The 55533-nt window shown below is 73.7% G+C and carries 59 protein-coding genes (1 of these 59 only partly in view); 34 read left to right on the top strand and 25 right to left on the bottom strand.

Annotation, left to right across the window (positions count from 1 at the left end; genetic code table 11):
* The 8 genes from D4B81_RS00295 to D4B81_RS18375 all read left to right on the top strand — a co-directional run.
* Positions 1-1107: the 3' portion of a hypothetical protein gene (locus D4B81_RS00295; protein WP_122260552.1), read on the top strand. Its footprint begins 24 nt before the window's first position; 1107 of the gene's 1131 nt are visible here — the last part of the coding sequence; its start codon lies beyond the left edge, outside the window; its stop codon occupies positions 1105-1107.
* A complete protein-coding gene (locus D4B81_RS00290; RefSeq protein ID WP_122260551.1) occupies positions 1104-3392 on the top strand; it encodes a serine/threonine-protein kinase in 2289 nt (762 codons plus the stop codon). Before D4B81_RS00295 ends, D4B81_RS00290 begins: the two co-directional genes overlap by 4 nt.
* Positions 3389-4693 (top strand): PP2C family protein-serine/threonine phosphatase, encoded by a 1305-nt coding sequence (locus D4B81_RS00285; RefSeq protein ID WP_122260550.1) that lies wholly within the window; start codon positions 3389-3391, stop codon positions 4691-4693. The genes D4B81_RS00290 and D4B81_RS00285 overlap by 4 nt, the downstream gene beginning before the upstream one ends.
* Positions 4686-5972, top strand: a complete 1287-nt coding sequence (locus D4B81_RS00280) for a VWA domain-containing protein (protein ID WP_122260816.1) — start codon at positions 4686-4688, stop codon at positions 5970-5972. Before D4B81_RS00285 ends, D4B81_RS00280 begins: the two co-directional genes overlap by 8 nt.
* Positions 5969-7141: an FHA domain-containing protein gene (locus tag D4B81_RS18630; protein ID WP_237565716.1), complete on the top strand. Its 1173-nt coding sequence runs from the start codon at positions 5969-5971 to the stop codon at positions 7139-7141. Before D4B81_RS00280 ends, D4B81_RS18630 begins: the two co-directional genes overlap by 4 nt.
* Before the next feature lie 126 nt (positions 7142-7267).
* Complete coding sequence (locus D4B81_RS00265; protein ID WP_161964932.1) at positions 7268-8791, top strand: HNH endonuclease; 1524 nt, start codon at positions 7268-7270, stop codon at positions 8789-8791.
* A gap of 97 nt (positions 8792-8888) precedes the next feature.
* A complete protein-coding gene (locus D4B81_RS00260) occupies positions 8889-9830 on the top strand; it encodes a hypothetical protein (protein WP_122260548.1) in 942 nt (313 codons plus the stop codon).
* Positions 9831-9883: 53 nt separating this feature from the next.
* On the top strand, positions 9884-10666 hold the full coding sequence (locus D4B81_RS18375) for a hypothetical protein (protein ID WP_202613509.1): 783 nt from the start codon (positions 9884-9886) through the stop codon (positions 10664-10666).
* Between the two features lie 27 nt (positions 10667-10693).
* On the opposite strand, the gene D4B81_RS00250 is transcribed toward D4B81_RS18375, so the two are convergent.
* Together D4B81_RS00250 and D4B81_RS00245 are read right to left on the bottom strand one after the other, a co-directional pair.
* The gene (locus D4B81_RS00250) at positions 10694-11758 is read right to left on the bottom strand and encodes a YihY/virulence factor BrkB family protein (RefSeq protein WP_161964931.1); all 1065 of its coding nucleotides are present in this window, start codon (positions 11756-11758) and stop codon (positions 10694-10696) included.
* A 98-nt stretch (positions 11759-11856) separates the two neighbouring features.
* Positions 11857-12411 (bottom strand): helix-turn-helix domain-containing protein, encoded by a 555-nt coding sequence (locus D4B81_RS00245; RefSeq protein WP_122260546.1) that lies wholly within the window; start codon positions 12409-12411, stop codon positions 11857-11859.
* An 83-nt stretch (positions 12412-12494) separates the two neighbouring features.
* On the opposite strand from D4B81_RS00245, the gene D4B81_RS00240 reads away from it, so the two are divergent.
* Complete coding sequence (locus D4B81_RS00240; protein WP_122260545.1) at positions 12495-14444, top strand: vWA domain-containing protein; 1950 nt, start codon at positions 12495-12497, stop codon at positions 14442-14444.
* Positions 14445-14504: 60 nt separating this feature from the next.
* Here D4B81_RS00240 and D4B81_RS00235 read toward each other — a convergent pair whose 3' ends face one another.
* Positions 14505-15644 (bottom strand): serine/threonine-protein kinase, encoded by a 1140-nt coding sequence (locus D4B81_RS00235; RefSeq protein WP_202613508.1) that lies wholly within the window; start codon positions 15642-15644, stop codon positions 14505-14507.
* Positions 15645-15676: 32 nt separating this feature from the next.
* Complete coding sequence (locus tag D4B81_RS00230) at positions 15677-16582, bottom strand: SDR family oxidoreductase (RefSeq protein WP_122260544.1); 906 nt, start codon at positions 16580-16582, stop codon at positions 15677-15679.
* A 187-nt stretch (positions 16583-16769) separates the two neighbouring features.
* Here D4B81_RS00230 and D4B81_RS00225 point away from each other — a divergent pair, with 187 nt between their 5' ends.
* From D4B81_RS00225 to D4B81_RS00215, 3 genes are read left to right on the top strand one after another with little or no spacing between them, the layout of a single operon-like run.
* Positions 16770-17399 (top strand): hypothetical protein, encoded by a 630-nt coding sequence (locus D4B81_RS00225; protein WP_122260543.1) that lies wholly within the window; start codon positions 16770-16772, stop codon positions 17397-17399.
* The gene (locus tag D4B81_RS00220) at positions 17396-18508 is read left to right on the top strand and encodes a hypothetical protein (protein ID WP_161964930.1); all 1113 of its coding nucleotides are present in this window, start codon (positions 17396-17398) and stop codon (positions 18506-18508) included. Before D4B81_RS00225 ends, D4B81_RS00220 begins: the two co-directional genes overlap by 4 nt.
* Complete coding sequence (locus D4B81_RS00215; protein ID WP_237565715.1) at positions 18505-19335, top strand: FHA domain-containing protein; 831 nt, start codon at positions 18505-18507, stop codon at positions 19333-19335. Before D4B81_RS00220 ends, D4B81_RS00215 begins: the two co-directional genes overlap by 4 nt.
* 75 nt (positions 19336-19410) lie before the next feature.
* On the opposite strand, the gene D4B81_RS00210 is transcribed toward D4B81_RS00215, so the two are convergent.
* Positions 19411-20241 (bottom strand): DUF2382 domain-containing protein, encoded by an 831-nt coding sequence (locus D4B81_RS00210; protein WP_122260541.1) that lies wholly within the window; start codon positions 20239-20241, stop codon positions 19411-19413.
* Between the two features lie 139 nt (positions 20242-20380).
* On the opposite strand from D4B81_RS00210, the gene D4B81_RS00205 reads away from it, so the two are divergent.
* Positions 20381-21373, top strand: a complete 993-nt coding sequence (locus tag D4B81_RS00205; protein ID WP_097186626.1) for an LLM class F420-dependent oxidoreductase — start codon at positions 20381-20383, stop codon at positions 21371-21373.
* Between the two features lie 6 nt (positions 21374-21379).
* Here D4B81_RS00205 and D4B81_RS00200 read toward each other — a convergent pair whose 3' ends face one another.
* On the bottom strand, positions 21380-22306 hold the full coding sequence (locus D4B81_RS00200; protein WP_122260540.1) for an SDR family NAD(P)-dependent oxidoreductase: 927 nt from the start codon (positions 22304-22306) through the stop codon (positions 21380-21382).
* Positions 22307-22409: 103 nt separating this feature from the next.
* Here D4B81_RS00200 and D4B81_RS00195 point away from each other — a divergent pair, with 103 nt between their 5' ends.
* From D4B81_RS00195 to D4B81_RS00170, 6 genes are all read left to right on the top strand, one after another.
* Positions 22410-22868, top strand: a complete 459-nt coding sequence (locus D4B81_RS00195) for a GyrI-like domain-containing protein (protein ID WP_122260539.1) — start codon at positions 22410-22412, stop codon at positions 22866-22868.
* A gap of 114 nt (positions 22869-22982) precedes the next feature.
* Positions 22983-23642 carry a YceI family protein gene (locus tag D4B81_RS00190; protein WP_122260538.1) on the top strand — a complete coding sequence of 220 codons (660 nt, stop codon included), beginning with the start codon at positions 22983-22985 and terminating at the stop codon, positions 23640-23642.
* A 148-nt stretch (positions 23643-23790) separates the two neighbouring features.
* Positions 23791-23976, top strand: coding sequence for a DUF1059 domain-containing protein (locus tag D4B81_RS00185; RefSeq protein ID WP_097186629.1), 186 nt, complete (start codon positions 23791-23793; stop codon positions 23974-23976).
* A gap of 11 nt (positions 23977-23987) precedes the next feature.
* Positions 23988-24440, top strand: a complete 453-nt coding sequence (locus tag D4B81_RS00180) for a hypothetical protein (RefSeq protein WP_161964929.1) — start codon at positions 23988-23990, stop codon at positions 24438-24440.
* Between the two features lie 9 nt (positions 24441-24449).
* On the top strand, positions 24450-25079 hold the full coding sequence (locus D4B81_RS00175; RefSeq protein ID WP_122260536.1) for a DUF2461 domain-containing protein: 630 nt from the start codon (positions 24450-24452) through the stop codon (positions 25077-25079).
* 219 nt (positions 25080-25298) lie between these two features.
* Complete coding sequence (locus D4B81_RS00170; protein ID WP_122260535.1) at positions 25299-26105, top strand: class I SAM-dependent methyltransferase; 807 nt, start codon at positions 25299-25301, stop codon at positions 26103-26105.
* On the opposite strand, the gene D4B81_RS00165 is transcribed toward D4B81_RS00170, so the two are convergent.
* Entirely contained in the window at positions 26094-26459 is a 366-nt protein-coding gene (locus tag D4B81_RS00165; protein ID WP_122260534.1) for a GntR family transcriptional regulator, read from the bottom strand. The genes D4B81_RS00170 and D4B81_RS00165 overlap by 12 nt on opposite strands.
* A gap of 84 nt (positions 26460-26543) precedes the next feature.
* Between D4B81_RS00165 and D4B81_RS00160 the strand changes: the two genes are divergently transcribed.
* Positions 26544-27584 carry an MsnO8 family LLM class oxidoreductase gene (locus D4B81_RS00160; RefSeq protein ID WP_122260533.1) on the top strand — a complete coding sequence of 347 codons (1041 nt, stop codon included), beginning with the start codon at positions 26544-26546 and terminating at the stop codon, positions 27582-27584.
* 101 nt (positions 27585-27685) lie between these two features.
* Positions 27686-29470 (top strand): hypothetical protein, encoded by a 1785-nt coding sequence (locus D4B81_RS00155; RefSeq protein ID WP_237565714.1) that lies wholly within the window; start codon positions 27686-27688, stop codon positions 29468-29470.
* Between the two features lie 12 nt (positions 29471-29482).
* Here the strand turns inward: D4B81_RS00155 and D4B81_RS00150 are convergent, their stop codons facing one another.
* Entirely contained in the window at positions 29483-29872 is a 390-nt protein-coding gene (locus D4B81_RS00150) for a hypothetical protein (RefSeq protein ID WP_097186636.1), read from the bottom strand.
* A gap of 124 nt (positions 29873-29996) precedes the next feature.
* Between D4B81_RS00150 and D4B81_RS00145 the strand changes: the two genes are divergently transcribed.
* Together D4B81_RS00145 and D4B81_RS00140 are read left to right on the top strand one after the other, a co-directional pair.
* Positions 29997-30722: an AIM24 family protein gene (locus tag D4B81_RS00145; RefSeq protein WP_097186637.1), complete on the top strand. Its 726-nt coding sequence runs from the start codon at positions 29997-29999 to the stop codon at positions 30720-30722.
* A 49-nt stretch (positions 30723-30771) separates the two neighbouring features.
* Positions 30772-31338: an NADPH-dependent FMN reductase gene (locus D4B81_RS00140; protein ID WP_122260531.1), complete on the top strand. Its 567-nt coding sequence runs from the start codon at positions 30772-30774 to the stop codon at positions 31336-31338.
* Here D4B81_RS00140 and D4B81_RS00135 read toward each other — a convergent pair.
* On the bottom strand, positions 31316-31756 hold the full coding sequence (locus D4B81_RS00135; RefSeq protein WP_337189849.1) for a very short patch repair endonuclease: 441 nt from the start codon (positions 31754-31756) through the stop codon (positions 31316-31318). The two genes, D4B81_RS00140 and D4B81_RS00135, sit on opposite strands and share 23 nt — an antisense overlap.
* 41 nt (positions 31757-31797) lie before the next feature.
* Positions 31798-32274, bottom strand: coding sequence for a cupin domain-containing protein (locus tag D4B81_RS00130; RefSeq protein WP_122260529.1), 477 nt, complete (start codon positions 32272-32274; stop codon positions 31798-31800).
* A 138-nt stretch (positions 32275-32412) separates the two neighbouring features.
* Between D4B81_RS00130 and D4B81_RS00125 the strand changes: the two genes are divergently transcribed.
* The 5 genes from D4B81_RS00125 (at position 32413) to D4B81_RS00105 (ending at position 37326) form a co-directional block, all read left to right on the top strand.
* On the top strand, positions 32413-32985 hold the full coding sequence (locus D4B81_RS00125; protein ID WP_122260528.1) for a hypothetical protein: 573 nt from the start codon (positions 32413-32415) through the stop codon (positions 32983-32985).
* Positions 32982-33926 carry a hypothetical protein gene (locus tag D4B81_RS00120; RefSeq protein ID WP_122260527.1) on the top strand — a complete coding sequence of 315 codons (945 nt, stop codon included), beginning with the start codon at positions 32982-32984 and terminating at the stop codon, positions 33924-33926. The genes D4B81_RS00125 and D4B81_RS00120 overlap by 4 nt, the downstream gene beginning before the upstream one ends.
* 41 nt (positions 33927-33967) lie before the next feature.
* Positions 33968-34648: a helix-turn-helix transcriptional regulator gene (locus D4B81_RS00115; protein WP_122260526.1), complete on the top strand. Its 681-nt coding sequence runs from the start codon at positions 33968-33970 to the stop codon at positions 34646-34648.
* Between the two features lie 54 nt (positions 34649-34702).
* Positions 34703-35755, top strand: a complete 1053-nt coding sequence (locus tag D4B81_RS00110) for an NAD(P)H-binding protein (RefSeq protein ID WP_122260525.1) — start codon at positions 34703-34705, stop codon at positions 35753-35755.
* A gap of 521 nt (positions 35756-36276) precedes the next feature.
* On the top strand, positions 36277-37326 hold the full coding sequence (locus D4B81_RS00105; RefSeq protein WP_122260524.1) for an alcohol dehydrogenase catalytic domain-containing protein: 1050 nt from the start codon (positions 36277-36279) through the stop codon (positions 37324-37326).
* Here D4B81_RS00105 and D4B81_RS00100 read toward each other — a convergent pair.
* From D4B81_RS00100 to D4B81_RS00080, 5 genes are all read right to left on the bottom strand, one after another.
* Positions 37313-38149, bottom strand: a complete 837-nt coding sequence (locus D4B81_RS00100) for an SDR family NAD(P)-dependent oxidoreductase (RefSeq protein WP_122260523.1) — start codon at positions 38147-38149, stop codon at positions 37313-37315. The genes D4B81_RS00105 and D4B81_RS00100 overlap by 14 nt on opposite strands.
* Before the next feature lie 126 nt (positions 38150-38275).
* Entirely contained in the window at positions 38276-38650 is a 375-nt protein-coding gene (locus D4B81_RS00095; RefSeq protein WP_122260522.1) for a hypothetical protein, read from the bottom strand.
* Entirely contained in the window at positions 38580-39227 is a 648-nt protein-coding gene (locus D4B81_RS00090; protein WP_202613507.1) for a response regulator transcription factor, read from the bottom strand. Before D4B81_RS00090 ends, D4B81_RS00095 begins: the two co-directional genes overlap by 71 nt.
* Positions 39224-41281, bottom strand: coding sequence for a GAF domain-containing sensor histidine kinase (locus D4B81_RS00085; protein WP_161964928.1), 2058 nt, complete (start codon positions 41279-41281; stop codon positions 39224-39226). The genes D4B81_RS00090 and D4B81_RS00085 overlap by 4 nt, the downstream gene beginning before the upstream one ends.
* 21 nt (positions 41282-41302) lie before the next feature.
* Entirely contained in the window at positions 41303-42016 is a 714-nt protein-coding gene (locus tag D4B81_RS00080) for a hypothetical protein (protein ID WP_161964927.1), read from the bottom strand.
* Between the two features lie 187 nt (positions 42017-42203).
* On the opposite strand from D4B81_RS00080, the gene D4B81_RS00075 reads away from it, so the two are divergent.
* Positions 42204-43673, top strand: a complete 1470-nt coding sequence (locus tag D4B81_RS00075) for a DUF5129 domain-containing protein (RefSeq protein WP_122260519.1) — start codon at positions 42204-42206, stop codon at positions 43671-43673.
* Positions 43674-43772: 99 nt separating this feature from the next.
* Here D4B81_RS00075 and D4B81_RS00070 read toward each other — a convergent pair whose 3' ends face one another.
* Positions 43773-44990 carry an MFS transporter gene (locus D4B81_RS00070; RefSeq protein ID WP_122260518.1) on the bottom strand — a complete coding sequence of 406 codons (1218 nt, stop codon included), beginning with the start codon at positions 44988-44990 and terminating at the stop codon, positions 43773-43775.
* Positions 44991-45251: 261 nt separating this feature from the next.
* Between D4B81_RS00070 and D4B81_RS18370 the strand changes: the two genes are divergently transcribed.
* Positions 45252-45428, top strand: a complete 177-nt coding sequence (locus tag D4B81_RS18370; protein WP_202613506.1) for a hypothetical protein — start codon at positions 45252-45254, stop codon at positions 45426-45428.
* Between the two features lie 93 nt (positions 45429-45521).
* Here D4B81_RS18370 and D4B81_RS00065 read toward each other — a convergent pair whose 3' ends face one another.
* The 3 genes from D4B81_RS00065 to D4B81_RS00055 all read right to left on the bottom strand — a co-directional run bounded on the left by D4B81_RS00065 (position 45522) and on the right by D4B81_RS00055 (position 47991).
* Positions 45522-46025: an SRPBCC domain-containing protein gene (locus D4B81_RS00065; RefSeq protein ID WP_122260517.1), complete on the bottom strand. Its 504-nt coding sequence runs from the start codon at positions 46023-46025 to the stop codon at positions 45522-45524.
* The gene (locus D4B81_RS00060) at positions 46022-46384 is read right to left on the bottom strand and encodes an ArsR/SmtB family transcription factor (RefSeq protein ID WP_122260516.1); all 363 of its coding nucleotides are present in this window, start codon (positions 46382-46384) and stop codon (positions 46022-46024) included. Before D4B81_RS00060 ends, D4B81_RS00065 begins: the two co-directional genes overlap by 4 nt.
* 230 nt (positions 46385-46614) lie before the next feature.
* Entirely contained in the window at positions 46615-47991 is a 1377-nt protein-coding gene (locus D4B81_RS00055; protein WP_161964926.1) for a vanadium-dependent haloperoxidase, read from the bottom strand.
* Between the two features lie 327 nt (positions 47992-48318).
* On the opposite strand from D4B81_RS00055, the gene D4B81_RS00050 reads away from it, so the two are divergent.
* On the top strand, positions 48319-48999 hold the full coding sequence (locus D4B81_RS00050) for a cation diffusion facilitator family transporter (RefSeq protein WP_237565713.1): 681 nt from the start codon (positions 48319-48321) through the stop codon (positions 48997-48999).
* On the opposite strand, the gene D4B81_RS00045 is transcribed toward D4B81_RS00050, so the two are convergent.
* The 3 genes from D4B81_RS00045 to D4B81_RS00035 form a co-directional block, all read right to left on the bottom strand.
* Positions 48996-49577: an SOUL family heme-binding protein gene (locus D4B81_RS00045; protein WP_122260514.1), complete on the bottom strand. Its 582-nt coding sequence runs from the start codon at positions 49575-49577 to the stop codon at positions 48996-48998. The genes D4B81_RS00050 and D4B81_RS00045 overlap by 4 nt on opposite strands.
* Before the next feature lie 90 nt (positions 49578-49667).
* Positions 49668-50570, bottom strand: a complete 903-nt coding sequence (locus D4B81_RS00040) for a polysaccharide deacetylase family protein (RefSeq protein WP_122260513.1) — start codon at positions 50568-50570, stop codon at positions 49668-49670.
* Between the two features lie 125 nt (positions 50571-50695).
* Positions 50696-51106 carry an ester cyclase gene (locus D4B81_RS00035; RefSeq protein ID WP_122260512.1) on the bottom strand — a complete coding sequence of 137 codons (411 nt, stop codon included), beginning with the start codon at positions 51104-51106 and terminating at the stop codon, positions 50696-50698.
* Between the two features lie 146 nt (positions 51107-51252).
* Here D4B81_RS00035 and D4B81_RS00030 point away from each other — a divergent pair, with 146 nt between their 5' ends.
* Both D4B81_RS00030 and D4B81_RS00025 read left to right on the top strand, forming a co-directional pair.
* The gene (locus D4B81_RS00030) at positions 51253-51435 is read left to right on the top strand and encodes a hypothetical protein (RefSeq protein WP_097186661.1); all 183 of its coding nucleotides are present in this window, start codon (positions 51253-51255) and stop codon (positions 51433-51435) included.
* A 96-nt stretch (positions 51436-51531) separates the two neighbouring features.
* Positions 51532-52572, top strand: coding sequence for a hypothetical protein (locus D4B81_RS00025; RefSeq protein ID WP_122260511.1), 1041 nt, complete (start codon positions 51532-51534; stop codon positions 52570-52572).
* Positions 52573-52594: 22 nt separating this feature from the next.
* Here D4B81_RS00025 and D4B81_RS00020 read toward each other — a convergent pair whose 3' ends face one another.
* Together D4B81_RS00020 and D4B81_RS00015 are read right to left on the bottom strand one after the other, a co-directional pair.
* A complete protein-coding gene (locus tag D4B81_RS00020; protein WP_122260510.1) occupies positions 52595-53008 on the bottom strand; it encodes a hypothetical protein in 414 nt (137 codons plus the stop codon).
* Between the two features lie 40 nt (positions 53009-53048).
* Positions 53049-53738 carry an NUDIX hydrolase gene (locus tag D4B81_RS00015; RefSeq protein WP_122260810.1) on the bottom strand — a complete coding sequence of 230 codons (690 nt, stop codon included), beginning with the start codon at positions 53736-53738 and terminating at the stop codon, positions 53049-53051.
* Positions 53739-53825: 87 nt separating this feature from the next.
* On the opposite strand from D4B81_RS00015, the gene D4B81_RS00010 reads away from it, so the two are divergent.
* A complete protein-coding gene (locus D4B81_RS00010; protein ID WP_122260509.1) occupies positions 53826-55277 on the top strand; it encodes an ADP-ribosylglycohydrolase family protein in 1452 nt (483 codons plus the stop codon).
* An 11-nt stretch (positions 55278-55288) separates the two neighbouring features.
* On the opposite strand, the gene D4B81_RS00005 is transcribed toward D4B81_RS00010, so the two are convergent.
* A partial coding sequence (locus D4B81_RS00005; protein ID WP_474100183.1) for a hypothetical protein occupies positions 55289-55533 on the bottom strand: 245 nt, incomplete at its 5' end.

Below are 55533 nucleotides of genomic sequence, written 5' to 3'. Positions count from 1 at the left end.
CCCCCCGCCCCGGGCACGCTCGGCTCCGACGTCCCCCAGCGGGAGCTGCTCCGCTACCTCGACGCGATGATCCGCTGGAAGGACCAGCGGCGCGCCGAGCTGGCCGTCCTGGACCAGGCGGCGATGGATCTGCCCACCCCCCAGGAGCGCGCCGCGGTCACGCCCGACGTGACCCTGTCGATGACGCTGTGGCAGGCCGTCGCCGACCGGCTCGAGCTGCTGCTCGCCACCTGGGACAGCGGCCGGGTGGGCGAGACGGAGCGGCGCCGGATCACCACCCTGGTCTGGGGCAGCCTGGAGCAGCCGGGCTCGCGCGGCGTCGGCCAGGCGCTCGCGGTCTCCCTCCCCGAGGCGTGCCGCCTCTCCGACTCGCTCGCCTCCTCGCTGCGCTCCCGGCTGCGGCTCGACGGCGCCGACCCCGACCTCGCGGGGCGGCTGCGGGGGCTGCGCCAGACGGTGGAGCGCATCGCCGACCAGGTCGCGCTCATCCCGGAGAGCCGCCGCGCCTCCGCCGCCGAGATGCACCGGCAGCTGGACGCGCGGCTCGACGACGTCACAGAACGGGCGCGGCGGGGCGCCGACGTCGGCGGTCTCCTCGGCCCCCTCGAGGCGCAGGCGGCCACCGCCGAGCGCGACCTCATCGTCGCCGCCTCCGCCCGGGCCCACGCCAAGGCCGACCACGCCCAGGCGACCCGCGAGGTGGCCGAGCTCGCCGCCCGCGGGCAGGCCGTCCGGGCCCTCGCCGAGCGCGCCCGGGCGAGTGTGACGCCCGCCCCGGCCCTCGGCATACCCGACGTCGGTGCCCTCGGCCCGGTGCCGTCCGAGCCGGGCGAGCTGACGGCATACCTGGGTCGGCTCGAGCGCGTGGACCGCGCCCTCACCCTCGCGCAGACGACGTATGCCGCCGCGCTGGCCCGGCGCGAGGACCTCAGCACCCGCGCCGCGCACCTGGGCGACGTCCTCGACGGCGACGCGGCGGCCTCGATGGCGCCCCTCGTGGAGCAGACCCGGGCGCTGCTCGAGGCGCGACCGAGCGACCTGACGAGGGTGGAGGCGCTGGTGCAGGCGCAGGAGACGTTCGCCCGGACGATGGGGGTGCCGCTGTGAACCGCTGCGTCGAGCCGGGCTGCCCCGGTTCCTACGAGGACGGATGGTGCAACGTCTGCGGGTCGCCGGAGCCCTCCCAGGCGCCGGTCGCGGCCACCCCGTTCACGCCCCCGCCCGCCGCCGCCCGCGACGCCGCGGCGTCGGCCCCCGACCTCGCGGGAGCAGCGGGTGAGGACCTGTCCTCCTCCGACCCCGCCGCCGCGGCTCCCCACGTCGCCACCCCCGCTCCCGGTCAGTCGACCCGGGCCGTGCGCGCGGCCTCAGAGCGACACCGCCGCGCGCAGGCGGCCCAGCGCCGATCGCGGCTCGGGATGGGGCTGACCCAGGTGCCACCCGTGCCCGTGGGCGACCCGACCGCCGCGGTCCCGGACGACCCCCAGGTCCCCGAGGACAGGCGCGTCTGCCCCAACTGCGGCGCCCCGGTGGGGCGCGCGGCCGGCGACGCCTCGGGTCGGCAGCAGGGCTACTGCCCGCAGTGCCGTGCCCCCTACTCCTTCACCCCCAAGCTGGCCCCGGGCGACCTCGTGGCGGGCCAGTACGAGGTGGTCGGCGCCCTCGCGCACGGCGGGATGGGCTGGATCTACCTGGCCCGCGACAAGAACGTCTCGGACCGGTGGGTGGTGCTCAAGGGTCTGCTCAACACCGGGGACGCGGACGCCCTGGACGCCGCGGTCGCCGAGCAGCAGTTCCTCGCCCAGGTCAAGCACCCGCTCATCGTGGAGATCTACAACGTCGTCACGCACGAGGGCGACGCCTACACGGTGATGGAGTACGTCGGCGGGACCAGCCTCAAGCAGATGCTCAAGCAGCGGATGGCCACGACCGGGCGCTACAACGCCTTCCCCGTCGACCAGGCGCTGGCGTTCGTGCTGGAGACGCTGCCCGCGTTCAGCCACCTGCACGACCTCGGCCTGCTCTACTGCGACTTCAAGCCGGACAACCTCATCCAGGAGGGCGACGCGGTCAAGCTCATCGACCTCGGCGGGGTGCGGCGCCAGGACGACCTCGAGTCCCCGATCTACGGGACCGTGGGCTACCAGGCTCCGGAGGTCCCCGAGGTCGGGCCGTCGGTCGCCTCCGACATCTGGACGATCGGCCGGACGCTGTGCGTGCTCACCTTCGAGTTCCGCGGCTACCAGTCGGAGTATGTCGCGTCCCTCCCCCCGGTCAGCCAGGTGCCGCCCTTCCTCGAGCACGACGCGTTCTACCGGTTGATCGCGCGCTGCTGCGCCCCGGACCCCAACGACCGCTTCCTCACGGTCGAGGAGCTGCGGCTGCAGATGATCGGCGTGCTCCGCCAGGTGGTGGCCGCGGGCAGCGCCCAGGCCGCGACGATGTCGGCCCACTCGACCACCTTCGAGGCGCCGGTCTCGACGGGGGAGACGCTGGCGTGGTGGGAGCTGCCGGAGCTGACCCGCGACGAGACCGACCCGATGGTCGACTGGGTCGCCTCCCTGCAGTCCGCCGACCCCACCGCGCTGCACGACGCGCTGCTGGGGGCCGACGAGACCACCTCGGAGGTGCTCGTCGCCCGGGCCCGCACCGGCATCCGGACGGGCCAGCAGCCGTGGTTCGACGAGGCGGTGCGCGGTCTGGTCCGGCTCGACCCGTGGGACTGGCGGGCCGCCTGGCTGCGGGGGCTGTGGGCGCTGTCCCAGGCCGGTGAGGACGCGGCCCGTGCCGGCGCGGCGGGTCAGTCCGCCGCCGGCCACTTCGCCGCGGTGCGCGACGCGCTGCCCGGCGAGGTCGCTCCGCGCCTCGCCCTGGCGCTCTCGAGCGAGATCGGCGGTTACAGCAAGGCGGCCGAGCTCGACTACGAGCGGGTCTGGAGGACCGACGCGGCGTATGTCGCGCCCGCCGCCTTCGGGCTCTACCGGGTCCGCCGCTCGCGTCACGACGACGACGGGGCGATCGCGGCGCTCGACTCGGTGCCGCCGAGCAGCCGCGCGCACCCTCGTGCCCGCTGGCTGCGGGCCGAGCTGCTGCGGGGCCGCGGCACCCTGGCGGACCTGCGGGAGTCCGTGCACGCGGTGGCGCGGCTGACCCTCGACCCGCGGCAGCGGGCGCACTTCAACGCCTCCATCTACGAGCAGGCACTGACCCAGGTCGCCCAGCACGGCGAGCAGCCCGGCTGGCGGCTGGGCGAGGTGCCCGTCACCCGCGAGGCGCTCCGGCGCGCCGTGGAGAAGGAGTACCGCTACCTCGCCGACTACACCCCCGACCCGCTGGAGCGGGCGGCCCTCATCGACCGCGCGAACGCCATCCGCCCCTGGAGCTGGACATGACCGACACACCGACGCCCGACGCCCCCACGCCCGACGGCCCGACGCCCGACCCGTCCGCGACCTCCGCCGACCGGGAGCGCGACGTCCGCGCTGCCGACCCGGACGGGCCCGAGGAGGTGCAGCCTCTGGAGCCGCCCGACCCCGTCGATGAGCAGCCCGTCGCGCCGGACGAGGTGCAGCCCACCGAAACGGACGGGCCCGAGGAGGTGCAGCCGCTGGAGCCGCCGGACCCCGTCGAGGAGGAGCCCGAGCCGTTCGCCGACGGCCCGCCCCCGCTGCCGACGCCGATGCTCGTGCTCGACGGTGAGCTGTCGGAGGCGGCGCAGCCCGAGCCCGCCCCCGATGTCGACCACGGCACCTGCCGGTGCGGAGGGGCGTACGACGCCGACGGCTGGTGCACGCGATGCGGTGAGAAGCGCCCCGACCCCCGCGACCACTTCTCCGCCCGGCCGACCGCCCGGGTGGCGGCGGTCTGCGACCGGGGGATACGGCATACCGCCAACGAGGACGCGATGGCGGTCTGGGCCGAGGAGGACGGCGACGGCGGGGTGCGCGCCGCGCTCGTCGTGTGCGACGGCGTGAGCAGCGCCGCCCGGTCGGCCGAGGCCAGCCTGGCCGCGGCCTACGCCGCCCTGGAGGTCCTCACCTCCTCCGACGCCGGCCCCGACGAGCGGCTGGTCCTGGCCACCGACGCCGCCGCCCGGGCCGTCGCGGAGGTGGGCGAGGAGTTCCCCGACGCCGCACCCTCCTGCACCTACGTGGCGGCCGTCGTCGAGGGTGGCACGGCGAGCGTGGGCAGCGTCGGCGACTCCCGTGCCTACTGGCTGCCCGAGACCGGTGAGCCGCGCCGGCTGACCCGCGACGACTCCGTCGCGGAGGAGCAGGTCGAGGCGGGGCTGGACCGCCCGACGGCGGAGTCCGGCCCGCTCGCGCACACGATCACCCGCTGGCTCGGGCCCGACTCCCCCGACCACGCGCCCGAGACCGTCACGGTGGACGTCACCGCGCCGGGCTGGCTGCTGCTGTGCTCGGACGGGCTGTGGAACTACGCCTCCGAGGCCCAGGACCTGGACGCGGTGCTCCGCGCGGAGCAGGAGCGCGTCGGCCAGGACCCGCTGGCGCTCGGCCAGGCGCTCGTCGGGTGGGCCAACGGCCGGGGCGGGGTGGACAACATCACCGTCGCGCTCGTGCGGACCGGAGCCGGCCCGACGCCGGAGGTGAGCGGCACGGCATACCCCGCGACGGGGCGGGCCGACGAGAGCGTCCCCGCCGAGCCGGGGCAGGATGGGCCGCATGGCTGAGTTCACGACGACCGTCCACCAGAACGAGTTCCTGCCCGACGGCGGCACGGACGTCCACGCGATCGTGTCGGTGACCTGCACCGGGGCCGGCACGGTGGCGCCGATGAGCTCGGCGTCGGGCGAGGCGGGCGAGATCATCATCGTGGACGTCTCCGGGTCGATGGACGTGCAGGGCGTGCAGGCCGCCGCCTACGCCGCGTCCGCCGCCCTCGACCAGATCGTCGACGGCGTGTGGTTCGCGATCGTCGCCGGCAACCACGAGGCTGCCCTGTGCTACCCCAACGGGATGTCCGCCGCGATGGCGCGCATGTCGGCGCAGACCCGCCTCGAGGCGAAGCGCTCGCTGCAGCGCCTCGCGCCCGGCGGCGGCACGGCGATGGGCCGTTGGCTGCTCGCCGCCGGCCAGCTCTTCGGCACGGTGCCCAGCCTGACGAAGCGGCACGCCATCCTGCTCACCGACGGCGCCAACCAGCACGAGACCCCGGACGAGCTGTCGTGGGCGATCGAGCAGGTGCGCGGCCGGTTCGAGGTGGACTGCCGTGGGCTCGGCGCCGCCTGGCAGGTGGCGGAGGTGCGGCGGATCGCCGAGGCGCTGATGGGCACGGTCGACCTGATCCGCACCTGGGAGGGGTTGCCCGAGGACTTCGCCCAGCTCATGCAGCAGTCGATGGGCCGGGGCGTCAGCGACACGCAGCTGCGCGTCTGGGCGCCGCAGGGCGCAGAGGTGCTGTTCGTCAAGCAGGTGTCCCCGACGCTCGAGGACCTCTCCGCGCGGCGGGTGGAGGTCAACCCGCTCACCGGTGGTTACGACACGGGGGCGTGGGGCGACGAGACCCGCGACTACCACGTGGCGGTCCGCCTGGCGCCCAAGGCGATCGGCCAGGAGCAGCTGGCCGCGCGCGTCCAGCTGGCCGTCGGGTCCGACGTGAGGGCGCAGGGCCTGGTCAAGGCCCGGTGGTCCGCGGACAGCCTGCTCACCGCGCAGATAAGCCCCGAGGTCGCGCACTACACCGGCCAGACCGAGCTGGCCTCGGCGATCCAGGACGGCCTGCGCGCCAAGGCGATCGGCGACGACGCGACCGCCACGTCCAAGCTGGGACGGGCCGTCCAGCTGGCCCGGGAGACCGGTGACGAGGCTGCGACGTCACGGCTGTCCCGGGTGGTGGACATCGAGGACGCCTCGACCGGCCGGGTCCGGTTGCGCCGCAACGTCGACAAGCTCGACGAGATGGAGCTCGACACCGCCTCGACGAAGACGACGCGGGTGCGGCCCTCGTGACGGTGCGCTGCCCGGAGGGCCACGAGAGCGAGTCGAGCGACTACTGCGACACGTGCGGCACGCCGATCGGTGCCCCGTCCTCGTGGCTGTCCGCGGAGGCTTCCTCGGGGTCGTCCGAGGCCCCGGGTATGCCGTCCGCCGGCTCCTCCCTCACCCTCCCGGAGCAGGGTGCTCCCGCTTCGGCCACTCAGGTCTGCCCGTTCTGCGGTGGGGTCAACGTCGCCGACGCGCTGTTCTGCGAGGCGTGCGGCTACGACTTCACGACCGGGACGCCGCCGATGGGGTCCGAGCCGGAGGTGGCCCCGGACACGGTGGAGCGGGATGACGTGGTCGTGCCTGAGGACGGGGCGGGGACGGGGGAGGACACGGAGCCGGAGGTTGTGATCGAGGAGGTCGTGGCGCCGGAGGAGCTTGTGATCGAGGACATCATGGGGATGGCGGACGAGCCTGCCGGCGAGGGTGCCGAGGTCCAGCCCGAGGCGGAGCCGGTGCCCGCGCCTGCGCCTGCGCCTGCGCCTGCGCCTGAGCCCGAGCCCGAGCCCGAGCCCGAGCCCGAGCCCGAGCCGGAGCCGGAGCCCGAGCCTGAGCCTGAGCCCGAGGCAGAGTCCGAGGCGGAGTCCGAGCCGTATGCAGTACCGCAGCCGCAGCCCGCCCCCGAGGGGCAGCACGAGCCCGAGCCCGAGCCCTCCCCTGCACAGCCGGGGGCCCCGCGCGGGCAGGCTGCACGGCATACCCCACCCTCGCGTGCGCTCGCGGACGCCTGGGTCATCGAGATGTGGGTGGACCCCGACTGGTACGACGTCCAGCAGACAGAGGAGGCGTGCCCGAGCACGGGTGTGCCCGACATCGTCCCGCTGACCCGGAGCGCGGCGCTGATCGGGCGGCCGTCCGGGAGCCTCGGGGTCCGTCCCGAGGTGGACGCGGGTGCGGACTCAGCCGTGTCCCGGCGACACGCGCAGCTGACCAGCGACGGCCGCCGCTGGTGGATCGAGGACCTCGGCAGCAGCAACGGGACGTTCGTGGGACGCGTGGGTGAGCCGCTGCCCACCGAGCCGCTCCAGCCCGGGCTGCGGGTCGAGATCGACCGGGACGACCGGATCTACGTCGGCGCGTGGACCCGGCTGGCCCTCCGGCACGCGACGGACTCGGAGAAGCGCGGCGAAGGCTGACGTGGGAACGACCGTGCGAGACACGCTGTGGACAGACGTTCGAACAGGGCGATGATTGGGTAGTATGTCTGTACGAGGTCGGGTCTGAGGGGACCGACCGTCCGCAGCGGGAGGGGGGTGGGGGTCGTGCATCGGTTCACGTCGATGTCGGAGCGGCTGGCCGAGTGGCGTGGCCTGCTCCCCGGCCTCGACCTCGCCGCGATGGACGACGACGAGCGGCTCGCGCTGCTCCGTGAGCTCGAGCTGACGACGCGGTCCTTGTCAGCCGTCGCGGTGCAGGTCCAGGTGGGTTTCTCCACCTCGCAGGTGGCCCGGCAGATCGAGCAGGGCGTGGCGCCCTCCCGCGCCGGCAGGGCCGTCCCCGACGACCTGGCGACCGCCCGGATGACCTCGCCGTACTGGGGGTCGCGGGAGCTGACCAGTGCCAAGGCCCTCGTGGTCGAGATGCCCTGCACTCTCGCGGCCCTGGCGAGGAGGACCATCGACGACTACCAGGCCCGGGCGATCACCGAGGCCACCGCGTGCCTGTCCCCCGAGCTCCGGACCGAGGTCGACCGGAGGCTCGCGGACGCCCTGGACGGGGCGTCCACCCGGGAGATGGTCGCGACGGCGCGCGGTCTGGTCTACGAGGTGGACCCCCAGGGGTATGTCGATCGCGCGCGCAGGGCGGTCAAGGACCGCGGTGTGATGATCCGCCCGTGCCCCGACGTGATGGGGTTGCTCTCGGCACGACTGCCTGCTCCCGAGGCGATCGCCTGCTACAGCGCGTTGAGGACGCACGCCACGTCGATGCAGGCGGCGGGTGATCCCCGCACGCTGCAGCAGCTGATGGCGGACGAGCTCTTCTCGCGCCTGACCGGCCGGTCTGTCGTCGACGGCATCGACGTGGAGGTCGGGCTCGTGATCACCGATGCCGCCCCCTTCGGTGGGACGTCGGACGCGGCCGACCTCGTCGGCTACGGACCCGTCCCGGCCGAGACCGCCCGTGATCTGCTCCGGCCCCGGGCCGAGGCGGCTGAGGACCCCGTGCCCCCGCAGGGATCGTGCGACAGGTCCTCCTCCCCCGACGGGCCGGACTGCGCCGACACGGCCGTCTGCCCCGACGGCGCGAGGTGCACCGACTTCGCCTGCTCGATGCTCCACGGGGTCGTGCCTGACGTCTCCGCGCACGCCACGTGGCAAGCCGCCACCGACACCGACACCGACGCCGCCACCGACACCCGCACAGGCTCGGCCACCGACACCGACACCCGCACAGGCTCGGCCACCGACACCGACACAGACACAGACACAGACACAGACACCGACACGGTCGTCGCGGCCAAGGTCTGGCTGCGGCGACTGTTCGCGGACCCCGCGACGGGCCGCCTGCTCACCAGGGACACGCGGAGGCGGTTCTTCACCGGGGCCCTGCGCGACCTGGTGATCGCTCGTGACCAGACCTGCCGCCACGCCTGGTGCGGGGCCCCCATCCGTCACGTCGACCACATCCAGCGCTTCGCCGACGACGGAGCGACCGACGACGACAACGGTCAGGGCCTCTGCGCCCGCTGCAACCTGGCGCGGGAGCATCCCCGTCAGCTCAGACCTCCTCCGGAGAGCTACCGGCCTCCCCCGCCCGTGCTCCCGGTCTTCCGCCGGGCCTCGTGAGACCGCCGCGGCGTCTTCTCCGGTCCTGCGTGGCGCGCCGCCCCGCCACCGATGACTCACCTGTCCGGCGCCGGGGCGAGCGCTTAGAGTCAGGGTCATGTCCTCCGAGCCCCTCGACCCCGTCGACCGTCCGCACAGCAGTCGCGGTCGCCTGCGTCGGTCCGGCCGCTCGATGCTCCGCGTCGGCTTGCTCCTGCTCGCCATCTCCCTGGTCGTCACCCTCGTCGCGGGCCTGGCCACCCGGTCGCTCCTCAACCACCTCACCTCGAACTCCAGCGAGCTCCTCGACGGCACGGCGACGGTGGACCTCGACGCGGAGACGACCCGTTCGCTCTACGTGACCGGGGGGCTGGTGGCGCCGGGTGAGGTCCTCCCCACCCCGGTGGAGGAGATCACCTGCACCGTGGCCGGTCCCTCCGGGGACGTGCCGGTGAGCCACCTCAAGGACGAGGACCGCCGCGTCGGCGTCGACAACCCGCTCGCACGCTTCCAGGTGGTCGGGACCTTCCGCACCTCGGCTGCCGGCGCCCACCAGATCGACTGCTCCGGGCTGGGAGTCGTCGTGGCCCCCGAGGTCAGCCCCGCATCAGCCCTGATGCGGCTGGGCGGTCTCATGCTCGGCAGCCTGGGCGTCTTCGGCGGGTTCACGCTCGCGCTCATCGGCGGCATCCTCAGCCTCGTCGTCCGGCACGGCATCGAGGACGACGAGGAGGACGAGGCGGACGTCGCCGGGCCACCGTCGGAGGGGGCCGAGGAGTGGTGGGAGGAGGAGAACGCCCAGGCGGCCGCCGAGCAGGCCGGCAGCGAGGTCGACGGCGACGTCGACAGCGAACCTCCGCCTGCCGCGCCCATGGACGCGACCGAGGACGAGGACGAGGTCGTCCATCTGTCCGACGAGGAGCTGGCAGCCCTGTCGGAGCAGGAGATCGCTGACCTGCTCCGGTCCGGCGCGCTGGTGTACGTCGACGAGGACGGCAACGTCATCGAACCGGCCGACACCTCCTCGTCCGGGGACGAGCGGGACGACACCTACCGCTGAGGCCACCCAGGGCCGGGCGCGCCCGGCCCGGCGCGACGGCATACCGTGGGTTCATGAGCTCCTACGCCTACGGACCGTCGGCCCAGGTACCCCAGCGCCGCAGCGGCATGCGCACCGCCGGGAAGTGGATGTTCCTGATCGGCCTCCTCCTCTCGCTCATCACCGCCGGGGTGATGATCTGGGGCGGGAGCCAGGCGTTCCGGGCCTTCAGCGCCATGGAGAACGACCTGATCCCGGTGGAGGGGACGACCACGGTCTCCATGCCGGAGCGCAGCATCAGGGCGATCGTCAGCTCGTCCGCGGAGGAGCCGCAGTGCACCGTGACCGATCCGGACGGGGTGTCGGTGCCGACCACACCCGACCAGGCCGTGAGCGACCTGGCGGCGGGCGAGCAGTACCGCGTCGTCGGCACCATCACCGCCGCGGAGGCGGGTGACTACACGGTCGAGTGCTCCGGTGGGGCCGCCCAGGTCACCGGCGCCCTGCCTGCGTCGGGCGTCATCGGCATCACCGCGGCGGCGCTGGGGGCCCTGGCCCTCGTGCCGCTGGGCATCATCACGCTGCTCGGGCTGATCCTCTGGCTGGTGGGCCGCAGCCGCGACCGCAAGGCAGCCCTGGCTCCCGGCGTCGGCTACCGGCAGGGGCAGCCCGTCGGGTACGGGCAGTCCCAGGGCTACGGCGAGGGACAGCAGGGCTACGGGCAGTCCCAGACCCAGGGACAGCGCGGCTACGGCCAGGGCCAGGGAGCCGGCCAGGAGCCGCACGACCCCTGGGCACCGCCCCCGCCTCCCGGCGAGCGCCGCACGGGCGACGGCCCGACCGACGAGACGCGCTGAGGACGCCGACGCCCCCGGCTGGTCCGCCTAGCGGTTCCCGCTGCCCTCGTCCTCCGAGCGTTCCTCCGCGTCCGCCTCGGCCGCGGCCGCCTGACGGCGCTGCGTGACGGGCGTCCCCGCCAGGTGCTGGTCGAAGCTCACCTCGACCCCCTGGTAGTCCTTGATGGCGGTCGCGGCCGTCGTCTCCTGGTAGGCCCGCACGTCGGCAGGCGTGAGCGACACCGACCGCGTGAACGGCCCGAGCAGCGCTCGCGGCCACAGCTTCTTGACCCGCACCACGTTCACCTCGACCGCGAGCACGACGATCTGGGCCGCCACGAAGATGAACCCGATCAGCCCCAGGACGAACGCGAACACCCCGTAGGTGTCGCCCGCCTCCCTGACGATCTGGTTGGCGTAGGTGATCCCGAAGCGTTGCAGCAGCAGCCACCCCACGGCCGCGACGAGAGCACCGGGTAGCACCTGCGTCCACCGCAGCCGGAAGGTGGTTCCCAGCCACATCCCGAGGCTGAAGACGAGTACGGCGACGACGAAGCTGAACACCACGACGAGGTAGGGCACCGCCCGCTGGAGGGTCACGCCATACGCCCCCGCGCTCGTGGCCAGGACCGTTCCGACCGTGGTACCGAGCAGCATCAGCCCGGCCACCGCGATGAGCGGCAGCGCCCGGATCGGGGACCGGAGCGGGTCCGGCCGCGAGTGCCGCGGCACCGCCCAGCAGATGTTCATCATGTGCAGGGTCGCCTGCGAGGCGCGGATCGCCCCCCACACGGCCACCAGCCCGCCGATCACCACCGCCGTCGTGCTGCCGCCGAACCCCTCGTCGCCCAGCTGCGAACCGATGACGGGGAACTGGCTGACCGCGGTCTCCAGGATCCGCTCCCGCAGCTCCGGCTGGTCGTCCAGCACGAAACCCAGCCCCGAGGTCAGCAGCAGCAGGAGTGGGAAGAGCGCCAGGAAGCCGTAGTAGGTGATCAGCACCGAGAGGTAGACGCCGTGGTCGTCGATGAACTTGTAGACCACCGCCACCGGGAAGCCGAGCCACGGGTGGCGCTGCTGCAGCTCCTCGAGCCTGAGCAGGACGGTCTTCACCGGAACGCCCGCTCCGCCGCAGCATGGCTGTTCACCGGACTGGCGCAAGGCCCGACCGGGATGTTCAGGGACAGCGGTGGCGGCACGGCGCCTTCCTCTCAGAAGAGCTCACGGTGGTTGCGCAGGTGCTCAACCGAATCCTCCACGCTACCGAGGCCGTAGGTCCGCAGCAGGTCGGCGAGCGCCGGGTGGTGCGGAGCGAGCCGCTCGGCCGCGTCCCGCAGGTCGGAGCCGGACGCGACGGCCCGCAGCAGGCTGCGCACGGTCTCGGCTCCCGCCAGGTCAGGGTCGGAGTCGTCCATTACCGGAGCGTCGGCTGCAGGGCGCAGGTCGTGGCGCGTCGTCGTCCAGGGCTGGGTGGACTCCCTCACCTGGGCGAGGAGAGTCTCCAGGTCGTCCGTGGCCACTCGGCCGGCGGTGACCTCATCGTGCAGCTGCAGGAGCGCCTCCAGCCGACGCAGGACGGACGGGTTGCCGATCTTGATGCGGTGTCCGGAACCGAGCTGGGAGAGCATGGGGGGAGACATGCCCACCGTCCGCGCCAGACCCGCCTGGGACAGGCCCAGCTCGGAGGTGAGCCGCGCGAACAGGTCAGCCAGCGGCTCGCCATACAGATCGATCTGCTCGGCGACGTTGCGCGCCACGTCCGACATGCCGACACCCTTCGCTTGACTTCGCGATTGCAAACGCACTATGTTTGCCATCACAAACACTACCTGATCTGAGGGGAACGTTCATGCTGCTCCGGCTGACCCGATCCGTGGCGCTCGCCACCGCGCTGCTCCTGACGCCCCATGCTGCTGTCGGCGCGCCGATCGCTGCCCAACCCACCGACGGGGTCGGCGACGCGTCGATGCTTCTCCTGCTGGACGCCTCCCGCTCGATGGAGGACGCGGACGCCGAGGGTGAGCCCAAGATCGACGCCGCCCGCGCCGCCCTGAATGAGCTCATCGACGGCCTCGACCCGGCGCAGTCGGTCGGCCTGCGCGTCTTCGGCGGCTCGGTGGCCCTCGACCAGCCGGCCAAGGACAAGTGCACCGACAGCGAGCTGGTCGTGCCGATCGGAACCGACAACGCCGACGCCCTGTCCACCGCGGTCGAGGACTACTCCCCCCTCGGCGAGACGCCGATCGCCCACGCCCTGCAGGAGGCAGCCCAGGATCTGGGAGAGGTGGGCAACCGCACCATCGTGCTCGTCTCCGACGGCATCGCCACCTGTGACCCTGACCCCTGCGAGGTCGCCGAGCAGCTCACGGCAGACGGCCTCGACCTGGTGGTCCACACCGTCGGCCTCGGCGCCGACGAGCAGACCCGTGGCCAGCTGCAGTGCATCGCCGAGGCTGGCGGAGGCAAGTACTACGACGCCACCGACGCGGCGTCGCTCACCGCCGTCCTCACCCGGGTGAGCAGCCGCGCCTTCCGTCCCTTCACGGTCCAGGGCACCCCCGTCTCGGGAACGACCGACGCGACGGGCGGGCCCGACCTCACGCCTGGGGGTCAGTACACGGACACCTTCGGGGTGCCGGGACAGCCGAAGTCCTACACGATCCGTCGCTCGGTGCCGGGGACCGAGATCTGGGTGGGGGCCTCGGGACAGCCGAGTAGCGGTAGGACGGCCATGGCCGAGTTGCAGCTGGCGACGACCGACGGCCGCAGGTGTGCGTCCAACCGCTTCTACGCCGGGACAGACGTGTCCGGCGCCTCGATCATGTCCGACAGTGTGCAGATCCCGGCTGCCGGGCCAGGACCCGAGGAACCTGACGACTGCCAGAGCGCCCTCGAGCTGCGGTTGTCGATCACGACCGTTGAGCCTTACGGGGCCACGGAGGGCGTCCCCTTCGAGCTGCTGGTCGGCGAAACACCGGTCCTGGCGCAGGCAGCCATCCCCGAGGTCGCGAGCCTCCCCGAGTGGACACCGATGGAGCCGAGCGGTCAGCCGCAGGAGATCGTGCCCGGTACGTCGTTCAACGACGCCGCTCCCGTCACCCCGGGAACGACGTACGCCGTCGACGCGATGCCTGGGGAGGTGCTGTTCTTCAGCGTCCCGGCATCCTTGGGGCAGGCGGTCCAGATGCAGGTGGACAGCGATCCTGCCCAGATGAGCGAGGCGCAGCTGGAGAGCCTGGGGTCCGTGGGCCGGCTGCTGGTGCGCGACATCTACACCCCCTACCGTGGGACCATCCTCAACCTCCTGTCGACCGAGGCCGTCGGTGAGCTGGACGGGGACGGCAACATGATCGTCTCGCCCAAGCGCCCGGCCTCCGGGGCCTCCAGCAGCGGTCAGATCACCTTCAGCAACCGGGGACGCTCCGAGAAGCCCGCCACCGAGGGCGACTACTACCTGTCGCTGGCCTACGCCCCCGACGACTCGGGGACCCCGATCCCCCTGACGCTGACGATCGACGTGGTCGGCGAGGCGGTCCCCGCCCCGCTCACCCTCGACGGCGGTGCCCCGGACCAGTCGGCGTCGACCTCCGCCCCGCCCGTGGACTTGCAGGACGAGGCCGTCGAGCCCACCGCCTCCTCGACGCCGGTGCCCCCGCCGGCTGCATCGACCCCGCCGCCGGCCGCCGACCCGGGTGGTATGCCGTGGGCCTGGCTCCTCGGGGGCGCCGGGGTCCTCGTGGCCGCCGCCGGCGCCGCCCTCCTCGCCACCCGCGCCGGCCGGCGTGGCACGCAGGTCTGAGGGCGACCCGCCCACCCTCCGGGGAGCGCAGCATCGTGGCCCCGTCGACGGGGAGGGGGCTCAGCCCGGCAGGAGGACCGCAGCCAGGATCATCAGAAGGCCGAGCGCGAGCAGGAGCAGGCCGGCCCGTGCCCGTGCGCTGACGGGACCCTGTCCCGAGGTGGTGGTGGCGGGCGTCGACCTCGAGTCACGTTCAGGCGCGGCGCCCCTCCTCGCCCTCCGCTCGGGACTGGTCCCCTGCGGGCCGGTGGGCACGGGGCCGGTCTCGTCCCAACCCTCCGGCAGCTCGGGCAGCTGGTCGAAGACCTCCACGGAGTGTGGCCCCAGCTCCCCGGCCGAGGTGGCCACCAGCCCGGTGCCGGCCAGGTCGCGCCGGGCCGCGGCTGCGGTGACCGGGCGGTCCTGCGGGTCGGGCGAGACCAGCCCGAGCACGAGCTTCGACAGCTCGACAGGAACACCCGCCGCCACCAGTGCGGCCTCCACGTCGGCGCCAAGGCCATCCGCCGCCAGAACCGCCCCGTCGGCCGCCTCACCCGCCCCGTCGGCCGCCTCACCCGCCCCGCTTCCCTCGTGGCGGCCCGGGCGCTGCGCCGTGAGGAGCTCGGCGGCCGTCAGTCCGGCACCGTAGAGATCCGCCCGCGGGTCCGGCTCCCATCCCGGTTCGAGGGACTCGGGCGCGGCATAGCCCAGGGTGCCGATCCGGTGGCTCACGTGTGTCAACCGCGGCTGGTCGACAGCGGTGGCGATCCCGAAGTCGGCCAGGCGGGCACGAGGCAGATCGGAGCCGGTCGCGTCCAGGAGCAGGTTGCCCGGCTTGACGTCCCGGTGCACCAGCCCCTGGGCGTGGATCACCTCCAGCGCCGCCAGGAGCTGGTCGAGCAGCGTGGCCACCCAGGCGGCCGGGAGCGGCCCGTGATCCCCGACGAGCGTGGCCGCCGACCCACCCTGCACGACCGGCATCGCGAGGAGCACGCGCTCGTCCTCACCCGCCCAGCCGAGCGGGGTCAGCACGTGCGGGTGCTCGATGCGCACCGCCTGCTCGCGGACGAAGCGCTGCAAGGAGGCCGCGTCCACCTGACGCATGACCTTGCCCGCGACGTAGCGCGCCGCCCGGTGGTCCCAGACCCGCCACACCACCCCGGCGCCGCCGTCGCCGAGCGGGTCCACCAGCTCGTAACGGCCCGCGAAGATCTCTCCCACGCGGTCACCCTATGCAGGAGCCAGCGCTTCGCCTAGGGCGAGTCGACGCCCCCGTTCACATGCAGCGTCTCGCCGACGACGTAGGAGCTCTCGGGCGAGGCGAGGAAGACGTAGGCCGGCGCGAGCTCGACCGGCTGCCCGGCACGGCCCAGCGGCTGGCCCTTGCCGAACTCCGGCAGGTCCTCCTTGGGCTGCCCGTCGACGACCTGCAGCGGCGTCCAGATCGGGCCGGGGGCCACGATGTTGACCCGGACCCCCTTCGGCGCCAGCTGCTTGGCCAGCCCCTTGCCGAAGTTGTTCATGGCCGCCTTGGTCATCGCGTAGTCCAGCAGCGTCTCGCTCGGGCTGTAGGCCTGGATGGAGGACGTGAGGATGATCGAGGACCCGGCCGGGAGGTGCTTCACTGCGGCGCGGCAGGTCCAGAACATCGCGTAGATGTTGGTCCGCACCGTGTCGTCGAACTGCTCGTCCGTGATGTCCTCGATCGACTCCTGCGCGACCTGCCGGCCGGCGTTGACCACCAGCACGTCGAGGCCGCCCAGGCCATCGACCGCCTCGGCCACGACCAGGTCGCACGCCTCGCGGTCCCGCACGTCCGCGGGGATCCGCACGCACCGTCGCCCGGCGGCCTCGACCAGCTCGGCGATCCTGGCCGCGTCCTCCTCCTCGTCCGGGAGGTAGTTGATCGCCACGTCCGCACCCTCCCGGGCGAAGGCGATCGCGACGGCGCCCCCGATCCCGGAGTCACCCCCGGTGACGAGCGCCTTGCGACCCTGGAGCCGGCCGGTCCCCCGGTAGGAGGTCTCGCCACGGTCCGACCGCGGCTCCAGCTCGGCGTCGAGCCCCGGCTTGGGCTGGTCCTGCTCCGGCGGGGTGATGTCGGGGTGACGGGTGGTGGGGTCGTCGAAGGTCAGCTGGTCGCGCTGCTCGGATGTCATGGCCCCAGCCCACCACGGAGGCTGCCGACCCGCAGCGCGGCGGGCCACCGGCTTCCCGTGCGGGGCTCGCCGCTCCCCTGCCCGCGGCTGTCCTCGACGGGCCGCGGCTGCTCGCGACTGCTCCCGGCTCACGGCGACCGCCCTTGCGGGTGGGGCAGAATGAGGAGCCACGACCGGACGGAGCCCCATGCCCGACACAGGCGACCGTGACTCGCTTCCCACCCCGCAGGACCTGCGCCGCACGCTGGACGACCACACCCCCTTCCTCGACGCGCCGGCCCTGCCGGACGTGGTGCGCGTGCGGGTCCGCCGCGCCGTGCGCACGACCGCCGACCTGCTCGACGTGCCCCAGGACGGGGCGACGGTCCACGACGGGGTGCGCGAGGCCGCCGCCCGCTCGATCGCCTGGCTCGCCGAGTCCGTGGGTGCCTTCACGCGGCTGCCGCCGAGCTTCGCGCACTCGCACGCCCTCGAGGACCGGCACGCCCCGCTGCTGGAGCTGGTGGACCACCTCGACCTGCTCGGCCTGACCCTGGACCGCGTCTACGACGCCTGCGCCCGCGGGGCCGAGGACGACCTCCGGACCCAGCTCGACCTGCTGCGGGACACCTTCACGGGGCACACCGACCCCACCGACATCGTCGGTCGCACGGACATCACCCCCGACCAGCTCGACCACGCCACCGTCGAGCGCAAGGGGCTCGAGGTGGGCGAGGACGGCATACCCCGCCTGCCGGTCCCCGAGCAGCCCGCCTCCCCTCCCCCCGGCCACGACCACGACCTCGACCACGACCGCGAGAGCAGGGTGACCACGTGAGGAGCAGGTATGCCGTCGCGCCCGTCCCACCGGCGGCGCCCGGGATGGTCCCCGAGGACGGCGCGACCGACCACTACCTCTCCGAGCTGGCGCGGTGGCGGATCCACCGCGACCACGAGCTCCGCGCCCTCGACGCGCTCACCCGCACGCACGCAGACCGCGAGGACCTCAACGCCGACATCACCTTCTCGATGACGCTGTGGCACTCGATCGTGCAGCGCCACGACCTGCTCCTGTCCACCTGGCAGGACACCAAGGAGGGCACGGGGCAGCAAGAGTGGGTCGCCCGGCTGATCTGGGGCGTCCTGGAGCTGCCCGACGGCGACGGGCAGGCGCTCGCGATCGCGCTCCCGGAGGCCCTGCGGCTCTCCGACGCGCTGGCGGCCTCGCTGCGCGCCCGGGTCCGCGGCGACGACGAGCTGCCGCTGGAGGAGCGCCTGTCCGCCACGCAGCAGGACCTCCTCCGCGTGCGCGCCGGCGTGGAGTCGGCGGACCCCGCGGTGGGTGGCCGCCTCACGGAACGGCTGGTGGCGGCCGAGGAGCTGGCCGCCGAGCTGACCCCGACCTCCGACGACGCGCTCGGCCGCCTGGGTCAGCTCGAGTCCGCGACCGCGCTCCTCGAGCGAGACCTGATCATCGCCGGGACCAGCGCAGTGCACGCGCGCGCCGACGCCGGGCAGGCGCAGGACGAGCGGGACCACCTCGTCGCCCGGGGTGAGGCCGTCCGCAGCCTGGCCGAGCGGGTCCTCAACACCCTCCGGCCCGCCCCGCGGCTGGGCATCCCCGACGTCACGGCGCTCGGCGAGGTCCCGACGGACGAGAACGACCTCGCGGCCTACGTGGCCAACCTGGAGCGGGTCGGCCGGGCCCTGGACCAGGCGCACACGACCTACGCCGCCGCGCTCGCGGAGTATGCCGATCTCGTGGACCGGGCCGAGCGGCTGGGCCGGACGCTCGCCGGCTGCGGCGCCCCCACCAGCGTCGACCTGGCCGGGATGCTCACCGCGACGAAGCAGTCGTTGCACAACCGCCCGGCCGACATCCAGCGGGCGTCGGCGCTCGTGGCGTCCCAGGAGGCCTACCTGGGCCAGCTCAGGCCGGACGCGTGAGCGCCGCGGAGGCGCCGGGGAGCGGCGGGCGGACCGAGCCGGCACGCCCGGTCGGCGCGGAGGGCGAGGCGCACGAGGCGTCGGCCGTCGAGTGCCCCCGGTGCCACGCCGTCAACGCCGAGGGCGTGCCGTTCTGCGGGGCCTGCGGCCACGACTTCGTCACGGGGTCGGAACCGCTCGGACCGGGGACGGACGATCCGGGGCGTGCGGCGGCCCCGCCGACGTCGATGCAGGCGATGGAGCCGCACGAGGCCTACGTCGACCCCTCGTTCGCCACCGCCGACCTACCCCCCGCCTCGGCCCTGAACACCCCTGACCTGGACCCCGGCCAGCTGCCCGACCGTCCGGCGGTGCCGCCGCCCACGCCCCCGCAGGCGGCCGCCGAGCGCGTCGGTCACGACCCGGTGCAGCACCTGCCCCCGTCCCGACGGGCGCCGGAGGAGTGGGTCGCGGAGGTGTGGGTGGACCACGTGTGGGCCGCGACCCGCGGCAGCGGTCAGCCCGTGCCGGAGGCCAACGTCCCCGAGGTCGTGCCCCTGACCTCCCACCACGTGGTCGTGGGGCGGACCAACGTCGAGCGCGGTCTGCACCCGGACCTCGACGCCGGCACCGACATGGGGGTCTCGGTGCGGCACGCCCAGCTCACGAGCGACGGCGAGCGCTGGTGGGTCGAGGACCTCGACACCTCCAACGGCACCTTCGTCGGCACCGTGGGCGAACCCCTCCCGGAGGAGCCGCTCGCCCAGGGGGAGCGGGTGCGCATCGACGAGGACGACCGGGTCTACCTCGGCGGGTGGACGAGGATGGTCCTGCGACGGGCCAGGTGAGACCGGGCATGCCGCGGCCCGCCCCCTCCTGGGGGCGGGCCGCGGTGTCTAACGGCGCCGGGGCGCCGGGTGGTGTCAGAGCCGGCGGCTCGGGTCGTCCGGGTCGGTGATCTCGCGGTCGGCGGCGTAGGCGTCGCTGCTGTCGCGGCGCCCGTCCTCCTCGAGCTCGACCTCCTCGTGGGAGACGTCGGTTGCCGAGGTGCCGTCGGCGACGGGCTCGCGCACGAGCTCGTACTCCTCACGCTCGACCGGCACGGTCACGGTCTCGGTGTCGGTGACGACGTGCTTGCGCAGCCGGACCCGGCCCGACTCGACGCGCTCGGTGCCGACGTCGACACGCTCCTCGTGCAGCGTCATCCGGTCGACGTCAAGGTCGCGGTCACGGTCGACGTCCAGGTCGCGGTCGCGGCCGAGGTCCAGGTCGCGGTCGCGGCCGAGGTCACCGGACACGCCTCGCTCCCGGTCGTGCGTGGCGTCGTCGCCCACGGAACCCCCGATGACGGTGTCGTCGCCCAGGGTGTCGTCGCCCAGGGTGCCGCCACCCATGGAACCGCCCGTGGTGCCGCCCGTCACGCCGCTCCCCACCGCGCCGCCGCCGAGGCCGTAGTACCTGTAGAGCTCCTCCTGCTGCGGGTCGTCGAGGTGCTGGTCGGCGTCCATGTTGGGGGCGTCCTTGATGAAGCTCTTCTCGTAGGGGACACGCAGGCGGTCGCCGTCCAGGTCGGCCTCGGCCAGGGGGACGAAGGTCTCCTTGGTGCCGAAGAAGCCGGTCTTGGCGGTGACCCACGCGGGGTCGCCGGTCCGGTCGTCGAGGTAGACCTGACCGACACCGCCGAGGCTGTCGCCGTTGACGTCGACGATGTCCGCCGAGTGCAGGTGCTGCAGGTTGTCCTGGGTGATGCGCATGCTGGGTCCTCTCGTGAGGGTGTGGTGCCTACCTTGTGACGTTAGGCAGGGCCGTTGGGGTCTGTCCCGTTCAAGCGGCACCGGCCCGGCGGACCGGTTTCGACGTGCGCGGCGGCCGATTCCGTGTCATTGATGAGTCATGACCCAGACCCGCTTCGGCTACACCCTCATGACCGAGCAGTCCGGCCCCAAGGACCTCGTCCGTCATGCGGTGGAGGCCGAGCGGCGGGGTTTCGACCTCGAGGTGTGCAGCGACCACTACTTCCCCTGGCTGACCGCCCAGGGCCACGCGCCGTATGCCTGGTCCGTGCTCGGGGCGGTGGCGCACGCGACCGAGCGGGTCGGGCTGATGACCTACGTGACCTGCCCGACCGTGCGCTACCACCCGGCCGTCGTCGCCCAGAAGGCCGCCACCCTGCAGCTGCTGGCCGACGGCCGGTTCACGCTCGGTCTCGGCTCGGGCGAGAACCTCAACGAGCACGTCGTCGGCGAGGGGTGGCCCACCGTCGACACCCGGCAGGCGATGCTGGCCGAGGCGATGCAGGTGATCCGCATGCTGCTGACCGGTGAGCTCGTGGACCACCACGGCGACTACTTCGACGTCGCCTCGGCGCGCATCTGGGACCTGCCGGAGCAGGGCGTCGAGTTCGCCGTCGCGGTCGGCGGGGAGCAGGCCGTCGAGCTGCTGGCCCCGCTCGCCGACCACCTGGTCACCACCGAGCCGTCGACCGACCTCATCGAGTCGTGGAACAGCACCGTCGGCGCCCCGCAGATCGGCACCGCGGCGCGGGCCATCGGCCAGATCCCGATCTGCTGGGACCCGGACCGGGAGGCCGCGGTGGCACGCGCCCACGACCAGTTCCGCTGGTTCGCGGGCGGCTGGTCGGTCAACGCCGACCTCCCCACGACGTCCGGCTTCGCCGCCGCGTCGAAGTTCGTCCGCCCCGAGGACGTCGCCGAGCAGATCCCGTGCGGCCCCGACCTCGACGCCATCGTGGAGGCCGTCCGGCCCTACTGGGAGGCCGGGTTCACCGACGTCGCGCTGGTCCAGGTCGGCGGCGACCACCAGGACGCGTTCCTCGAGCAGTGCGCCGAGCCCCTCCTGGAGAAGCTGCGCGCCGCAGCACCCTGACCCCGCTCACGGCACGGGTCGGGGTCCCAGCACCGTCGAGGTCAGCTCCTCGCTCAGCCGGAGCAGGTCGGCGGTGCTGCGCCCGTGCCGCGCGGTCGCCGCAGGTGGCGGGCGCAGCCGCACCGCGTGCCCTCTGAGCTGCCCCGGCCCGTCGGGACCCCACCAGTCGCCGGAGCGCCCGACGGGTGAGGTGGCGGCGTGCACGATCACGGATGCGCCGCCGTCCTTGCCGTGCATGGCCCGGACCAGGGTCCGCGACACCGGCCCGATCTCGGTCGGCTGCGAGGCGGGTATGCCGTCGCGCGCCGGGGTGAGCGCGTCCACCGCCGTCCCGGGGTGGGCCAGGACGGACGTCGCGGCGGAGCCGCGCGCAGCCAGCTCGCGCGCGAGCTGCATACCGAAGAGCGTGACGGCGCGCTTGGCCCGCGCGTAGCTGACCAGGGTGGGTTCGCGGCGGGGGCGCAGCGCGACGGTCCACGGGTCCGGCCCGAGCGGGATCCGGTGGCTGAGGCTGCCGACGTGGACCACCCGGGTCCCCCAGCGCTCCAGCCACGGCAGCAGCCGGCTGACCAGCGCGTAGTGGCCCAGGTGGGCGGTGCCGAGATGCAGCTCCACCCCGTCGACGGTGCGGCGCGGGGCGACCGGGCGCAGGCCGTAGCTCACCAGCGCCGCGTTGGCGACGAGCGCCTCCAGGGGCGCCCCGGCGGCCACCCGCTCGACGGCCGACGCGACAGACCGCAGGTCGGCCAGGTCGAGCGGGATCGTCGTGACGTCGGCACCGGGGACCTGCCGCCTCAGGGCGGCGTGCGCCGCGGCCGCCCGGCCAGGGTCGCGCGCGGCCAGCACCACGGGGTGGCCTAGGGCCGCCAACTGCTCGGCCACGAAGTAGCCGATGCCCCCGGTGGCCCCGGTGACCAGGACGCGTCCCCCCATGGCGCGACCCTACCGGCGCGGACCCCTTGACCGGGGCGTCGCGCGACGGCCACGCTGGGGCGACACCCCCCGTCACCGCACCCTCACGCCTGGAGGCACGGACATGGAGCACTCCCCCGAGATCGTCAGTCTCGACCCGCAGCCGACGGCGGTCGTGCGCGACACCGTGCGGATGGACCAGCTGACCGACTTCTACGACTCCGCGTTCGGCAGCGTGGTGCACGCGCTCACGACGCAGGGCGCACCGCCCCGGGACGCCTTCGGCCTCTACCTCTCCCAGCCGACCGAGACCGTCGACCTGGAGGTGGGCTTCGTCACCGACCGGGAGGTGGACGCCGTCGAGGGCGTGGTGCCCTCGACGCTGCCGGGCGGCGAGGTGGCGAGGATGACGCACCTCGGCTCCTACGACTCGCTCGGCCAGTCCTGGGGACAGCTCGTCGCGTGGGTCGGGGAGCAGGGGCGCCGACCCGCCGGCCCGATGTGGGAGGTGTACGTCACCGAACCCTCCCCCGACGCGGACCCGGCGACGATGCGCACCGACCTCTTCTGCCTCCTGAGCTGAGCGGGCTCGCCGCCGCCTGGACCTGCCTGCCTCCCTCGATAGTTGACGAGTCACGCAACACCGGCTACTGTTGGTCGGGTACTTGTACTGTCAACTTCTCCGAAGGAGTCCCCCATGGGCCTGTTCGACTGGTTCACCACGAAGTCCGCCCCGGCCCGCGCCGAGGCCTCCCCCGCCCCCTCCTCGGCAGCCGGCGGCGCGACCGCGACCGCCGTCGCCGTCGCGGACCCCTCCGCCGACGAGCTCACCGGCACCTGGACGATCGACCCGAGCCACAGCAGCCTGGGCTTCGTCGCCCGGCACGCGATGGTCACCAACGTGCGCGGCACGTTCGACGAGTTCGAGGGCACCGGCGTCATCGACGCGGCGAACCCCGCCGCCTCCTCGGCCACCGTCCTGATCGCGGCGGCCAGCGTCAACACCAACGTCGCGGACCGCGACGGCCACCTCCGCTCGGCCGACTTCTTCGACGTCGAGACCTACCCCGAGCTGCGCTTCGCCTCCACCGCCGTCGAGCGCGTGGACGCCGAGACCTTCCGCGTCACCGGTGACCTCACCATCAAGGACGTCACCCGCCCGGTGACCGTCGACTTCACCTCCACCGGCTTCGCCCAGGACCCGTTCGGCAACCTGCGGGCCGGTTTCGAGGGCGCCACCTCGATCAACCGCAAGGACTGGGGCCTGGAGTGGAACGCCGCCCTGGAGACCGGTGGCGTGCTGGTCAGCGAGAAGGTCAAGCTGGTCTTCGACATCTCGGCGATCAAGTCGGCCTGACACATCCCCCGGAGGGACCGGGAGGACCGCGGAGCACCGCGGACCTCCCGGTCCCCTTCTGCGTCCGGACCGTGGACCCGGCCGCCGCACAGGTCTACCGTGGAGGGCCAGGCCGTGGAGCGCGGCCCGGCGGCGAGGAGGCAGTGCCATGAAGGAGCTCAGGTGTCGTGACGTCGGCTTCGACTGCGAGGGGGTGGTGACCGGGCAGACCGAGGACGACGTGCTGCGGCAGGCCGCCGCGCACGCGCGGGAGGCCCACGGGCTGTCCGCGGAGCAGGTCGACGACCCGGGCTTCGCCAGCCAGGTCGAGCCGCTCATCCACGACCGGACCTGATGATGGCGAGGGTGCCGGAAGACACCTTCACCGCCTATCTGGAGCAGGTGCGGGCGCACCGCGCCGAGCTGCGGGAGTCGGTGGCCGCCGTCGACGACGCGCTCGTCGACCTGCACGAGCGCGACGACTGGATCCAGCGGCTGCACACGGCCCTGGTCGAGCTGGCGCACGACTTCGCCGACCACGTCGACCTCACCGAGCGCCCCGGCGGGCTCTACGACACCGTCCGGGCCAGCGAGAGCCGTCTCACCGCTGCCGTGGACCGGCTCACGGACGACCACGTCAGCCTGCGCAGCGAGATCGCGCGGGTCATCGGCTCACTCGAGCGCAGCTCGGCCGACCACGAGCCGCACGCCGTCCGGGACGAGCTCTCCGGTCTCGTCCAGCGGCTGGTGCGGCACCGGCAGCGGGGCGGCGAGCTCGTCTACGAGGCCTTCGCGGTCGACCTCGGCGGCTCCGGCTGAGCGACGGGTATGACGTTCCTCGGCATCCCGCACGCCGCGGTCGACTTCTACGCCCGGCTCGAGGAGGACAACAGCAGGGCGTTCTGGGCCGCGCACCAGGTGGAGTACGAGCGGGACGTGCGTGGCCCGATGACCGCGCTGCTCGCCTTGCTCGAGGAGGAGTTCGGGGAGGCCAGGATCTTCCGGCCGCACCGTGACGTGCGCTTCTCGGCCGACAAGAGTCCCTACAAGACGCACCAGGGCGGCTACGTCGAGGCGGCCACCCGCACCGGGTGGTACGCCGAGGTGTCGGCGGACGGCTTCCGGTTCGGGGGCGGGTGCTACGCGATGGACCCGGCGACGCTGACGGCATACCGCAGCGCCGTCGACGGCCCGCGCGGTGCCGAGCTGGCGACGATCCTCGAGCGGCTGCGCGACGGCGGCTGGGAGATCGGTGGGGAGCGGCTGCGGACCGGGCCGCGTGGGATGCCGCGCGACCACCCGCGGATCGAGCTGCTGCGGCACCGGGCGCTGACGGCGGTGCGCTGGGTCGAGGACGGCGACGTCGTTCCCACCCCGGCCCTCGCCGAGCACGTGCGCGCGGGCTGGCGCGAGGTCCGCCCACTGGTGGAGTGGCTGGCGCCGGTGGTCCCCGCCTGAGGGGTTTCGGCTGCGCGGGGACCGCAGCCGCGTGACGCCCGACGGGCACACCGCGGCGGTTCCTGGGCCGACAGGGCCCGATCCTCGCGATGTGCCCGTCCGGCGCAACAGGTATGGGTAGAACTGCCCATACCGCTCCGGGCGGGGAGCCCCCACACTGTCCAGGATGGACCGACACCCTCGCCGCACCGCCGTGTCGAGCACCGAGGGGGCCCGGCGATGACGGGCGACCCGCACGCCGGCACGCGCACCTTCCGCACCGGCGGCAGCGCCTACGACGCCTTCATGGGCAGGTATGCCGTGCCCCTCGCCCCCCTCCTCGCGGACGCCGCGGGGGTCGCCCCGCCGATGCGGGCCCTCGACGTGGGCTGCGGGACCGGCGCGCTGACCGGGGAGCTCGTGACCCGGCTCGGTGCCGACCAGGTCGCCGGCTGCGACCCGGCCCCCGCCCAGCTCGAGGCCTGCCGCGAGCGCTTCCCGGAGGTCGACCTGCGCGCAGCGCCCGCGGAGTCGCTGCCCTTCCACGACGGCGCGTTCGACGTCTCTCTCGCCCAGCTCGTCATCCACTTCGTCAGCGACCCGGTGCGGTCGGTGGGCGAGATGCGGCGCGTGGTCCGGCCGGGTGGTCGCGTGGGCGCCTGCGTGTGGGACTTCGAGGGCGGCATGCAGCTGCTCGTGGCCCTCTGGGAGGCCGTCGTCGAGCTGGACGCCGGTGCCCCCTCGGAGCTGATCCTGCGGCCGTTCGGGCGGGCCGGGGAGCTCGGGGCGCTCTTCCGTGAGGCTGGCCTGGTGGACGTCCGCGAGGAGGTGCTGGCGGTCGAGTCGCCCTACGAGAGCTTCGAGGAGCTCTGGTCCACCGTGCTCCTGGGCGTCGGCCCGGCCGGCGCCTACGTCACCAGCCTGGACGAGGAGGGACGGACGGCCCTGCGCGACGCCTTCCACACGCGCATCGGCTCGCCCGAGGGTGCCTTCAGCCTGTCGGCCACGGCGCGGGCCGTGGTCGGGACGGTCCCCTCAGCGTCCTAGTGCCTCCCGCGCCAGCGCGAGCGCAGCCTCGGGCGACAGGCCCAACGAGCGGGTCGCCTCGGCATACCGCTGCGCCGCGGCCCTCGCCGAGGCGGCCGTCGGCACCAGCCGGCCCGCGTCGACCCCCGCTCTCACGAAGGTGCCGGAGCGGCCCCGGCCCTCGAGCACCCCGTCGGCCTCGAGCTCCTTGTAGGTGCGGGCCACCGTGTTGGGTGCGATGCCCAGCTCCTCGGCAAGACCGCGCACGGTCGGCAGCCGGTCACCGGGCGCCAGGTCACCGGCCGCGACGCGTCGCAGGATCTGCTCGCGGAGCTGGGCGAACGGCGGGTCGGGCAGGGACGGGTCGATGCGCATCGCGGACCTCCTCGGGGTCTCCCAACCTAGCCGCCGACGGGGTCACGGCCGCCCCACCCGCGCGACGCGCCTAGGGTGGAGGACATGTCATCCATCGCCGTCTCCGTCCTGGACCTGCTCCCCGTCCGCACCGGCCAGACCTCGGCCCAGGCGCTGGACGCGGCGCGCTCGCTCGCGCGGGCGGCGGAGGAGGCCGGGGCGCGACGGTACTGGCTGGCCGAGCACCACAACGCGCTCTCGGTCGCCTCGACCAGCCCGGCGGTGGCGATCGCGGCGCTGGCCGCCGTGACGTCGCGGATCCGGCTCGGCTCCGGCGGGGTGATGCTGCCCAACCACGCCCCGCTCGCGGTGGCCGAGCAGTTCGCGCTGCTGGAAGCGGCATACCCCGGGCGGATCGACCTCGGGATCGGGCGCGCGCCCGGCACCGACCAGGTGACCGCCTGGGCGCTGCGCGCGGGCGTGAGCGACGCGGACGTGGTCCAGCACTTCCCGGAGTACGTCCAGCAGGTCATGGCGTTCATGTCGGCCGAGGGCGCCGCGGTGCAGATCGGTGCGCACCAGCACGAGGTGCTCGCGACGCCGCGGGCCCAGGCGGTGCCGCCGGTCTGGCTGCTCGGCTCCTCGGACTACTCCGCACGCCTGGCCGCCCAGCTCGGGCTGCCCTACGTCTTCGCCCACCACTTCTCCGGCCGTGGCACGGCCCAGGCGCTGGAGCTCTACCGCGGCGGGTTCGCCGGGCCGGGCGGGCCGGAGACCTTCCTCACGGTGAACGCGGTCGTGGCGGACACGTCCGAGGAGGCGCGCCGGCTCGCGCTCCCGTTCCAGCACATGATGGCCAGCCTCCAGGTGCCCGGGCCGATGAGCCGCCGCCCCCTGATGACCGTCGAGGAGGCGCAGGCGGAGCCGCTCCCGCTGCCCCGGGCGGCCTTCGACGCGGTCCGCTCCTCCTGGCTGGTCGGCACCGTCGACGAGGTGGCCGAGGGTATGCAGAGGCTCGCCTCCGACTTCGACGTTCCCGAGGTCATGGTGCAGCCGGTCGCGGGGGCGTATGCCGCGGAGCCGCTGGACCGGGACGTGCACCGCGAGCGGACCGTGGTGGAGCTGGCGACCCGGCTCGCCGCCTGAGGGTGCGGGCGCCGGGCGCCGGGCGCCGAGGCGTGGCGGGTTGGTCCGTGAGCGGTCGGCGCCTACCGTAGGGGCAGCCAACGCTGCGGGACGGAGATCAGGTGTTCTTGGGGAAGATCGGCGACGCGCCGCGGCGCGCCCGGGGCAGGGCACCGGCGGCCGCCGGTGCGGTCCTGGCTCTGGTGCTGCTCGCGGGATGCGAGACCGACGGGGCAGGACGCTCCCCCGACGGGACGGCCGCCTCGGACGGGGTGGACCCGGACGGGTCGGACAGGGGCGGGGAGGGGAACGGGCAGGAAGCGCCGCAGGGCCTCGTCGCGAGCCTCGCCGTGCCCGGGGAGACCCTCGTCGTGACGGGCGCGGCGTCGGAGCGCAGCGTCGGCGTGGCCAGGGCGCTGTTCGCGAGCGCGCCGGTGGTCGTGCTGGCCAGCGCCGAGGAGCAGCTGCGCGCCGCGTCCGCCGGGGCGGCCCTGGGCGTCCCGGTGCTCGTCGACGGCGTCGACACCGCTGCGGAGCTGGAACGTCTCGGGACGGAGGTCGTGCTGGCGCTGGGCGAGGTCGCCGACCCAGGCCTCGACGTGGTCGTGCCGCCGGACGACGCCGCCCTCGCGCGGCTGCTCGGGACCGAGCCGGAGACGGTGTCGGCCGAGGAGGCGCTGGGCCGGCTGAGCGAGGTCTCACCCGGCTCCCCCGCGCTGCTCGTCCCGGCCGCGGCGGACAGCACCCCGGACGGGGACGAGGAGGCCGCCACGGTCGCCCCGCCCGACGACGCGTCCTCCACCTCCGGCACGCCCGGCCCCACCCTCCTGGCGAGCGACCTGGAGGAGCTTCCCCCCACCGCCGCGCCCGAGCCGGTGGCGGGCACCGTCGTCCTGACCGCCGGCGACGACGAGGACCTAGGCGCACTGGGCAGCGCCCGGGCGGCCGGCGCCACGGTCGTCCGTGCCGAGGGCGGTGACCCCCGGGCCACCGGTGAGTCGGTGCAGGCGCTGGCAGGGGCGGCGCCGCAGGCCCTGATCGGGCTGGGCGAGGAGTTCGTCGACGCGGAGACCCTCGCCTGGCGGTCCCGCGTCGCCGCGACCGGCGTCGAGCTCCCGGGCGGCGGCCAGCTGGTCCTGCCGGACAAGACGTACGTCGCCCTCTACGGCACGCCCGGCTCGGGCGCGCTCGGCGTGCTCGGCGAGCAGCCCGAGGAGGAGACGGTGACGCGCGCGGAGGAGCTCGCGGCCGCCTACGCCGAGCTCACCGACGAGCCCGTCATCCCCACGCTGGAGATCATCGCCACGATCGCGAGCTCCGAGGCCGGCCCCGACGGCAACTACTCCACCGAACGTTCCGTGGAGGAGCTGCGCCCGCTGGTCGAGCTGGCCGGCGAGCACGGGATGTACGTCGTGCTCGACCTGCAGCCGGGGCGCACCGACTTCGTCACCCAGGCCCGGATCTACGAGGACCTGCTCCGGCTTCCGCACGTCGGTCTTGCCCTGGACCCCGAGTGGCGGCTGCGCGACGGCGAGGTCCACCTCGTCCAGATCGGGCAGGTCGACGTCTCCGAGGTCGACGAGGTCGTCACCTACCTCGCCGACCTGACCCGCGAGAACGACCTGCCGCAGAAGGTGCTCGTGCTGCACCAGTTCCAGATCCGGATGCTCCCCGGCGTCAACGACGTCGACCAGTCGCGTTCAGAGCTGGCCGTGCTCATCCACGTCGACGGCCAGGGCGCGCAGCCGGACAAGCAGGCGACCTGGCGGTCGCTGCTGAACAACGCCCCCGAGGTCGAGCACTGGGGCTGGAAGAACTTCTACGACGAGGACATCCCGGGGCCGCTCAGCCCGGAGGAGACGATGAGCCTGGTCGAGCCGACGCCGGACTTCATCTCCTACCAGTGAGCCCCGGCGCCCTCAGCCACCCGGGGGTGGCGGCGGGGGCGGGGGCGGGGTCGATCCCGCCGAGGGGTATGTCGTGCCCGTCCCCGGGGAGGACGGGGGCATGCTGCCCGGCGAGGGCGGCGTGGCGGTGGGCATGCTCCCCGGCGCAGGCGGCCCACCGGGGGGCGGCGGGGCCGAGGACGCCTGCTCCTCGAGGGCGTCGAGCTGGGCGAGGAGCTCGGCGCGCCGGCCGGCGCCCGCCGGACGGCCGCGGTGCTCGTCGTGCACGAGGCGACCGAGCTCGGCATACACCCGGTCCGCCCCACCCTGTCCGGGCGTGGTCACCCCGCTCTGCGCGAGCATCGTCTCGGCCTTGCCGGCCAGCTCGTTGGCCGTCCGCATCGCCTTGTCCAGCAGTCCCATGACCCACCTCCGGTTGTCGCCACGCTCGGTCCTGCCGACGGTACTCTGGTCACGGACCGGTGGGGGCTTTCCGCGCTCCGCACGGTCGAGCGGAAGCACCCACGACCGACGAGGAAGAGGTCCCATGGCCATCCACGGTTCGCTGTTCGACGAGTTCGCCGAGACCGAGTCGGGTGACCAGTTCATCCGGCAGAACTCCAAGCTCCTCAAGATCCGGATGGACTACGGTCCGGTCAACGCCCGGCTGGGGTCGATGGTGGCCTACCAGGGGGACGTCCGGTTCGCCAACCGCGGCTCGGGCGGGCTGGACCGCATGCTCAAGTCCAAGCTGACCGGCGAGGGCGTGCCGATCATGGAGTGCACCGGGCAGGGCGAGCTGTTCCTCGCCGACAACGCCTCCGACGTCCAGGTGCTCTACCTCGACGACGACATGATCTCGGTCAACGGCCAGAACGTGCTCGCCTTCAGCGCCTCGATCGCCTGGGACATCCACCGCGTCGCGGCGCGGGGCGGCATGATGGCCGGCGGCCTCTTCAACGTCTCCCTGCGCGGCTCCGGCTACGTCGCGGTCACCACCAAGGGCGAGCCGGTGGCCCTCGACGTGGCCCAGTCCCCGACCTTCGCCGACGCGCACGCGGTCGTGCTGTGGACGGCGGGGGTGCGGATGGACGTGCGCGTCGACACCGGCGGGCTCGGGTCGATGCTGCGCGGCGGCACCGGCGAGACGATCCAGATGGCCTTCACCGGCAACGGCCACGTCCTCGTGCAGCCGGCCGAGAACGTCTCGACCTCCGGCTCCGGCGAGCGGTCGGGCCGCTCGGGTGGGCTCGGGGACCTTCTGGGGGGTTGACTGGGGGTTGACCAGTCAGCAGCACCCGCCCACCAGCGCAGGAGGACACGTGGCCTACCAGGTCGGTTACATCATCGGCAGCCTGTCGTCGGAGTCGATCAACCGGACGCTCAGCAACGCGCTCATCAGCGTCGCCCCGGACGACCTCGAGTTCACCGAGATCCCCATCGGCGACCTGCCGCTCTACAACCGGGATCTCGACAGCGACTTCCCCGCCGAGGCGACCGCGCTCAAGGAGGCGATCGCGGCCTCGCAGGCGGTGCTGTTCATCACGCCGGAGTACAACCGCTCCATCCCCGGTGCGCTGAAGAACGCCATCGACTGGGCCTCGCGCCCCTACGGCGAGAACGCCTTCGACCACGTCCCGGCCGGCGTGATCGGCGCGTCGCCGGGCGGCATCGGCACGGCGGTCGCCCAGCAGGACCTGCGCTCCATCCTCAGCTTCTGCAACGCCCGGCAGATGACGGCGCCGGAGGCCTACATCCAGTTCGACCCGCACGCCTACGACGAGGACGGCACGGTCACGGACGACGAGCTGCGCAAGATCCTCACCGACTTCATGCAGGAGTTCCGCGACCACGTCGAGCGCGTCCTCACGGTCCTGCCCCGGACGTAGCCAGCGCCTCCCGCACCGCGGTCACCGCGGTCGCGACGCTCTCGTGCTCCCAGACGCGGACGACCTGCCAGCCCGCCTCCCGGAGCAGCCGGTCGGTGTCCTCGTCACGCGCGCGGTTGGCGTCCAGCTTGGCTCGCCACCAGTCGCTGTTGGCCCGCGGCTGCGTCCCGTGCACCGGGCAGCCGTGCCAGAAGCAGCCGTCGACGAACACCGCGACCCGGGCCCGGGTAAAGGCGATGTCGATGCTGCGCCGCCGGTTGCCCGGCACCGGGTGCACCACCCGGAACCGGTAGCCCGCCGCGTGCAGCGCCCTGCGCAGCGCGACCTCCGGGGCGGTGTCCCGCCGCGCGGCCACCGACATCCGCGCCGACACCTGCGGCGACGAGGCACCGGGGTGGGGCGGGACGGCTGGTGGCACGGTGCTGCTCAGGGGCGGCAGGTGGGTGTGGCGAGGCGCCGTCAGCTCGGGTGGCCCTGCGCCGCGTCGTCGGGCTGCACCGTCCACGTCGGCGGCTCGTCCTCGCCGGCCTCCTCGTCCTGCTCAGCCTCGTCCGCGGTCTGCTGGACGATCCCCGCAGCGTGGTGGACGGGGGCGTAGATCGCGTACAGCCGCAGCGGCTCGTCGCCGGTGTTGACCACGTCGTGCCACGACCCGGCGGGCACCTGGATCGACCACCCGTCCGTCACCTCCTGCTCGAAGACGAGGTCGTCCTCCGTCGGCCCCATCACGCACCGCCCCTGGCCGGCGTCGACGCGCAGGAACTGGTCCGTCTCGGGGTGCACCTCGAGGCCGATCGACTCCCCCGGCGGGATCGACATCAGGGTGACCTGCAGGTACTTCCCCGTCCAGGCCACGGTGCGGTAGGTCTCGTTCTCCCTGGTCGCCGTCTCGATGTCGAAGGCGTTGCGCTGCGGGCCGTTGTCGGCGATCTCCATGAGGTCCTCCTGGGTGCGGTGGCGTCCCCTCCACCCTGCCAGAGACACCGCCCCCGGCGCCCGGTGGCCGGGCGGGATCGGCACTGTCGGAGCAGGCACCGGCGGGCGTACATTGAGAAACGACGGAAGGTCTCGGTCATGCGCATGATGACTGCTCTCCAGACCCGGCGCAGCGCCGCGACGATCGTCCTCGCCCTCGGGCTTGCAGCATGCGGGGCCGCAGGGGACGGCGACACCGACGACGACCCAGCGGCCGTCGAGACCCCGCAGGATCCGTCGGACGAGCCCTCCGAGGTTGACGAGGAGGAGGAGCCCGAGCCGTCGGCGGAGGAGTCGGAGCCCGAACCCGAGCCCGAGCCCGAGCCTCCGCCGGTCGTGGTGGCGAGCCCCCTCGACATACCCCTGCCCATCAACGTCCTCTCCGGGAGCGTCTACGCGGACCGGCTCGGCGAGATCGAGGACCTGGTGCGCGAGGCCTGCGGCGGCGAGCTGTGCCTGACGATCGTCAAGAAGGGGCAGGGGTCGACCCTGTTCGAGGGCGACGTCTGCGACCGGATCGACACCGTCGAGGGCACCGTCTTCGACGACGCTGGTCAGGGGCACCTCACCGTCGACCCGGGTGGGGAGTTCGTCGTGCTCGTCAACGTCCGCTGCGAGGACGTCCCGGCCTCCCCCGGCGTCGACGGGTCGATCACCACGAGCGCGCCGTGAGCGAGGGGGCGGTCGCCCCGGCGTCTCCTGCGGACCGGCCCCGCCGACCGGGGCCGGTCGCGGTGCTCAAGACCCTGGCCTCGGTGATCGCCCCGCTGTCCATCATCACCGCGCTGATGTTCTACTTCGGTCTCCTGCACGCCTACCACTTCTTCCGCCAGTTCGGCATCGACTACACGGTCTTCGACCTGAGCACCCAGGACTACGTCGTGCGCAGCGCCGACGGGCTGTTCATCCCCCTCGCCGTCGTCTGCCTGCTCGTGCTCGTGGTCGCCTGGGTCTACCAGCTCCTGCCCGACGCCCCTCCCGGGCACGTCACGAGGGCCGCACGGGTCCTGGTCCCCCTGCTCGTCGTGGTCGGTGCGGTCCTCCTGCTGCTCGCCCTGTGGGGCGCCGTGAACACGAACGACACCGACACCCCGTTCGAGAAGGTGCGATGGTTCCCCGGTCTGGCCCTGGTCGGGGGGGTCCTCGCGCTCCAGGGTGCGACGCGGGTGCACCACTGGGTCCGGGAGCAGGGCCCCGACCACCGGGGCCGACAGGCCCACCCGGTGTGGGCGGCGACGGAGTGGACGGCCGTCATCGTCCTGGTCTCCACCGGGTTGTTCTGGGCGGTGGGCAACTACTCCGCCGACGTCGGCAAGCTCCGGGCGAGGTCGGTGGTCACCCAGCTCCCGACGAAGCCCTACGTGACGGTCTACGCCGACCAGCGTCTGGCGCTCACCACGCCGGGGGTCCGGGAGACCGCCTGCTCGCAGGCGGAGGTAGCCGGTGTGCGCTACCGATACGACGGGCTGCGGATGGTCCTCCAGGAGGGAGGACTCCTCTTCCTCGTGCCCTGGGACTACGCGCACGGGCGCGACACCGCCATCGTGCTCCCCCGGTCGGCGGCGGCTCGGCTCGAGTTCTCCTACGCGTGGCCCGCGGACCTCTCCTGCTGACCCGACCCGGCGGATCGCCCGACGGGCGGTAGCGTGGCCGGATGAGCACGCCGGTGGACGTCGCGATCCTCAACGACTACGAGGTCGTGGTCCACGGCGTGGCCGCCATGCTCGAGCCCTACGCGGACCGGGTGCGGGTCGCCGAGCTCGACATGGGACGCCCCCCGGTCACGCCCGTCGACCTCACGCTCTACGACACCTTCGCGCAGGAGCAGGTCGACGGTTCCATCGTCGACGACCTCGTCGGACGCCCCCACATCGGTCGCGTGGTGATCTACAGCTGGAACATCCACGCCGCGTTGGTCGACCTCGCCCTGCGCAAGGGGTGCGCCGGCTACCTGCCCAAGTCGGCCGGTGCGCTGGAGCTCGTCGAGGCGATCGAGCGCATCGCTGCGGGTGAGGTGGTGGTGCCCGGCCACTCTCTTTTCGCCCCTCCCCCCGAGGTGCCCGAGGTCGAGCCTGAGCCTGGCACGCCGTGGCCGGGCAAGGAGCACGGTCTGTCCGCTCGTGAGTCCGAGGTCATCTCGCTCATCACGCAGGGGCTGAGCAACGACGAGATCGCGACCCGCAGCTACCTGACGATCAACACGGTGAAGAGCTACATCCGCACGGCCTACCGCAAGATCGGCGTCACCCGCCGCTCGCAGGCCGTCCGCTGGGGGGTGGAGCACGGCCTGCTGCCGACCCGGCAGCGCGAGATCGACCCCCACCACCACGGCTGACCCGGGGACCGCATCCCCGAGGCGGTCCGGCCCGACCACAGACAGGAACCACCCATGAAGGTCCTCGTCACCGGAGCCACCGGTTACGTCGGCGGACGGCTCGTGCCCCGCCTCCTCGACGCGGGGCACGAGGTCCGCACCACCACCACGGACCTCTCCCGACCTGCGCCCTGGTGGTCGGACCGGGTCGAGACGGTGCAGATGGACATCACCGACGCGCACGAGGTCGACGCGGCGGTGGCCGGCGTCGACGCGATCTACTACCTGGTCCACGGCATGGGTGGCGGCAGCGACTTCGCCGAGAAGGACCGCCTCGCCGCCCAGAACGTCGCCGACGCGGTGGTCACCCACGGGACCGGGCGGGTCGTCTACCTCTCCGGCATCGTCCCCCCGGTCGAGCGCCAGGAGCTCAGCGAGCACATCACCTCCCGGCTCGAGGTCGAGGAGATCCTCACCGCCACGCCTGCCACGGTGCTCACGCTGCGCGCGGCCGTGCTCCTGGGCAGCGGCTCGACCTCGTTCGAGATCATCCGCCAGGTGAGCGAGCGGATGCCCCTGCAGGCCGTCCCGTCGTGGATGAACTCCGACGTCCAGCCGATCGCGGTCGTCGACGCGATCGCCGCCCTGGTCGGTGCGCTCACCGCCGACGTCGGCTCTCGCAGCTACGACATCGGCGGGCCCGCGCGGATCCCCTATGCGGAGCTGCTCGACCGCTATGCCGCGCTCGCCGGCCTCACGCGCCCCCAGGTCACGGTCCCGTTCCTGCCGACCGACCTCGTCGGCACGCTGGTCGGTGCCCTGACCGACGTGCCCACGCCGACGGTGGAGGCGCTGGTGGAGAGCCTGCACCACGACATGGTGTGCGCCGAGGAGGACTTCCGGCGCGATCTGCTGCCGGAGGGCTACGCGCTGATGGGCCTCGACGAGGCGGTCCGCCGCTCGCTCGCGGACCCGAGGGAGTCCTCCCAGGCGGAGCCCGCGACGGCCGACCCGATGGGGCCGCTGGCGCACGACCCGTCGTGGGCCGCCGGCGGCGACGACCAGCCCTTCCTCGCGAGGGCCGTCGACGCCGTCCAGGACACCGTGGGCCGGGTGCTGCCCGGCTGAGCAGGCCCGTCCGCCGCAGCCGTGACCGTCCCGGCCGTCGACGAGGTGGCGCTGCCGTTCCGTGGAACGGGCACATTGCCGTCCTTCCTGGGCGTTTGCGGCTGATCCGGCAGATGTGCCCGTCCGGCGCAACGCGCCAGGCAGATGCACCCGCTCCTCAGAGCCCGGACATGCGCTCGGTGACCGGCCACCCGTCCACCGTCACCTCGCACCGCTCCGACCAGAAGCACACGAGGTCCCGCACCGGCTCGCCGTCGTGGAGGGGGTCCGGGGAGGGCCAGGCGATGTCCGCCGCCGGGACGGCATACTCCGGGACCAGCCGACGCGGCTCCCAGACGAGGAGAGCCGACGTCGTGTCCGCGACGGGCTGCCCGACGCGGCTCGCCCGGGTGCCCCTTGCAGGCGGCGTAACGCAGCTCGGGCAGCTGCTCGAAGGTGATCCCCAGCAGGTCCCCGGCCATGCCCGCCCACGATCCTCGCCCCCGATTCGGCCGACAAGGGCGGTGCGCGAGGATGACGCGATGCGAGCCGTGCGCTACGACGCCTTCGGGCAGCTGCCCTACGTCACCGACGTCCCCGACCCCGACGTCGTGCAACTGCCCGGCGGCGTCGTGATCGAGGTCGGGGCGACCGGCCTGTGCCGCTCGGACTGGCACGGCTGGCAGGGGCACGACCCGGACATCGCGACCCTGCCGCACATCCCCGGCCACGAGTTCGCCGGCGTCGTGCGGGAGGTCGGCGAGGGTGTGCGGCAGGTGCGGGTGGGGCAGCGCGTGGTCGTCCCGTTCGTCTGCGGCTGCGGCACCTGCGAGGTATGCCGTGCCGGCGCCACCCACGTCTGCCCGCACCAGTGGCAGCCCGGGTTCAGCGGGCCGGGGTCGTTCGCCGAGCTCGTCGCCGTCCCGGCGGCCGACGTCAACGTCGTGCCCCTGCCCGACGAGGTGAGTCTCGAGGTCGCGGCGGGGCTGGGGTGCCGGTTCGCGACGGCATACCGCGGGGTCGTCGACGTCGCCCGGGTGCGCGAGGGCGAGCGGGTGGCGGTGCTCGGCTGCGGCGGGGTGGGGCTGGCCGCGGTGATGGTCGCGCACGCGCTCGGGGCCGAGGTCGCCGCCGTGGACGTCGACGCCGGCGCGCTGGCCCTGGCCCGCGAGGTCGGCGCGGCGCACCTGGTGGACGCCTCCTCCGGCGACCCGGTCGAGGCGCTCCGCGAGCGGTGGCCGGACGGTGCCCAGGTGGCCGTCGACGCGCTCGGCAGCGTGGTCACCGCACGTGCCGCCACCTCGTCGCTGGCGGTGCACGGCCGCCACCTGCAGATCGGGCTGCTGCCGCCGGCGGTGGTCGGCGACCGGGCGACGGTGCCGATGCACACGGTCATCGCCCGCGAGCTGATCGTGCTGGGCAGCCACGGCATGCCCGCGGGCGACTACGCGCGGATGCTCGCGGACATCGCGGGAGGACGGTTGCGGCCGGAGCGGCTGCTGGGTCGCCGCATCACCCTCGACGAGGCTCCCGCGGCGCTCGCCGCGATGGACGCGCCGCGCGGCAGCGGCGTGACCGTCATCGTCCCGTGACCTCCAGCCCCAGCAGCGCCTCGCTGCGCTGCCACAGCCCGCGCGCGAGGGCCGCGTCGTGGGCCTGCGGGTTGACCCTGCCGGGCTTGTTCCGCTCGTAGTACTCCCCCGACTGCCACGTCACCCCGGGCGTTCCCTCGGCGAGCCAGACCAGCCGGCTCCCGCCGGTCTCCACGCTGGTCATGAGGTGCCGCAGCGGCGTGTGGTAGGCGAACCGCATGACGCTCGAGGTGTCGTTGGCGAAGTTGGTCGCGATGCCACCGGGGTGGAACGCCGCCGCGCTCAGACCCTGCTCGGCGTAGCGGCGGTGCAGCTCCTTCGTCATCAGGACGTTGGCCAGCTTGCCGTCGCCGTAGGCCTTGTTGGCGCTCCAGGCGCGGGCGTTGCCGAGGTCGTCCAGGTCGATCCTCCCGAACAGGCGGTGCCCGACGCTGGACGTCTGGATGACCTTGGCCCCCGACTCGACGAGCCGGTCCAGGAGCAGGTGGGTGAGCAGGAACGGGCCCAGGTGGTTGACCTGGAAGGTCTTGTCGAACCCGTCGACCGTCGTCTCCTGCTGGAAGATGCCGCCGGCATTGTTGGCGAGCACGTCGATGCGCGGGTATGCCGTGAGCAGCTCCGCCGCGAGCGCGCGCACCTGGGTCAGGTCGGCGAGGTCGGCGACGTGGGACGGCGCGTCGATCGCGGAGGCGACGGCGGCGGTCTTCTCCGGCGAGCGGCCGACGACGACCACCCGGTGCCCGTGCTCGCTGAGCTGACGGGCGGCGGCGGCGCCGATGCCGTCGCTGGCGCCGGTGATGACGATGGTCTGCTGCTGGGGCATGGGGCAAGCTCCTCGTGGTCGGTGCGCGACTCCCTCCGCCCATGGATCGCGGGAAGGCTCGTGGGGTGAGTGCGGCCCCTCAGGGTAGGCGGCATACCTGCGTCGCGGCTGTGGTCGAGGAGTCTGCTACGGCGAGACGGGGGCACCCTTCCCGTTCGAGACGGTGCAGGCCGAGCCGTCGAGGGTGACGACCGGTCCGGCCGTGCTGGAGAGCGTGAGGCTTGCACCCCGCACGAGCAGGCTGATCTCGACACCGAGCGGCGTACGCACGAGCACCTGGCTCTGCTCCTCGACCTCGGGCTCGGGCCCCGTGGGAGGCGCGCCGATCCAGTAGGCCTCGTCGTCCCGGTCGTTGTTCTGCCACAGGACGAGGACCTGCGCCCCGAGGCCCGGGCGGGCAGCACCGCCCTGCGGGGTCGCGTGCGCGAGGCTACCGCCCCATCCCCGCGTCCCTCGCCCGCGCGATCGCCTCGGCCCGGCCGCCGGCGTGCAGCTTGGCATAGATCGAGGACACGGCGTTGCGGACGGTCTTGTTGGAGACGTACAGCTCGGCCGCGATGGCGTCGTTGGTGCGACCGGCCGCCAGCCGGTCCAGCACCTCGCGCTCCCGGTCGGTCAGCTCCGGGAACGGCACCTCCTCCGGCCGCGCCGGCGCACCCGCCCGCCCGAAGAACTCCGCCACCCGGGCCGCGAGCGCGGCGCCGAAGACCATCCCGCCTGCCGCCGCCGCGCGGATCGCCCGCTCGACCTCCTCGGCGCCCGACCCCTTCAGCAGGTAGCCGCTCGCCCCCGCGCGCATCGCTGCGAGGATCGTGTCGTCGTCCTCGTTCATCGTCAGCATCACGACCCGGACCTCGGGGTGCCGCCCGGTGACGAACCGGGTCGCCTCGATCCCGTCGAGCCGCGGCATCTGGATGTCCATGACGACGACGTCGGGGCGGGTCTGCCCGACGACGTGCACCGCGTCCTGGCCGTCGCTGGCCGAGCCCACCACCTCCAGCCCGTCGAGCGCGCCGAGCAGGGCGACCAGCCCGTCCCGGACGATCTGGTGGTCGTCCACGACGACGATCCGGATCATCGGTCCTCCAGGGGCAGGACGGCACGCACCAGCGTGCCGCCGTCGGGCGGGCAGGAGACGTCGGCGCGCCCGCCGAGCTCGGCGGCGCGCTCGTGCAGGGAGAGGAGGCCGACGCCCGACTCGGCGTCGTCGGGCACCCCGACGCCGTCGTCGCGGACGGTGACGACGAGCGCCCCGTCCGCCACCTCGAGACGCACCTCGCAGGTCCTCGCGCGGGCGTGGCGGGTCACGTTGGTCAGGGCCTCCCCCACGATCCGGTATGCCGCCACCTCCACCGCCGCGGGGAGCGCGCCGAGCCCCGGGTCGGGTGCGGTGACGGTCGTCGCCGGGCCGGCCACGCTCATCCGCTCGGCCTGCTGGGTCAGCGCGCCCACGAGGCCGCGGTCGTCGAGGGCGGGAGGGCGCAGGTCGTGGACGAGGCGCCGCACGTCGGCGACGACGTCCTGGACCAGTGTCGCCGTGGCCCGCAGCTGCGTCTTGGCCTGCTCGGGGTCCCGGTCGACCAGGAGCCGGGCCGACTCCAGCTGGAACACCACCCCGCCCAGGTCAGGGCCGAGACCGTCGTGCAGGTCGCGGCGGATGCGCCGCCGCTCCTCCTCCCGGGCGAGGACCAGGCGCTCCCGGCTGGCCTGCAGCTCCTCGGCGAGCCGGCTGCTGCGGGCCGCGGTGGCGGCCTGCCGGACGAGGTCGCCGAGCAGCTCCTCGTCGCGCGGCGAGAGCCGGCTGCGCAGTCCGCGGGCCGGCAGGACGAGGCGGCCGACCGCCTCCCCCCGGTAGGAGATGGGCAGGCTGCGGGTCTCGGCCGGCCGCTCCCCCACCGAGGTCGTCAGGCGCTCCCCGCCGCCACGCTCCACCTCGACGCTGACGAACGGCACCCGGAAGGCGTCGGCCACGGCACGCGCGACGGCGGCGAGCTGCTTGCCGCCCTCGTCGGTCGTCTCCAGCGTCGCCGCCAGGCCGGACACGGCGTCGTACCGGTCGGCTCGGGCGCCCAGCATCAGGCGCCGGACCCACCGGGACAGCCGGTGACGCAGCGGCGCGTAGACGAGCGCGGTGAGCAGCAGGACGGTGAGCACGACCTGCCGCTCGTCGAGCCGCTCCCCCAGCATCGTGGTGAGCAGCCAGAGCCCCGCGAGGTCGACGGCCACGACCACCGCGGCGAGCCCGGCCCACAGCACGGTCCGGCCCAGCAGCTCCTCGATCGAGACCAGCGCCGGGTCGACGATGCCGATGGTCATCGCGACCGCAGGCAGGGCCATGATGAGGAGGACGACCACGTCCTGCGCCGCCCGGAGCTCGAGCAGGAAGGTCGCGGCGATCAGCAGGGCCATCGCCACCACCGACCACAGCAGCCAGCGCATCCGGTCGCGCTCGCGCCCGGCCGACCGCAGGTAGCGCACCACGACCGTGGCCATCGCCACGACCATCCCCGCCAGCGAGGCGACCACCGTGACCGGCCTGGCCACGGCGGCGAGGGCCGGGCTCGCGGGGAGCGCGCCGAGGTCGAGGTCGACACCCGGCGGGAGCGCGACGTCAGGCAGCCCGTCGACCGGCGCGACCACGACGAGCGCCGCGCCGAGCGCCATCGCCCCGGCGGCGGCCCACGAGGCCGCCCGCCACCGGCCCGGCACGAAGCGCCCCGTGGGGAAGAGCAGGAGCAGCAGCGCCAGCGTCACCGGCAGGAACGCGCCGACCCGGTTGAGGAACCACAGCGCGAGGTTGACGCCCGGCAGCACCGCCTCGGCCCGGATCCCGAAGCGCACCCACGACTGCGACAGCCCGTCCAGCGCCCAGAAGCACCCGAGCCAGGCCAGCGCCCAGCCGAAGCCCTGCCGGGGGTCGCGGACCAGGATGACGGTGGCGAGCCCCGCGAGGAGGGGACCGAGCGCGGCATACCCCCAGCCCCACCCGGGGGCGAGCTGCGCACCCGGGCCGTCGGCGTCGGTGGAGACGTCGAGCCAGATCGTCACGGCGAGGACCGCGAGGGTGACCAGCACGAAGCCGGCCCCCGCCCCTCGGGCGGTGGCCGGCCTCGTGCGGAGGTCCGTGAGCACGGTGCTCACTCTGTCAGTCCCTCAGGCCGCGCGGTGCGCCCTGTCGCCGGCGACGAAGCCGACGGCGGTGACCAGCAGCCACAGGACCCCCGGGACTGCGGCGAGGTACTGGAACGGGGAGACGCCGACCAGGAGGGTCAGGCCGCCCAGCACCAGCCCGACCAGCCCGAGCCACCGCGGGACCGCACGGGCCCGTGCCGCGAGGTGGACGCTGACCCCGGAGAGACCGGTGAGGACCCACAGCCACGGGATCGTGCCGGTCCAGTGGTTGTACATGACCGCGCTGGAGGCCGTCACCAGCCCGTCGCCGGCCGCGAAGGAGAGCATGAACTCGGTGTTCAGACCCGTCCCCAGGACGGAGACGACGGCCGTCCCGAGCAGCCCCGCGAAGGCGACGAGGGGTAGCGCGCTCCCGGTCGGGAGGACGGAGGCGAGCCGACGGTGCAGGCCGGCGGCGAACACGATCATGAGGATCGCACCGAGGACGGTGATCGAGTGGAACGCGAACATCCAGCCGGCCTGGGTGTGCAGCCTCTCCAGGATGGCCTCCGGCTGACCGGCGATCGACCGGTCGTAGATGGCGTTGATGCCGCTGCTGGTCACGACGGTGCCGATGCCGGCGAGGCCGGCGCCGATGCCCGAGGCGGCCCAGAGCCGGCTGCGCCGTGCGGGGGCGGGGGCCGGCTGCTCGACGACGTCGGAGCGGACGGGGTGGGTGGTGGAGATGGTGGTCATCGCGGTTCCTCTCTGCGGGGTGGTTGGTGCGATGACACGACTCTGGCGTGCGGGCTGTCCCGTCCGGGAGGGACAGGTGGGCAGGTGTTGTCCCGACCCCGTCCCGACCCGGTCCCGGGCGCGCGGCGGGGGGAACTACCGTGGGAGGTGCCGCCGGACCCGGCGCCGGGGGCGGGAGGAGCAGGGTATGTCGATCCGCCAGCGGGTCCTCGTCGGCAGCGTGGCGGTGCTCGGGGTGGGCGGGACGAGCCTGGGGCTCTACCTCGCACAGGCGCCCGAGCACGTGCCGACGGCGGTGGTCGTCGACGACACCGCGGCGGTGCTGCACGAGCCGACCCTGCGGGACGCCGTCGAGCAGGTGCGTTTCCACGCGCCGACGGACGTCGCGGTGTTCACCCACCGTGGGGGCCCGGAGGCTCTCACCGACGACCTGGCGCTCAACGACGCGGTGCTCGACCACGCGCGGACCTCGCGGACGGAGTGGCTCAGCGACGACGGGCAGACGTGGGCCGAGGACCTGTTCATCGTCGCGGTGGACCCGGAGGGGCGGCTGGTCGGGACCTACTTCGGTGACAACCGGGCCGTGGGCGACGACGCGCAGCTGGCGATCCAGGACGAGACCAGGGACGACTTCCGGGCCGGTCGGTGGACCGAGGGGGTCGTCGCCGGGGTCGAGGCGGGGGCGGACCGGATCGAGGCGCCCGTGATGCGGAGCACCGGCGGGGTCGTCGCGGCGTCGCTGGCGTCGGGGGCGGCCCTGCTCGGCGCGGGTGCCTGGACCGGGGTGGGGATGCACCGCGCGGGGCGGAGCCGCAAGGCCCGGGCGGAGGGTGACGAGAGGATGGCCAGCGTCGTGCGCGACGCCGAGGTCACCGAGCTGCACGCCCGGCTCATCCCGGAGGACTCCCGCTACGGGGGCCTGATGCTGCGGCGCTACGACGACTACACGCGCGGCGTGCGCGAGCTGACCGAGCTGGGCAACGAGGCACGCTCGGTCCGGGAGCGCGACTACGACGACCGGGACGCGCTGAGGCGACTGACGGCATACCGGGACAAGGCGGTGGCGGTGGACCAGCTGGACGACGTCATCGCCGACACCGCAGCCTTCCTCAACCGGGACCGCGCGTGGGTGGAGGCGTGGCAGCGGCAGGTCGGGCCGGTGCGCGAGGACCTGGAGCAGGTCGGGCCGATGCTCGAGGGCGACCTGCCGGAGGAGGCGCGCGGCGTGCCGGAGGCGCAGCGGCTGCGGCAGTTCGCCTCGAAGGAGCTGGCCGGGCTGGACCGTCTGCGGGGCGACCTCGAGGCGCGCGCCGTCTCCCCCGACGACGCGCTCGACCACCTGCGCCGCGTCCAGGACCGGCTGAGCGGCCACCTCGACGCCCTGGCCGCCGCGGTGGCGCAGGTCGTCGGCGAGGACGAGTCGGAGCGGGAGACGATGGAGAAGGCCATGGGCACCGCGCGCGCACGCCGGGTCGGCCGGCCGACCATCATCAGCGCGGCGCACCCGGCGTGGACGTGGTACGCCGTCGACTCGTTCCGGACCGGGCTCTCCAGCGGGACCAGCGAGGTGCAGCAGGCGCGGTCCTCCTCGGGCGGGTCGTCGGGCTACAGCGGGGGCGGCAGCTTCAGCGGTGCGGGCAGCTCGTCGCGGTTCTGACCGTGCGAGGGCGGGCCTGGCCCGATGGCGGTGCGGTGCGATTCTCCTGTGCCACAGAGATTGTCAGGGTGACACATGTGGCACGACAGCCGCGCACAGTCATGCGGGAGCAGCAGCCCGCGTCGGACGGACCATCAGCACCACGACGAGCAGCGCGGCCAGCGCCGCCGTCCCGACGAAGAGCACCACGCCGGGCCACCCGGCACCGGCGAAGGCCAGCCCGCCGGCCCAGCCGAGGACGCTGGAGCCGGCGTAGTAGGCCAGGTTGTAGAGGCCGGTCGACTGCGCCCGGGCCGTGACCGCCCGCGCCCCGGCCCAGCCGGAGGCGACGGAGTGGGCGGCGAAGAACCCGCCCGTCATCACCACCAGGCCGGTGAGCACCAGCCACAGCGGGCCGGCCAGGGTCGCCGCCAGGCCGGCGACCATCACGAGGACGCTGGTGACGAGCACGGCATACCTCCCGTGCCGGACCGCGAGCACCCCGGCGCGCGGCGCCGAGACGGTGCCCGCGAGGTAGGCGAGGAAGGTGGCGCCCACGGCCCACGCGGGGAGCAGGTAGGGCTCGGCGACCAGCCGGAACGCGAGATAGTTGTAGGCGGCGACGAAGCCGCCCATGAGGAGGAACGCCGCGAGGTAGAGCCCGAGGAGGGGGCGGTCGCGCAGGTTGGTCAGCACCCGGCCGGTCCGCGCGACCAGGCCCTCCCCGCGGACGGCCACGAAGCGACGTTCCCGGGGCGCGAGCAGGACGAAGGCGACCGCCGCCACCGCCGCGGTCGCCGAGACGGTGGTCATGCCGACCCGCCAGGAGGTGAGGTCGGCGACGGGCGTGGCGATGACGCGCCCGAGCAGGCCGCCGACGGTCGTGCCGCCCACGAACCAGCCCGCGGCGACCGCGGCGGCGCGCGGGTGGACCTCGTCGTTGAGGTAGGCCATCGCCAGCGCCGGCACCCCGCCCAGCGCCATGCCCTCGAGCAGCCGCAGCAGCAGCACGACCTCGAAGGTCGGCGCCCACGCCGACGCCAGGCCCAGGACCGTGGCGCCGATCACCGCCGCCACCATGGCCCGCAGCCGTCCGAGGCGGTCGCCGACGAAGCTCCACGGCACCACGGCCAGCGCCAGCCCGAGGGTTGCGGCCGACACGGTGAGCGCCGCCCGGTCCGGGCCCACGCCGAGGTCGTCGGCGATCTGCGGCAGCACGCCCTGCGGCGAGTAGAGCTGGGCGAAGGTCGCCACCCCCGCGCAGACGAGGGCGGCGAGGAGCCTGCGGTATGCCGTGCTGCCGCTCGCGTGGCCCTCGTGCGTCAGCGCGGCGGGCACGTCGGCGGGGCGGGGGCGGTCGACGGCATGGGAGGCAGCCTAGGGGCGGGCCTCCTGTGGCGGCGGTCGGGCCGCATCTGGTGGAGCGGTGGCTTGCGCGTGCAGGAGGGTGACTGGGGTGGGTTGGTGTCGCCGGGGCAGCACCCAGCCACCCCGCGAGCGCGCGTTCCGTGACGCGTCACGGCTGATCTCGTGGACGCCCTGGCCCGTGGTGAAGACCGGGGGTCGTCGTGAACGCTCTCGCACCCGTACGGTGGCGCTATGCGCACCGCCGTCGGGGTCCTGGCCATCGCCCTCGGGCTGCTCTGGACGCTCCAGGGGCTGGGCGTCGTGGGCGGCAGCCCGATGACGGGCGTCACGCTGTGGGCGGTGGTCGGGCCGGTCGTGGCTCTCGCGGGCGTCGGGCTGATCCTCACCGGTCGCCGACGGCGACCCTGACGTGCCGGACCCGTCCTCGACGAGGTGACCTGGTCGACCGCTTCCGGCCACGCCGTCCGTCGCACCGGGCACCGTCAGGAGACCGCGTGGCCCTCAGAGGTCGCCGTCGGCCAGCAGGCGGTCGAGCTTGGCGTAGCCGTCGTTGACGCCGACCTCCATCCCGGACGACAGCCACTGGTCGCGACCCTCGAACGAGTCGCACAGGGAGAGCGCGTGCAGCCTGGTGCGGCCGTCGCCGAGGTCCTCGAACGTCAGCGTCTCCAGCGCGATCGCCTCGGGCATGCCCTCCCAGCAGAAGGTCTGGACGATGCGGTCCTCGCCGACCTCGGGGAAGGTGCCCCGGAAGCCGGACTCCTCCTCGCCGACGACGTGCACGTAGCGGAAGGAGCCCAGCGTCCGGGCGTCCCACTGGTCGATGCGGATGCTGCCCTCGCCGGGGCCGACCCAGCGGGCGAAGAGGTCCGGGTCGGTGTGCGCCCGCAGCAGCTGCGCGGGCGTGGCGCGGAAGTCGCGGGTGATCCGGATCGCGGGGATCGTGGCGTCGGCCTCGATCACGGCCTGCTGGTGGGCGGTCGTGGTGATGTCGGTGGTGCTCATGAAGCTGTCCCTTCTCGTGCTGCGGTGTCGTCCTCGTGCGCGTCCTGCAGGTCGGCCAGGACCGCGTCGAGGCGCTGGAATCGCTCCTCCGCCTGGCGCCGGTAGCGCTCGATCCACCTGGACATCAGGTCGAAGACCTCGGCCTCCAGGTGAACCGGGCGACGCTGGGCGTCCCGGCTGCGGGTGACGAGGCCGGCCTCCTCGAGCACCTTGAGGTGCTTGGAGACGGCCTGGATGCTGACGGCGTACGGCTCGGCGAGCTCGCCGACCGTGGCGTCGCGCTCGGTGAGGCGGGCGACCATGTCGCGCCGGGTCGGGTCGGCCAGTGCGGCGAAGACCCGGGAGAGCCGGTCGGTCATGACGTCCACCTTTCTCAACTGTCTGGTTGAACAAAGGTATGCCGCGTCCGCCGGGTTGTCAACCCGCTGGTTGAATACCACCAACCGTGCCGAGGCTGGTCAGGCGCGGGGACGTGGCCTGCACGCTGACCGGCGACCTGAGCGGCACCCGGGGCGCCTGAGGGGCATGACCGGGGTGGCCGGCTGTCGTCCTGGCGACAGTCAGCCACCCCACTCGTGGCAGGGTTGGACTACTCGACCGGCTGGAAGTAGTTGCTGTCCAGCCAGCGCGCGATCTTCTTGCCGATCACAGCCCCCTCCTCGTCGGCGGTGCGGAAGTGGATGCCGCCCCAGACACGGGAGTCGACGATCTCCTGGATCGCGCTCGAGAAGGTCGAGAACTGCCGGGGCTGACCCGGGAACCGGCCCGAGTGCACCTCGAAGTCCATCTTGTCGGTGCCGAAGAACGTCTTCGCCGTGTGGAGGACGGCCCCGCTGACGCAGCCGTGGCCTGACGGGTGGTCGGGGAAGGGTGGCGTCGTCAGGGTCGGGCTCGTCGTGACGTCGAAGAGCGGCGTCCACGTGGGGTCGGCGACGGTCTTGCGGTTCCCGTCCGTGTCGGCCTCGCGGATGGCCATGGTCGGGCGCCAGAAGTTCCAGTAGTACTTCTCCTCCCAGCACGCGGTGGCCCCGTCAGCGGCCGCGAGGTTGACCTGGGCCAGGAGCCGGGAGCCGTCGACGACGTCCAGCCCCTCCGACACGGACAGCTCCCGGAACACCCTGTTCCACAGCGCCGTGGGCGGGAACTGCCAGAAGATCGCGGCCGTGGTCTGGTCGGCCGTGCGGGTGGTGCTCGTGAGCGAGCCGATCTCCTTGACCTCGTTGAACTCCTTCGCGTAGGCCCCGCTGGTCAGCTTGAGGGGGCCCTTGGACCGGAACTGCGAGGCGCTGTCGAGAAGGAAGGGGTCGAGCCCGCCGACCCACGGGTCGGGGTCGTAGGCCCCTCCGGGCACGGGCTCCCAGTCGCCGGGCTCGGTCGCGACGGGGAAGACGAAGGGAGCGAGGTAGCCGTCGTCCGCACGGGCGGCCAGCATCGCGGCCGCCGCCGCCTCCCCGGCCGCCACGCCGTCGTCCTCGCCGGGCCCGTCGGGGATGCTCAGCAGCGTCGCGTCGTAGGCGGCGTCGAGGGCGGCCACCCGGCCGGCGGCGACCAGGGCGACGAGCACGTGGTGGGCCGCGGTGGCGATCGCGGCGTCGTGCGAGGCCCCCGGGGCCAGGTCGAGGGTCTCGAGGTCGAGCAGGTAGGGCTGGTGACCGCGGTCGATGGCGTTCACCGCGTCGTAGACCGCGCCCTGCACCATGGCGATCCCGCGCGCCTGACCGTGGGCGGTCGGGCGGATCAGGACTGTCTCGCCCTGGGCGATGAGGTTCCACTCCAGGAGCACGTCGATGTCGGCCGTGCTGAGCGCGCCGGTCGACGGCTGCGGGGCGGCCGACACGGTGGTCCCGGACACGGCGGCCGTGACCGCACCGGCCGCGAGCACGGCGCAGGCGGCGAGCGCTCGACGGGGTGGACGTGCTGCGGCATACCTCGGGTGCGAACGCGCGGTGAGCTTCCTTCTGGTCATGTCTTTCCCCAACCTCGGGCGCGGCCCGCAGCGCGCTCCTGACCTGCGGGGCGCGGCGGCACCGCACCCACCGATGCCACAGGGGCGGCGGGACCGGGGGCCTCACCCCGCCGTCGACCGGTGACATCGCTTGCTCCCCGGGAGGAGGCGACGTGGCCCCGGCGAACCGGCGTGCAGCTCGCAGGCGCCTCCGTCCAGGCTAGGGCCGGGGACGGCGGAGCGACATGGGTAGAAATACCCACCCGGCCTCGCGAGGCGGTGGCGTGGCGCCGCGTTGAGCGCGGCCGGTCTCGGTATGCCGTGCAGGTGGCGGCGTAGCCTGGACCGGTGAGCGCCAGGACAATCCCCAGCTTCGCGCTGCTGACGCCCGAGCGTCGCGCGACGCTCGCGCGGAGGGCCCAGCAGCTCGCCGCGGCGTCGGTCGTCTACAACGTCGTCGAGGCGGTCGTCGCGATCACCGCCGGGCGGGTGGCCGGGTCCGCCGCGCTGATCGGTTTCGGCCTGGACTCCACCGTGGAGGTGGCCAGCGGGCTGATCATCCTGTGGCAGTTCCGCCACCCGCTGCCGGAGTCCCGCGAGCAGCTCGCCGGGCGCCTCATCGGGCTGTCCTTCTTCGCCCTCGCGCTCTACGTCACCTACGAGTCGGTGTCGGCGCTCCTCACCGGCAGCCGGCCCGAGTCCTCCACGGTCGGCATCGTGCTTGCCACGTTGTCGCTGATGGTCATGCCGGTGCTGTCGTGGGCACAGCGCCGGACGGGCCGGGAGCTCGGGTCCGGCGCCGTGCACGCGGACGGCACCCAGACGCTGCTGTGCACCTACCTCTCCGCCGTCCTCCTGGTCGGCCTGCTGGCCAACTCCCTCCTGGGGTGGTGGTGGCTCGACGCGGTCGCCGCCCTGGTCATCGCCGCCGTCGCGGTCCGCGAGGGCCGGGAGGCGTGGCGCGGCGACGGCTGCTGCTCGGTGCCCGTCGCGAGGGGCTCCGACTCGTGCTGCCAGGCGGACGACTAACCGACCAGACCCGACTCGTCGAGGTCCTGCACGACCTCGTTGCGGCGCAGGGGTGCGGGGACGAGCGGCGGGTCGAAGCGCGCCCAGCGAGGGGGACCCACGGGGGTCAATCCGGCCGCCCGGACCGCCCGGACCGCCCGGTCGAGCACGGCGCGATGACGCTCGAAGGAGGCCTCGGTCCACCGGCCGCGGTACCGGCGCGCGGCGGCGAGCGCCGTCGGCCGTTCGTGAAGGGTCACCTCGGGGCTGGTCGGGACCGGCGCGGTCTCCAGGGTGAACGTCGAGGGCAGGACGAAGGAGACGGCATACTCCCCCTGCTCCGTGGTCTCCCTCTGCACGACCGGGGCGGTCATGGCGATCGTCTCCGAGTCCCTCTGCACCACCGGTGCGGTCATGGCGATCGTGCTGGCCGACCGGTTGCGCCCGCCGATGTAGCCGGCCAGCGTGCGGAATGCGGTGTTGCCGGCGTCCTCGAACGAGGCGCGGACGACCACCTCGGCGACGACGTGAGCGGGGTAGCGTCGCAGCTCGAACTCCCCGTAGGTGCGGACGACCTCGTAGGGCTGCTTCTCGGTCACCCCGTGAACGCTACGCCTCACCCAGCGCCGGGTCGGTGCCGCACCGGGGTATGGACGCGGACGACCGCTCGCGCGGGGGGTGCGCCGGTGTCAGGGTCCTTCCGCCAGCAGGTCGGGCAGCGTGACGAACCCGTACCCCCGCGAGCGCAGGTCCTCGATCATCCCCGGGAGGGCGTCCGCGTCGAGGGTGGAGCCGTCGTCCGGGTGGGCGCCCACGTGCATGAGGACGACCTGCCCCGGGCGCAGGGTGCTGAGCACGCGGTCGCGGACGACCGCGGTCGTGATGCCCCCGCTGGTCCCCTTCCACCCCAGGGTGTCCGCGGTCCAGCGGATCGGGACGTAGCCGGCGTCGTTGACCACCTCGATGTCCAGCGACGTGCGGTCGCCGAACGGGAACCTGAACAGGGGCGCAGTCGGGTGGCCGGTCAGCGCCGAGATGGACCCGTCGGCGGCCCGCAGCTCGGCTCGGATCTCCTCGTCTGTGGAGTCCGGGAAGGAGGGGTGGGTGTCGCTGTGGTTGCCGACCGGGTGCCCGGCGCGGACGATCGCCCGGACGCTCTCGGGGTAGGACCGCGCGAAGGAACCGGTGACGAAGAAGGTGGCGACGACGTCCTCGCGGTCGAGGGTGGCCAGGATGTCGGCGACCGCGGTGTCGGAGGCCCCGCCGTCGAAGGTGAGGGCGACGACCCGGCGCTCGGTGGCGAAGGCCTCGACGTCGACGCCGCGCCAGGCGCGGACGAGGGCGCTGACGTCGGGGGTGGTCGGCGTGGCGGTCGTCGGTTCGGCACTCGTGGCGACGTCCCGGGTCGACGACGCGCTCGCGTCGGTGCTCGTCGACACGGGCTCCTCGGCGCCACCCGCGGACGTCGTCGTCGTGGTCGTGGTGCCGGGTGCCGCGCCCGGGTCGTCGTCGCCGCCGCAGCCGGCCAGCACCAGCGTCCCGACGAACACCGCGGCCAGGACCACCCCCGCTCGCCGCTGCTGGCGCCTCATCCCGTCCTCCTCCTCGCCCGACCCGTCTCACCCCTTCTGTCGCGGGCGGGCGACGCAAGGTTCAGCAGCCGCGAGGGCCGATCGAGGTGAGGCGTGCGGCATACCGAAGCCTTCAGCGCCCGTGACTATGTTGCACCCAGCTGAGCCATCAGCGCGGGGACCTCGAAGTAGACCCGGCCTGCGGTGATCTTCCCGTCCCGGAGGTCGTAGACCACGCAGAGCGGCACCCGCACGTCCTTGCCGGTCGGTGCGATCCCCATGAAGTCGCCGGTGTGCCTGCCGACGAAGAATCCCTCCCAGGTCGCGTGCTCCACGTCGAAGACCGTCACCTGCGGCTCGGCGGTCGCGGTGAACGCCACCCGGTAGAAGTAGTCGAGCATCCCCTGCACAGCCTCCGGGCCGCGGTGCTCATCCCCCGTCGCCATCACGGTGAACACCACGTCGTCGGCCATCACGCCGACGTCGGAGTGCTCCGACTCGAAGTAGCCGCCCATGACCGACCGCGTGAGCTCGACCGACTGTTCCTGACCATCCATCGTCGTCCCCTTCCCTGGACCACTCCCCGGTGGACCCCCGGGCGGGACCACCCGGTTCGCAGGCTACTCCCGTGCGCTCCCCCAGCACCGAATGTCACGACGTCTCCGGGCCACGGGATGCCCCAGGTCGTTGCCACACTGGACGTATGGATGCGGACGACCCGGACGGCCCGGGCGCGGGTCGCCGGCAGCGGCTCGCCGCCGGGCTGACCGTGGGGATGCTGATCGGCGTCGGTCTCTCGCTGGCCCTCGACGACTGGGGGATGCTGGTGGTGGGGCTCGCCCTCTGCATCGTCTTCTGGGCGGGCTCCGGGTCCGACGCCCGGTAGCTCGACGGCCCAGGCTCCCTGATGGCTGTGGACGCCGGGGCGCCCCGAGGAGCACACTCTCAAGGACGCTGCAGCACCACGACTCTCGGGGACGCCATGGACGAGGACGTTGAGCACCTGGAACGGCTCAAGGGTGCCGCCTGGGCCCGGTTGGGCGGGCTCGTGGTCGCCGGCCTCGCTGCGCTCGGGACGGTGTATGCCGCCTGGGAGAACCCCGTCCTGCGGGTCGTCAGCTCGGCGCTCCTCGGGGCAGTGGCCATCTATCTGCTCCTCCGCAGCTCGAGGCGGGGCCAGTCGGGACGATCCGGCCGAGGACGACGGGCTCTCTGCTACACCGGCATTCTCGCCACCGCTCTGCTGGTGGTCGGGGTCGCGACCTGGACGTGGCGTGAGCAGAACGCCCCGGACCTGCACCTGGCCGGCCTGCGCGTGGCCCAGCTCGAGGACGGAGGTGGCAGCGTCCTCGTCTCGCTCGACGGCGGCACCCGGTCCGACGTGATCACCGGGCTGACGCTGATCTCGGCGGTCGAGCAGATCGAGGCCTGCGGTGGAGAGAATATCGAGTCGCTGGCCGTCTCCCCCGTGCTGGTGCCGACGAGCCAGGACGGCGGCACCCTCCTCGTCAGCGGTGAGCACGACTCGTCCCTGCAGCCCGGCGCCGCGGTGCAGATGGTGGGCGGCATGGACGCCGACCACTGCGGCGACGCCAGCTGGTTGTCCCTGAGCCCGCAGCAACCGGTCCAGGCCGGTGAGGTGCAGCAGCTGGAGGTGGAGGTGCCGGGCCGGTTCGAGATCGAGTCCTCCGTCCTCAGCGACGGTCTGGAGGACCAGACCGTGGACGAGGCGCTCGCCGAGGGCACCTTCGCGGACATCCCGACGTACGAGGACTACCTCCGGACGATCCGCCCGGGTATGGCGCACGCCGTCCTGTCCTGGCCGTGGTCCTTCGACGCCCAGGAGCTCCGGGACGCCGGGTGGCGGGCGGTGCTGGTGGTGGCTGCGACGTCCGGGGAGGGGGAATGCGTGATCGGCGGCCTCGACCTCCTCGACGACGGCAGCGAGCTCCTCCCAGCGGAGATGATCCCCTCTCTGGACAGCAGCAAGGTGCTCTCGCACCTCCCGGAGGCGTGCACCTGAGCGGCGCGCCACCGGTGGAGGGTCACCGAGCCCGCCGCCACACGAGTGCGGCCACCACCTCCGCGACACCGACCGCGAGGAACGCCCACTGCACCGGTGAGGTGAACCCGATCAGCGGGAGCTGCATCCCCACCCAGGCGGTGAGCCCGACCCCGACGACCAGGCCGGCGTCGGGCGCCAGACGGTGACGTCGCAGGCCAAGGAGCAGAGCCCCGGCCTGAGGCAGGGCGACCAGCCCGCCGAGGGCCGCGGCGGGCAGCGCGCGACCGTCCACGAACGGCAGGACCTCCCTGAGCTGGTCCACCAGCGGGTCGAAGGCCCCCGACAGGAAGCCCTGCACGCCCGCCACGGCGCCCAGGGCCGTCAGCGCCTCGAGCGAGAGCGTGGTGATCCGTGCCGAGCGGGGCGGGCGCCGCGGCGCCCCGTCGAGGGTCATGGCTGCCAGAGTGGCAGCCGACCGGCGAGGACGGCAACCGTCAGTCCCGCATCATCGGGGGCAGGAGCGTCTCGGCCCCGGCCGCCTCGAGCAGCCGCGCGGGCCTCCCCCGACCACCACGTCGCTCCTCCCCCGTCTCGCGCACGAACCCCTGCGTGCGCGTCACCTTGCGGGCGAAGTTGCGCGGGTCGAGCGCCGTGCCCCACACCGCCTCGTAGACCCCCTGCAGCGCGGGCATCGTGAACCTGGCCGGGACGAACCGCAGCGCGAGGTCGGTGTACTCCAGCTTGGACCGCGCCCGTTCCACCCCGTCCTCCAGGATGACGCGGTGGTCGAAGGCCAGGTCGAGCCCCAGCGCCTCCTCGACCGGCCACCAGCGCGCGTCCGCGGCGTCGGACCCGCCCCGCACCTCCGGCAGGTCGGCACCGACGGCGAGGTATGCCGCGGACACCACGCGGCTGCGGGGGTCGCGCCCCGGGGCGCCGTACGTCGCCAGCTGCTCGAGGTGCACGGCGTCGCCACCCACCCCGGTCTCCTCCTCCAGCTCACGGTATGCCGCGTCCATCAGGTCCTCGTCGACGTGGACGAAGCCGCCCGGCAGCGCCCACCGACCGCGGAAGGGTTCTGCCCCGCGCTCCACCAGCAGGACGGCGAACGTCCCCTCGCGGAGGGTCAGGATCACCAGGTCGACGGTGACGAAGAACGGCGGGTGCTCCGAGGTGTAGGCCACCACCGCAGGGTAACCCCATCTTGTCTCCTTGACAGGTATGTCGGTGGCGGCTTCTATTGTCAGAGTGACATCAAAGAAGGAGTCACCATGAAGCTCTCCACCATCCAGACAGACCGCGCCGCAGGCGTCCTCCTCGGCCAGGCGGTCGGCGACGCCCTGGGCGTCCCCTACGAGTTCGGCACCGAAGCCCTCGACCCGCGCACCGGGCCGCGGATGAGCGGCGGCGGGCTCGGCGGTTACGCACCGGGCGAGTGGTCCGACGACACGCAGATGGCGATCACGATCGTCGAGGTCTCCGCGTCGGGCGCGGACCTGACCGGCCCCCGCGGTCTCGGCACGGTCGCCCGCAACTTCGAGCGCTGGCTCGACGACGGTCCGGCCGACATCGGCGCGCAGACCAGCGCCGTCCTGCACGCCGCGCGCCGGGCCGGACCGGCCCTCCCCCGGCAGGAGGTGCTGCGTGACGCGGCCCGCGCGCTGCACGGGCGGACCGGACGGACCGCCGGCAACGGCGCCCTCATGCGCACCGCGGTCGTCGGCCTCACCCGGCTCGACGACCGGCGCGCCACGGCGGCAGCGGCACGCGCGGTCGCCGAGCTCACCCACTGGGACCCGCTCGCCGGGGACTCGTGCGTCCTGTGGTCGGAGGCGGTGCGCCGGGCCGTGGTCGACGGGGTCCTCGACGTCCGGGGCGGGGTCGACCTGCTCCCGGAGGACCGTCGGGGCAGCTGGGAGGCCCTCCTCGACGACGCCGAGTCGCGTCCGCCGGCCGACTTCCGCCCGAACGGCTTCACCGTCACCGCCCTGCAGGCGGCCTGGTCGTCCATCTCGCAGACGCTCCCGGCCGAGCCGAGCCCCGACCACGTGGGCGACGCGCTGCGCACCGCAATCTCGGTCGGCCACGACACGGACACGGTCGCGGCCATCGCGGGCGGGCTCCTGGGAGCTCGCTACGGCGCCTCCGGTATGCCGTTCACGTGGACCCGTCTGGTCAACGGGTGGCCCGGCCTGCGCGCCCCGGACCTCGTGCGGCTGGCCGTCCTCACCGCACGCGGCGGGCGTGACGACGGGGCCGGCTGGCCGAGCACGGCATACCTCGTGACGCCGCAGCGGCCGCTCGGTCGGCCGCACCCGCTCGACCCCGACGTGCTCCTGGGCACGACGGCGGACCTGGACCGCGCCGAGGAGCTGGGCTTCGACGCCGTCGTCTCGCTGTGCCGGCTGGGCAGGGAGGAGTTCGCGCCCGGACCCGTCCGGCCGCAGGACCACGCGCTTGCGTGGATCGTCGACGACGACGACCCCGCGACGCACCAGCACCTGCGCTGGGCGCTCGACGACGCGGCGCGCGCCGTCAAGGAGCTGCGCGAGGAGGGACGGCGGGTGCTGCTGCACTGCGTGGCCGCGCAGCACCGCACCCCCTCGGTGGCCCTGCGCTACTCGGTGCTGCTGGGTGCCCACGTCGACGAGGCGGCCGCGCAGATCTCGTCCACCCTCGGCCGCGACATCGACGGTCTGCTCTGGATGGAGGCCCAGCGATGAGAAGCCCTGTGTCAACCCGTCGCGGCCATGGCCTCCTGGGTGGGGTTGGTGAGGAGGCGTTGGAGCGCGTTGTGCTTGGTGGGGTCGTAGGCGGTGTGGCCCTGCCAGAGGTGCCAGATGACGTAGAGCCAGGCTCGGGCCAGGACGCGGACGGCGTGTGCGTGGTCATGGCCGCGGGCTCGGGCGCGGTCGTAGAGGTCGGCGGCCCAGGGGTTGGCGTGGCGGCTGTCGCCGGCGAAGTCGGTGACGGCGTCGC

Origin of the sequence: Ornithinimicrobium cerasi, assembly GCF_003702705.1 — a bacterium.
GTDB lineage: Bacteria > Actinomycetota > Actinomycetes > Actinomycetales > Dermatophilaceae > Ornithinicoccus > Ornithinicoccus cerasi.
This window is presented reverse-complemented; position numbering and strand designations above follow the sequence as displayed.

Coding starts and splice junctions, on each gene's coding strand:
- D4B81_RS00285 (WP_122260550.1), top strand. CDS start 3,389: ATGACCGACACACCGACGCCCGACGCCCCCACGCCCGACGGCCCGACG.
- D4B81_RS00280 (WP_122260816.1), top strand. CDS start 4,686: ATGGCTGAGTTCACGACGACCGTCCACCAGAACGAGTTCCTGCCCGAC.
- D4B81_RS00260 (WP_122260548.1), top strand. CDS start 8,889: ATGTCCTCCGAGCCCCTCGACCCCGTCGACCGTCCGCACAGCAGTCGC.
- D4B81_RS18375 (WP_202613509.1), top strand. CDS start 9,884: ATGAGCTCCTACGCCTACGGACCGTCGGCCCAGGTACCCCAGCGCCGC.
- D4B81_RS00245 (WP_122260546.1), bottom strand. CDS start 12,411: ATGTCGGACGTGGCGCGCAACGTCGCCGAGCAGATCGATCTGTATGGC.
- D4B81_RS00240 (WP_122260545.1), top strand. CDS start 12,495: ATGCTGCTCCGGCTGACCCGATCCGTGGCGCTCGCCACCGCGCTGCTC.
- D4B81_RS00230 (WP_122260544.1), bottom strand. CDS start 16,582: ATGACATCCGAGCAGCGCGACCAGCTGACCTTCGACGACCCCACCACC.
- D4B81_RS00225 (WP_122260543.1), top strand. CDS start 16,770: ATGCCCGACACAGGCGACCGTGACTCGCTTCCCACCCCGCAGGACCTG.
- D4B81_RS00210 (WP_122260541.1), bottom strand. CDS start 20,241: ATGCGCATCACCCAGGACAACCTGCAGCACCTGCACTCGGCGGACATC.
- D4B81_RS00205 (WP_097186626.1), top strand. CDS start 20,381: ATGACCCAGACCCGCTTCGGCTACACCCTCATGACCGAGCAGTCCGGC.
- D4B81_RS00200 (WP_122260540.1), bottom strand. CDS start 22,306: ATGGGGGGACGCGTCCTGGTCACCGGGGCCACCGGGGGCATCGGCTAC.
- D4B81_RS00195 (WP_122260539.1), top strand. CDS start 22,410: ATGGAGCACTCCCCCGAGATCGTCAGTCTCGACCCGCAGCCGACGGCG.
- D4B81_RS00190 (WP_122260538.1), top strand. CDS start 22,983: ATGGGCCTGTTCGACTGGTTCACCACGAAGTCCGCCCCGGCCCGCGCC.
- D4B81_RS00185 (WP_097186629.1), top strand. CDS start 23,791: ATGAAGGAGCTCAGGTGTCGTGACGTCGGCTTCGACTGCGAGGGGGTG.
- D4B81_RS00175 (WP_122260536.1), top strand. CDS start 24,450: ATGACGTTCCTCGGCATCCCGCACGCCGCGGTCGACTTCTACGCCCGG.
- D4B81_RS00170 (WP_122260535.1), top strand. CDS start 25,299: ATGACGGGCGACCCGCACGCCGGCACGCGCACCTTCCGCACCGGCGGC.
- D4B81_RS00165 (WP_122260534.1), bottom strand. CDS start 26,459: ATGCGCATCGACCCGTCCCTGCCCGACCCGCCGTTCGCCCAGCTCCGC.
- D4B81_RS00160 (WP_122260533.1), top strand. CDS start 26,544: ATGTCATCCATCGCCGTCTCCGTCCTGGACCTGCTCCCCGTCCGCACC.
- D4B81_RS00150 (WP_097186636.1), bottom strand. CDS start 29,872: ATGGGACTGCTGGACAAGGCGATGCGGACGGCCAACGAGCTGGCCGGC.
- D4B81_RS00145 (WP_097186637.1), top strand. CDS start 29,997: ATGGCCATCCACGGTTCGCTGTTCGACGAGTTCGCCGAGACCGAGTCG.
- D4B81_RS00130 (WP_122260529.1), bottom strand. CDS start 32,274: ATGGAGATCGCCGACAACGGCCCGCAGCGCAACGCCTTCGACATCGAG.
- D4B81_RS00125 (WP_122260528.1), top strand. CDS start 32,413: ATGCGCATGATGACTGCTCTCCAGACCCGGCGCAGCGCCGCGACGATC.
- D4B81_RS00115 (WP_122260526.1), top strand. CDS start 33,968: ATGAGCACGCCGGTGGACGTCGCGATCCTCAACGACTACGAGGTCGTG.
- D4B81_RS00110 (WP_122260525.1), top strand. CDS start 34,703: ATGAAGGTCCTCGTCACCGGAGCCACCGGTTACGTCGGCGGACGGCTC.
- D4B81_RS00105 (WP_122260524.1), top strand. CDS start 36,277: ATGCGAGCCGTGCGCTACGACGCCTTCGGGCAGCTGCCCTACGTCACC.
- D4B81_RS00100 (WP_122260523.1), bottom strand. CDS start 38,149: ATGCCCCAGCAGCAGACCATCGTCATCACCGGCGCCAGCGACGGCATC.
- D4B81_RS00095 (WP_122260522.1), bottom strand. CDS start 38,650: ATGCCAAGCTGCACGCCGGCGGCCGGGCCGAGGCGATCGCGCGGGCGA.
- D4B81_RS00090 (WP_202613507.1), bottom strand. CDS start 39,227: ATGATCCGGATCGTCGTCGTGGACGACCACCAGATCGTCCGGGACGGG.
- D4B81_RS00080 (WP_161964927.1), bottom strand. CDS start 42,016: ATGACCACCATCTCCACCACCCACCCCGTCCGCTCCGACGTCGTCGAG.
- D4B81_RS00075 (WP_122260519.1), top strand. CDS start 42,204: ATGTCGATCCGCCAGCGGGTCCTCGTCGGCAGCGTGGCGGTGCTCGGG.
- D4B81_RS18370 (WP_202613506.1), top strand. CDS start 45,252: ATGCGCACCGCCGTCGGGGTCCTGGCCATCGCCCTCGGGCTGCTCTGG.
- D4B81_RS00065 (WP_122260517.1), bottom strand. CDS start 46,025: ATGAGCACCACCGACATCACCACGACCGCCCACCAGCAGGCCGTGATC.
- D4B81_RS00060 (WP_122260516.1), bottom strand. CDS start 46,384: ATGACCGACCGGCTCTCCCGGGTCTTCGCCGCACTGGCCGACCCGACC.
- D4B81_RS00055 (WP_161964926.1), bottom strand. CDS start 47,991: ATGACCAGAAGGAAGCTCACCGCGCGTTCGCACCCGAGGTATGCCGCA.
- D4B81_RS00040 (WP_122260513.1), bottom strand. CDS start 50,570: ATGAGGCGCCAGCAGCGGCGAGCGGGGGTGGTCCTGGCCGCGGTGTTC.
- D4B81_RS00035 (WP_122260512.1), bottom strand. CDS start 51,106: ATGGATGGTCAGGAACAGTCGGTCGAGCTCACGCGGTCGGTCATGGGC.
- D4B81_RS00030 (WP_097186661.1), top strand. CDS start 51,253: ATGGATGCGGACGACCCGGACGGCCCGGGCGCGGGTCGCCGGCAGCGG.
- D4B81_RS00025 (WP_122260511.1), top strand. CDS start 51,532: ATGGACGAGGACGTTGAGCACCTGGAACGGCTCAAGGGTGCCGCCTGG.
- D4B81_RS00020 (WP_122260510.1), bottom strand. CDS start 53,008: ATGACCCTCGACGGGGCGCCGCGGCGCCCGCCCCGCTCGGCACGGATC.
- D4B81_RS00010 (WP_122260509.1), top strand. CDS start 53,826: ATGAAGCTCTCCACCATCCAGACAGACCGCGCCGCAGGCGTCCTCCTC.